At 61.3% G+C, this 45,822-nt stretch carries 39 protein-coding genes (1 of these 39 only partly in view); 18 read left to right on the top strand and 21 right to left on the bottom strand.

Annotated features, from left to right (window positions below):
- Window positions 1-218 precede the first annotated feature (218 nt).
- The 6 genes from LLY24_RS12960 to LLY24_RS12935 form a co-directional block, all read right to left on the bottom strand.
- Window positions 219-1,211: an adenosine deaminase gene (locus LLY24_RS12960; protein ID WP_259036719.1), complete on the bottom strand. Its 993-nt coding sequence runs from the start codon at window positions 1,209-1,211 to the stop codon at window positions 219-221.
- A 67-nt stretch (window positions 1,212-1,278) separates the two neighbouring features.
- Window positions 1,279-2,997: a thiol reductant ABC exporter subunit CydC gene (cydC, locus tag LLY24_RS12955; RefSeq protein ID WP_259036718.1), complete on the bottom strand. Its 1,719-nt coding sequence runs from the start codon at window positions 2,995-2,997 to the stop codon at window positions 1,279-1,281.
- Window positions 2,994-4,652 carry a thiol reductant ABC exporter subunit CydD gene (gene cydD, locus LLY24_RS12950; RefSeq protein ID WP_259036717.1) on the bottom strand — a complete coding sequence of 553 codons (1,659 nt, stop codon included), beginning with the start codon at window positions 4,650-4,652 and terminating at the stop codon, window positions 2,994-2,996. Before cydD ends, cydC begins: the two co-directional genes overlap by 4 nt.
- 70 nt (window positions 4,653-4,722) lie before the next feature.
- Window positions 4,723-5,724 (bottom strand): cytochrome d ubiquinol oxidase subunit II, encoded by a 1,002-nt coding sequence (cydB, locus tag LLY24_RS12945; RefSeq protein WP_259036716.1) that lies wholly within the window; start codon window positions 5,722-5,724, stop codon window positions 4,723-4,725.
- 2 nt (window positions 5,725-5,726) lie between these two features.
- A complete protein-coding gene (locus tag LLY24_RS12940) occupies window positions 5,727-7,142 on the bottom strand; it encodes a cytochrome ubiquinol oxidase subunit I (protein WP_259036715.1) in 1,416 nt (471 codons plus the stop codon).
- Window positions 7,143-7,334: 192 nt separating this feature from the next.
- A complete protein-coding gene (locus LLY24_RS12935) occupies window positions 7,335-8,306 on the bottom strand; it encodes a calcium/sodium antiporter (RefSeq protein WP_259036714.1) in 972 nt (323 codons plus the stop codon).
- 178 nt (window positions 8,307-8,484) lie between these two features.
- Here LLY24_RS12935 and LLY24_RS12930 point away from each other — a divergent pair, with 178 nt between their 5' ends.
- The 8 genes from LLY24_RS12930 (at window position 8,485) to LLY24_RS12895 (ending at window position 16,793) form a co-directional block, all read left to right on the top strand.
- Window positions 8,485-9,837 carry a paraquat-inducible protein A gene (locus LLY24_RS12930; RefSeq protein WP_259036729.1) on the top strand — a complete coding sequence of 451 codons (1,353 nt, stop codon included), beginning with the start codon at window positions 8,485-8,487 and terminating at the stop codon, window positions 9,835-9,837.
- On the top strand, window positions 9,830-11,515 hold the full coding sequence (gene pqiB / locus LLY24_RS12925) for an intermembrane transport protein PqiB (protein ID WP_259036713.1): 1,686 nt from the start codon (window positions 9,830-9,832) through the stop codon (window positions 11,513-11,515). The genes LLY24_RS12930 and pqiB overlap by 8 nt, the downstream gene beginning before the upstream one ends.
- A gap of 15 nt (window positions 11,516-11,530) precedes the next feature.
- Complete coding sequence (locus LLY24_RS12920) at window positions 11,531-12,133, top strand: PqiC family protein (RefSeq protein WP_259036712.1); 603 nt, start codon at window positions 11,531-11,533, stop codon at window positions 12,131-12,133.
- A gap of 147 nt (window positions 12,134-12,280) precedes the next feature.
- Entirely contained in the window at window positions 12,281-13,525 is a 1,245-nt protein-coding gene (locus tag LLY24_RS12915) for a DEAD/DEAH box helicase (RefSeq protein WP_259036711.1), read from the top strand.
- 82 nt (window positions 13,526-13,607) lie between these two features.
- A complete protein-coding gene (locus tag LLY24_RS12910; RefSeq protein ID WP_259036710.1) occupies window positions 13,608-14,108 on the top strand; it encodes a hypothetical protein in 501 nt (166 codons plus the stop codon).
- Between the two features lie 69 nt (window positions 14,109-14,177).
- Complete coding sequence (locus LLY24_RS12905) at window positions 14,178-15,380, top strand: CynX/NimT family MFS transporter (RefSeq protein ID WP_259036709.1); 1,203 nt, start codon at window positions 14,178-14,180, stop codon at window positions 15,378-15,380.
- Window positions 15,381-15,392: 12 nt separating this feature from the next.
- On the top strand, window positions 15,393-16,469 hold the full coding sequence (locus LLY24_RS12900; protein WP_259036708.1) for an asparaginase: 1,077 nt from the start codon (window positions 15,393-15,395) through the stop codon (window positions 16,467-16,469).
- Window positions 16,470-16,547: 78 nt separating this feature from the next.
- A complete protein-coding gene (locus LLY24_RS12895; protein ID WP_259036707.1) occupies window positions 16,548-16,793 on the top strand; it encodes a DUF2789 domain-containing protein in 246 nt (81 codons plus the stop codon).
- Window position 16,794: 1 nt separating this feature from the next.
- On the opposite strand, the gene LLY24_RS12890 is transcribed toward LLY24_RS12895, so the two are convergent.
- Complete coding sequence (locus LLY24_RS12890; protein WP_259036706.1) at window positions 16,795-17,466, bottom strand: TVP38/TMEM64 family protein; 672 nt, start codon at window positions 17,464-17,466, stop codon at window positions 16,795-16,797.
- On the bottom strand, window positions 17,459-17,875 hold the full coding sequence (locus LLY24_RS12885) for an SRPBCC family protein (RefSeq protein WP_259036705.1): 417 nt from the start codon (window positions 17,873-17,875) through the stop codon (window positions 17,459-17,461). Before LLY24_RS12885 ends, LLY24_RS12890 begins: the two co-directional genes overlap by 8 nt.
- A gap of 244 nt (window positions 17,876-18,119) precedes the next feature.
- On the opposite strand from LLY24_RS12885, the gene queC reads away from it, so the two are divergent.
- From queC to LLY24_RS12865, 4 genes are read left to right on the top strand one after another with little or no spacing between them, the layout of a single operon-like run.
- Window positions 18,120-18,842: a 7-cyano-7-deazaguanine synthase QueC gene (queC, locus tag LLY24_RS12880; protein WP_259036704.1), complete on the top strand. Its 723-nt coding sequence runs from the start codon at window positions 18,120-18,122 to the stop codon at window positions 18,840-18,842.
- Window positions 18,843-18,851: 9 nt separating this feature from the next.
- Window positions 18,852-19,496, top strand: a complete 645-nt coding sequence (gene queE, locus LLY24_RS12875) for a 7-carboxy-7-deazaguanine synthase (RefSeq protein WP_259036703.1) — start codon at window positions 18,852-18,854, stop codon at window positions 19,494-19,496.
- Window positions 19,496-20,341: a 6-carboxytetrahydropterin synthase gene (locus LLY24_RS12870; protein ID WP_259036702.1), complete on the top strand. Its 846-nt coding sequence runs from the start codon at window positions 19,496-19,498 to the stop codon at window positions 20,339-20,341. The genes queE and LLY24_RS12870 overlap by 1 nt, the downstream gene beginning before the upstream one ends.
- Entirely contained in the window at window positions 20,338-20,634 is a 297-nt protein-coding gene (locus LLY24_RS12865) for a YkgJ family cysteine cluster protein (RefSeq protein WP_259036701.1), read from the top strand. The genes LLY24_RS12870 and LLY24_RS12865 overlap by 4 nt, the downstream gene beginning before the upstream one ends.
- 54 nt (window positions 20,635-20,688) lie before the next feature.
- On the opposite strand, the gene LLY24_RS12860 is transcribed toward LLY24_RS12865, so the two are convergent.
- Both LLY24_RS12860 and LLY24_RS12855 read right to left on the bottom strand, forming a co-directional pair.
- The gene (locus LLY24_RS12860) at window positions 20,689-24,594 is read right to left on the bottom strand and encodes an ATP-binding protein (RefSeq protein ID WP_259036700.1); all 3,906 of its coding nucleotides are present in this window, start codon (window positions 24,592-24,594) and stop codon (window positions 20,689-20,691) included.
- Window positions 24,595-24,650: 56 nt separating this feature from the next.
- Window positions 24,651-25,310, bottom strand: coding sequence for a MiaE family protein (locus LLY24_RS12855; protein WP_259036699.1), 660 nt, complete (start codon window positions 25,308-25,310; stop codon window positions 24,651-24,653).
- A 494-nt stretch (window positions 25,311-25,804) separates the two neighbouring features.
- Here LLY24_RS12855 and acnB point away from each other — a divergent pair, with 494 nt between their 5' ends.
- From acnB to LLY24_RS12840, 3 genes are all read left to right on the top strand, one after another.
- Window positions 25,805-28,408, top strand: a complete 2,604-nt coding sequence (gene acnB / locus LLY24_RS12850) for a bifunctional aconitate hydratase 2/2-methylisocitrate dehydratase (protein WP_259036698.1) — start codon at window positions 25,805-25,807, stop codon at window positions 28,406-28,408.
- Between the two features lie 174 nt (window positions 28,409-28,582).
- Entirely contained in the window at window positions 28,583-29,062 is a 480-nt protein-coding gene (rraA, locus tag LLY24_RS12845; RefSeq protein WP_259036697.1) for a ribonuclease E activity regulator RraA, read from the top strand.
- Between the two features lie 26 nt (window positions 29,063-29,088).
- A complete protein-coding gene (locus tag LLY24_RS12840) occupies window positions 29,089-30,975 on the top strand; it encodes a glycerophosphodiester phosphodiesterase family protein (RefSeq protein WP_259036696.1) in 1,887 nt (628 codons plus the stop codon).
- A gap of 19 nt (window positions 30,976-30,994) precedes the next feature.
- Here the strand turns inward: LLY24_RS12840 and ggt are convergent, their stop codons facing one another.
- Window positions 30,995-32,785: a gamma-glutamyltransferase gene (ggt, locus tag LLY24_RS12835; protein WP_259036695.1), complete on the bottom strand. Its 1,791-nt coding sequence runs from the start codon at window positions 32,783-32,785 to the stop codon at window positions 30,995-30,997.
- 108 nt (window positions 32,786-32,893) lie between these two features.
- Window positions 32,894-35,266 (bottom strand): phosphoenolpyruvate synthase, encoded by a 2,373-nt coding sequence (gene ppsA / locus LLY24_RS12830; protein ID WP_259036694.1) that lies wholly within the window; start codon window positions 35,264-35,266, stop codon window positions 32,894-32,896.
- Window positions 35,267-35,525: 259 nt separating this feature from the next.
- Here ppsA and ppsR point away from each other — a divergent pair, with 259 nt between their 5' ends.
- Complete coding sequence (ppsR, locus tag LLY24_RS12825; RefSeq protein WP_259036693.1) at window positions 35,526-36,359, top strand: posphoenolpyruvate synthetase regulatory kinase/phosphorylase PpsR; 834 nt, start codon at window positions 35,526-35,528, stop codon at window positions 36,357-36,359.
- A gap of 71 nt (window positions 36,360-36,430) precedes the next feature.
- Here the strand turns inward: ppsR and LLY24_RS12820 are convergent, their stop codons facing one another.
- The 4 genes from LLY24_RS12820 to LLY24_RS12805 all read right to left on the bottom strand — a co-directional run bounded on the left by LLY24_RS12820 (window position 36,431) and on the right by LLY24_RS12805 (window position 39,407).
- Window positions 36,431-37,009: a hypoxanthine-guanine phosphoribosyltransferase gene (locus tag LLY24_RS12820; protein ID WP_259036692.1), complete on the bottom strand. Its 579-nt coding sequence runs from the start codon at window positions 37,007-37,009 to the stop codon at window positions 36,431-36,433.
- 95 nt (window positions 37,010-37,104) lie between these two features.
- Window positions 37,105-38,118, bottom strand: coding sequence for a beta-N-acetylhexosaminidase (gene nagZ / locus LLY24_RS12815; protein WP_259036691.1), 1,014 nt, complete (start codon window positions 38,116-38,118; stop codon window positions 37,105-37,107).
- A 115-nt stretch (window positions 38,119-38,233) separates the two neighbouring features.
- Window positions 38,234-38,752: a L,D-transpeptidase gene (locus LLY24_RS12810; protein ID WP_259036690.1), complete on the bottom strand. Its 519-nt coding sequence runs from the start codon at window positions 38,750-38,752 to the stop codon at window positions 38,234-38,236.
- Window positions 38,730-39,407 carry a TetR/AcrR family transcriptional regulator gene (locus LLY24_RS12805; protein WP_259036689.1) on the bottom strand — a complete coding sequence of 226 codons (678 nt, stop codon included), beginning with the start codon at window positions 39,405-39,407 and terminating at the stop codon, window positions 38,730-38,732. The genes LLY24_RS12810 and LLY24_RS12805 overlap by 23 nt, the downstream gene beginning before the upstream one ends.
- Before the next feature lie 313 nt (window positions 39,408-39,720).
- On the opposite strand from LLY24_RS12805, the gene lexA reads away from it, so the two are divergent.
- Entirely contained in the window at window positions 39,721-40,380 is a 660-nt protein-coding gene (gene lexA / locus LLY24_RS12800; RefSeq protein ID WP_259036688.1) for a transcriptional repressor LexA, read from the top strand.
- A gap of 100 nt (window positions 40,381-40,480) precedes the next feature.
- Here lexA and purU read toward each other — a convergent pair whose 3' ends face one another.
- Window positions 40,481-41,335 carry a formyltetrahydrofolate deformylase gene (purU, locus tag LLY24_RS12795; protein ID WP_259036687.1) on the bottom strand — a complete coding sequence of 285 codons (855 nt, stop codon included), beginning with the start codon at window positions 41,333-41,335 and terminating at the stop codon, window positions 40,481-40,483.
- Between the two features lie 260 nt (window positions 41,336-41,595).
- Between purU and LLY24_RS12790 the strand changes: the two genes are divergently transcribed.
- Window positions 41,596-43,197, top strand: a complete 1,602-nt coding sequence (locus LLY24_RS12790) for a ribonuclease J (protein WP_259036686.1) — start codon at window positions 41,596-41,598, stop codon at window positions 43,195-43,197.
- A gap of 9 nt (window positions 43,198-43,206) precedes the next feature.
- On the opposite strand, the gene moaE is transcribed toward LLY24_RS12790, so the two are convergent.
- The 4 genes in view from moaE to LLY24_RS12770 are tightly spaced (at most 51 nt apart) and all read right to left on the bottom strand, a layout consistent with a single transcriptional unit that may run on beyond the window.
- Complete coding sequence (gene moaE, locus LLY24_RS12785; protein ID WP_259036685.1) at window positions 43,207-43,662, bottom strand: molybdopterin synthase catalytic subunit MoaE; 456 nt, start codon at window positions 43,660-43,662, stop codon at window positions 43,207-43,209.
- A 2-nt stretch (window positions 43,663-43,664) separates the two neighbouring features.
- Entirely contained in the window at window positions 43,665-44,444 is a 780-nt protein-coding gene (gene moaC / locus LLY24_RS12780) for a cyclic pyranopterin monophosphate synthase MoaC (RefSeq protein ID WP_259036684.1), read from the bottom strand.
- Between the two features lie 51 nt (window positions 44,445-44,495).
- A complete protein-coding gene (gene mobB, locus LLY24_RS12775; RefSeq protein WP_259036683.1) occupies window positions 44,496-45,041 on the bottom strand; it encodes a molybdopterin-guanine dinucleotide biosynthesis protein B in 546 nt (181 codons plus the stop codon).
- A gap of 36 nt (window positions 45,042-45,077) precedes the next feature.
- Window positions 45,078-45,822, bottom strand: partial view of a uracil-xanthine permease family protein gene (locus LLY24_RS12770; RefSeq protein WP_259036682.1) — the 3' portion only. Its footprint extends 491 nt past the window's final position; 745 of the gene's 1,236 nt are visible here — the last part of the coding sequence; its start codon lies off the right edge, out of view; the stop codon is at window positions 45,078-45,080.

The following is a 45,822-nucleotide window of genomic DNA, read 5'->3' as shown; positions in this document are numbered from 1 at the left end:
GAACTTTGAAAGAGACATCTCAAAAGATGCTACTCTTTCGGTCGCTTGCCTTGATAATGGGTGATGGATCACCCTCATCGGCAAGCGCCCACATGAATTACCTGATCAATTTTTAAAGAGCTACCGAAGGGCGTCGCCGTTCGATGTGGGGCGTATTCTACGCATTAAATCGGCGCCGTCAACCGTTTTTATTCATCGACTTAGTTTTCTGTACCGACTTAAACCTTATCGATACGTTGGAGCAAGATCGCACGACGCGCGTCATCCATGAAAGCTTCAGCCAGTGCATTGCGGTTGAGCTGTTCGAATACTTTCTCGTCCCAGCCGAACGCCTCTGCGCAGGCCAAGTGGTTGGTCAAAAGACCGCCTCCGAAATAGGCAGGGTCATCTGAGCTAATGGTGATATTGAGCCCTTCGTCGAGCAGGCGCGGTAGCGGATGCTGGCGCAGATCATCCACGACCTTGAGCGCCACGTTGGAGAGCGGGCAGACGGTAAGCACCGTTTGCTGCTCGCGCAAGCGCGCTATCAACGCCTCATCTTCGAGGCAGCGAACGCCGTGATCGATACGGCACACATCAAGATCATCGAGCGCTTGACTGATATAGGCAGCAGGCCCCTCCTCGCCTGCATGCGCTACGCGCGCCAAACCAATCTCCTTGGCGCGGGCAAAGAGCGCAACGAATTTGGTCGGTGGATGATCACGTTCAGCGCTATCCAGGCCGATGGCATCGAGCCGCTGCCAATAAGGCTTGGCCAGCTCTAACACCTCAAGCGCTTCCTCGGCGGGGCGATCACGCAGAAACGCCATGATCATACCCACACTAAGATCGAGACTGCGCTCGGCCTCCTCTTTTGCCGCCAAAAGCCCGCGCATAACGATATCGAGCGCCACGCCGCGCTGCAAATGCGCCTGAGGGTCGAAGTGCATGTCGATATGCACGACGCCTTCGGCGCTGGCACGGCGAAAATAGTCCATCGCCAAATCGAAAAAGTCGCGCTCGTGTAGCAGTACACTCATGCCTTGATAATAGAGATCGAGAAAGCCTTGCAGGTCATCGAAGTCGTAGGCTGCTTTGGCCTCCTTCACAGAGGCGTAGGGCAGCGCCACGCCGTTACGCTCGGCCAGAGCGAACATCAGCTCTGGCTCCAGAGAGCCTTCGATATGCAGGTGTAGCTCCACTTTTGGAAGCGCGCGCAAGAAAGGCTCCATATCGTTACTCCTTACAGATGGTCGATAAATGCCAGAGGATTGTGAAAGAGAGGTTATAAAAGATGAATTACGCAAGCCCTTCGTAAGCATAGAGCGCCCCAGCATCGAGATGCCAGCGGTGCTCCAGACGCTGAGCGAGGAGATTATCGGTATCGTGGTGCATGAAGACCACGACGGTGCGACCTTCGAGCCATTCGACCACACCAGCAGCCACGCGTGCCGCTGTCTCGGCGTCGATACCGGCAAAGGGTTCGTCGAGCAGCACAAGCGAAGGATCCATTAGCAGCAGCCGCGCCAAGGCAACGCGACGCGCCTGACCGCCAGAGAGCTGTTGCCCACGCTCGCCGACGGGGGTATCGAGCCCCTGGGGAAGTGCTGCCACCCATTCGTCGAGCGCCACTTGCTTAAGCGCCTGCCACAGCCTGGCATCGGAAGCATCGGCATTACCCAGGCGCAAATTGTCCCCCAGGGAGGCATCGAACAGATCGACCTGTTGGGTCAGCCAAGCGATACGCTGCGCGCGCGCCTCTTCGGCCAATCGCGAAGGCGCGCAGCCTCCTACTTCGACACGCCCTTCGGTCGGCACCAAACGCCCCACGAGAAGCGCGGCCAACGTACTCTTACCGGCACCCGATCGCCCCGTCACCAGCATGCCTTCACCGGGCGCAAGCCGCAGCGATACCGGGGCGAGTGCAGAAAGGGACGCATTAGGATAGGCGTACCCGGCCCCATCCAGCACTACCTCGAGCGCACCGCTGGGTAGCGTATCCATAGAGGGCTTCGGCGCTTCAGAGCTAAGCGCATTGAGCCGCTCGGCGGCGGCCACGCTGCTACCCAGGCGCCCAAAGGCGCCGGGAAGCAGCGCAAACACCTCGTTGGCGCCTAAAAAAACCAATAGCAGCATAACGAGCAGTGGCCCGGAAAGCTCCCCGCCCTCCACGGCCGTTCCCCCAAACGCCACCAAGAGCAGCACAAGCCCGCCGCCAAGCACGCTAACTACGGCATTACCGCTGGCAATACGTCGACCCAGACCCAACTGGTTATCCAAGGCCCGTCGCTCTTGCGCCTCGACTTCGGCACGGTGCCAGTCGGCGCTGGCGTAGGCCAGAAGCTCCGTCGACGCCTGAAGCTGATCGACCACCTGACGGCGTAGTGTCTCTTGATCGGCTACCTGGCGATGACTACCGGCGAACCCCCAGCGCGCCATGGCAAAAGTACAGAATAGCCATAGCAGCGCCAGCACAAGCGCCACCGGCAGTGCCGCCTGGGGGAGCACAAAGGCCACGAGCGTCATCAGCGCCACCGCTACGACAAAGCTGCCCAGAGGCGGTATCAGTAGGCGCAGGTAGAGCGTATCAAGCGCATCGATGTCCGCAGTGAGGCGCCCTAGCCAGTCGCTCGCACGGTGGCGATGAAGCGCCGCCTGATCGAGTTGCACCAAATGACCAAAAACGCGATAGCGCAGATCCGCCAACAGGCGCAGCACGGTATCGTGGTTATACAAACGCTCGCCGTAGCGCGCCACGGTGCGCAGCAGGGCAAAAAAGCGAATGCCACCCCCTGGTACGTAAACATCGAGCCTCACGGGCGCCCCCGCCGCCAGCGCCAGCCCCGCAAGCGCACAAGCGGTGATGAACCAGCCCGAAAGCCCCAAGAGTGCCAACCCCGCAAGCCAGGTCAGCAGAAGCAGCAGCGTCCCGAGGTAAAAGCGCTGACGGCGTTTGAGTAGCAAGGCAACCCAAGGTAAAAGCGCAGCTAGCTGCGCCTTGAAAGACGCAGGCTTCATGAGCTCACCTCCTCAACGTGGCCGCTTTCGATCTTTAGCGTGCGATTCGCCATGGCCACGATTGCCGGATGATGGGTTGCCATCACCAGCGTTCGCCCTTCGCCCACCCACTCGATCAGCGCCGCCATGACGGCCTGCTCGGTATCGCGGTCGAGACTCGCCGTGGGTTCGTCGAGCAGGACTAGCTGCGCACCGCTCAAGTAGACCCGCGCCAGCGCCAGGCGCTGAGCCTGACCGCCAGAGAGCCCTACGCCGCGCTCGCCGATGAGGGTCTCCAAGCCATCGGGCAAACGCTCGAGTAGCGGCAAAAGCCCGGCCTTTTCCAAGGCGTGCTGCATCGCCTCCGACTGGGCTTCGGGGTCAGCTAGGCGCAAATTTTCCGCCAGTGTGCCATGCAAAAGGCAGGGCTGCTGGTCCAGCCAGGCCATCGGCAGAGTGTGCTTACGTAGCGCCCCACGGCTGGGCGCAAGAAACCCCGCAAGTAGCGCCAATAGCGTGGACTTCCCGCTTCCCGATGCACCGGTCAACGCCACGACATCGCCCGGGTTGAGCGTCAAATCGAGAGGCCCCAACACCACGCCGCGCCCCAGATACTCAACCTCGACGGCCTCTAACGTGGCAACTGCGTTTGATTCAATGGGCGACTCGTGCGTAGTGGCTTCCTGCGTTGGTTCGTTGAGCAGCTCGACCAGACTTTCGGCCGCGCCCAACGCCGTGGCGCGGTCGTGGTAGTGCTGAGACAGGGTGCGCAATGGCTGAAAGAACTCTGGCGCCAGCAGGAGTACGCCCAGACCAGTAAACAGCGTCAATGCCGATGCCGGTCCATAGTCGATATAGCCAAGCAGGCCAAAGCCTACGTACATGGCGACGACCGCAATGGCGACAGAGGCAAAGAACTCAAGCACGGCAGAGGAGAGAAACGCCAAGCGCAGCGTGCGCATGCTAAGGCGCCGATAGTTATCGGTGGCCCACCAAACATCCCGCCGGGCACTTTGCGTGCGACCAAACAGTTGGAGAGTGCCCACGCCGCGCACGCGGTCGATGAAGTGGGCCGATAGCCGCGCCACGGCGGCGAACTGCTCCCGGTTCATTCGCTCGGCCCCCATTCCCACTAAGGCCATGAACAGCGGAATCAATGGGGCAGAGAGAAGTAAGAAAATGCCCGCTAGAAAATCGAAGTAGGTCACTACCGCAAGAATCAATAATGGCAGCAGTACGACGATACGCATCTGCGGCAAAAAGCGGGCGAAGTAACCATCCAGTGCCTCGACGTTCTCGGCGACCTGGGTGGCAATGGCGCCGCTTTGCCGATACGCCATCCACGCGGGGCCCAATGCCCAAAGCTTGTCCAGCACCTGGCGGCGGGCACGCTGGCGAATCCTCAAGCTTGCCTTCAACGCCACCACTTCTTGCCCCCACTGGCACGCGCCACGTCCCAGAATACAGGTCGCCAGCAGCGCAAGAATAAACCCGGTTTGAGTGAGCGTTTGGTGATGAACCACTGTTCGATCGATCCACCATGCCAGACTCACCACGATGACCACCGTCTGCGCTCCTGCCAAAACACCAAGAAGAGCGGCGAGATGCAATCTGCGCCGCTCCTCCTCTGCCAGTGTCTTGAGCCAGGAGCGCGCGGTCAAGGACCGCTGCTCCATCGCTATTCCCCTAACTTACGTCGTTGCCTCTAGACTCACGCAGGTATATCTAACGATATGCGTGGCGCCCTCAGTGGTAGCCCTCACCTACACGCACCTTGCCGCGAAAGACCCAGTAGGTCCAGGCGGTATAGCCAAGCACCACAGGAATGACGAACAGCACGCCAATGAGTAGGAAGAGCTGGGACTCGGGCGCTGAAGCCGCGTCCCACAGCGTATAGCTGGGCGGCACGATCATCGGCCATTTGCTCACGATCAAGCCAAGGTAGGTAAACACGTAGATGCCGATGGTCGCCACGAACGGATAGCCGTCGCGGCGCTGACGCACACCGCGATAAACCAGCAGCGCGCACAGCAGCGCCAGCGCCGGGAAGATCCAGATCAGGTGGATGTGACCGAACCACCGCTCCCAAACCAGCGGATCGACAAAGGGCGTCCAGATGCTGATGACGGCGAAGACGAACAGCACCACGGCAAGCAGCATCGGTGTGATGCGGTAGGCCCAATCACGCACGTGACCTTCGGATTTCAAGATCAGCCAAGTGGAACCGAGTAGCGCGTACCCTGCCATTAGCCCGAGCCCGGTGAGCACGGTGAAGGGCGTCAACCAATCGAAAGCGCCACCGGTGTAGACGAAGTCCTCGACTTGAAAACCTTGAATATAGGCACCCACCACGGCGCCCTGAGCGAAGGTAGCCACCGCCGACCCCCAACAGAAGGCGCGGTTCCACCAGCGACGGTTACGCTGAGACTTGAAGCGAAACTCGAAGGCCACGCCGCGAAAGATCAATCCCGCCAACATCAAAAACACCCCGATATAGAGCGCGGGGAGAAACACCGAGTAGACCAGGGGGAACGCCGCCAGCAGCCCAGCGCCACCCAGCACCAACCAGGTCTCGTTACCGTCCCATACCGGGGCGACGGAGTTCATCATTACATCGCGCGCCTGCTCATCTGGGGCAAAGGGGTAAAGAATCCCCAAGCCTAGATCGAAGCCGTCCATCAGCACATACATGATGATGCCAAAGCCAATGATACCGGCCCAGATAATCGATAGATCGAACATTTCCATGATTAGCTCCTAACCGATTCGGCATCGTCATCGAAGGGGGTATGGGCAGCGGAGAGCGGCCGTTTGGGACGATGCACCTCACCATCGACTTCTTCACGTTCGCTTTCAGGCAGCATGCCGTTTCTCACCACGCGGGTGAGGTAGTAAAGCCCGGCGTAGAACACGACGGCATATACCGCGACGTAGCCGATCAGAGTGAAGAGTGCCATAGCGCCCGTCAGCGACGGCGTAACACCTTCGGCATGGGTCATGATGCCGTAAACGAGCCACGGCGCCCGGCCCGACTCGGTCACGATCCAACCCGCCAGCACGGCCAAGAAAGGTAGGCTGATCATGCCCACAAGGCTTTTCAAGAACAGACGGTTTTCATACAAGCGCCCTTTACGACGCAGTAACAAACCCGCAAACGCGGCGGCAATCATCAACAAACCGATGCCCACCATGACGCGAAAGCTCCAGAACACCAGTGCGACCGGCGGCTGCTGCTCCGGCGAAACTTCGTTCAGGCCCTGGATTTCGCCATCCAGCGTATGGGTCAGAATCAGGCTTGCCATATTGGGTATACCGATTTCGAAGCGATTCTCCTGGGCCTCTTGATCGGGCCAGGCAAACAGCAGTAGCGGCACGTTACCCGAGGTTTCCCAGTGTCCTTCCATCGCCGCTACTTTGGTTGGCTGATGTTCGAGGGTATTGAGGCCGTGGGCATCACCGACCATGGCCTGTACCGGCGCCAGCACCAAAAGCAGCCACATACACATGGAAAGTGCCCGGCGATTGGCCGCGAGATCGCGACCGCGCAGCAAGAACCAAGCACTCACCCCAGCTACGACGAAGCCGCCGGTCAAGAACGAGGCGATCGCCATGTGGGCAAAACGGTACGGGAACGACGGATTGAAGATCGCTTCGCTCCAAGACAGCACGTGGAAACGGTTGTCGATCAGCTCGACCCCTTGCGGCGTGTGCATCCAGCTATTGGCGGAGAGGATCCAGAACGCCGAGATGAACGTTCCCGTCGCGACCATGATAGCTGCCAGCAGATGCAACCCTTGGGGCACCTTACCGCGGCCAAAGAGCAGCACACCCAGGAAGGCGGCTTCAAGGAAGAAAGCCGTGACGACCTCGTAGCTCAACAGCGGTCCGAGGAAGTTAGAGGCGGCGAAAGAGAAGTTGCTCCAGTTGGTACCGAACTGAAACGACATTACGATACCCGAGACCACGCCCATGCCAAAAACGACGGCAAAGACCTTGGTCCAAAACAGCGCCAGACGATCCCACGCAGGATTCTGGGTCTTGAAGAAGAGCCCTTGAAGCAGTGCGATGTACGAAGCCAGACCGATGGTGAAGACGGGGAAGATGGTATGAAAACAGACAACGAACGCGAACTGTAGTCGCGATAACAACAGCGGATCGAGTTCCATTAGGCTCTCCTGAGACTAGAAACGGTATGCCATCGACGAGCCTGGCTTAAGCTTAGTCAAGGGCGTTGCTGCGCATTATAGGTATCGTGCTAAGCTCGCCCGTCGATCAACATGCTAAGTTTACCGGTTCTTGCCTTACCTGAGGGCTCTCCAGGCGTCTAATCCCCTGTGGCGGATCGCCGCATCTTATGGTTAAGCAAGCACCAGACTCGCCATATAGCCAGTGTAGCCGACCATTAGCGCAAAGAGCGCGCCCCCTTCAAAGCGATTGATCCGCCGTGGGCGCCCACGCCAGGAGAAAGCAAATAGCATCATCAGCACCGTCATCCCGGTCATCAGGCTCCAGTCGCGCACAAGCACCTCACGCCCAGCCTCGATCGGCATGATCACGCCAGCAAGGCCCACCACGGCGAGACTATTAAAGAGGTTCGAGCCGACCACGTTACCTACGACCATATCGTGCTCCTTACGCCGCAGCGCGCTAATAGAGGACGCGAATTCGGGCAGCGACGTACCAATGGCAACGACAGTAAGCCCAATGATCAAATCGCTGACACCAAAGGCCTGAGCGATCTCGACCGCGCCCCAAACGAGCAAGCGCGAGCTGACGACCAACAGCACGAGCCCCGTAAGGGTCCAAAAGATGGCCTTGCCCCGCCCCATCGACTTCTGATTGAGGGTTTCGTCAACCTCATCTGCCAAGCTGTCGCCCTCCTGCTTGCGCGATTGCAGCACGCTCACGGTGACAAAAATCAGCAGCGCCATCAGCATCAAGCCCGCCTCGAACCGGCTGATGACGCCATCCGAGAGCACCACGCCCGTCGCCAGCATTACCGCCAGCAGTATCGGCATCTCCTTGCGCACGACGCTTGAGTGAACGGCCAAAGGCGCCAGCAGCGCGATAAAGCCCAGCACCAAGCCGATGTTGGCGATGTTGGAGCCATAAGCATTGCCTACCGCAAGACCGGGGTTGCCCTGCCAGGCAGCCAACACAGAGACCATCATCTCAGGCGCAGAGGTACCGAAGCCGATGACCAGCATCCCGATCAGCAGCGGCGAAAGCCCGAGCCATTTCGAGGTCGAGGCGGCGCCATCGATAAATTTCTCGGCACTCCAGATGAGCAAGACCAAACCACCGATGACCGCGATCAGGGGAAGTAACATTTTGTTTCCTTCAGTGCCATAATGGGAGGATGCGCGGCGCATCGTTGTATAGCGCAACGCTAGCGTCAAGTGAAGTTTGTGGGGCACGCATTGACACGGCATTGCCCGAAGACGTATCCCTAAGCCTAGACCCTCTTGCCGTACGAGGTTGCTTTTGCCTCACTACCGTTTTACTCGCCTGCGTACTGCTCACCCGCGCACTTTCAATGTCAATACGCCCCTGGTCGACCAGCTTCCGCCCGAAGCCCGGACCCAGCGTCGGCGTTTGCGCGCCTGCCATGAGTGCGACTGGGTCTGCGCACTGCCGCCGCTCAACTCAGGGGAGAAAGCCAACTGCCCGCGCTGCGGCCATACTCTGGTCAAGCGCAATCGCCTGCCCGCTCAGCGTAGCATGGCGCTCGCCATGGCCGCCCTCGTGGCCCTGGCGTTGGCCGTCTCGTTCCCCTTTGTTAGCTTCAACGTCTCAGGAGTGAGCAACCGAATAGAGCTGACCCAAACGGCGACGACGCTCATTGGTTTTCATCAGCCCATCGTCGCCATGGTCGTGATCATGACCATCGTGGTCTTGCCCGCGCTCTATCTGGTCGGTGTCATCTGGCTTCAATTGGGGCTACTCAGAGAGCGGCCGCTACTTTTTAGCCGCGATATCGCCCGCAGCCTTTCGCATCTCACGCCCTGGATGATGGCCGATGTGTTCATCATTGGCGCCCTGGTCAGCCTGATCAAGATCGCCGGGCTTGCGCAGATCGAGCTCGGTCTTTCCTTTTGGGCGTTTTGTAGCTACGCCGTACTTCTATTGATGACCACTCAGTCGATCGATGCCGACTGGATGTGGTTCGCCCTCGAAGGCGAGCCGCTTGCCCCTGAGGGCACGCGAACGGGTACCACCGCGATCAGTCAAGGCTTGGTGGGGTGCCCCACCTGCGGTTTGATCAATGCGCTGGCGCCCAATGCAAAGGGCCACTGCGTGCGCTGCCACGAAAAGCTCCACCACCGCCTACCGCATAGTCTGCAGCGCACCTGGGCACTGCTGGCAGCGGCTGCCATCATGTATATCCCGGCCAACGTCTACCCGATCATGACCACGACGAGTCTGGGATCTAGCTCCGCCTCGACCATCATCGGCGGGGTCGTCGAGCTGATCCAGATGGGCTCCTGGCCGGTGGCAACGGTGATCTTCATTGCCAGCGTCATCGTGCCCGTGGGCAAGCTCATTGCCCTGGCTTGGCTTTGCCTGGTGGTACGCCAACGCCATCGGCTCAACGCTATTAGTCGCACGCGGCTATATCGCATCACCGAGTTCATCGGCCGCTGGTCGATGGTGGATATCTTCGTGGTCGCCATCCTCGTCGCGCTGATTCGCGCAGGGTCGCTGATGTCGATCACTCCGGGGCCTGCGGCTCTAGCCTTCGGCGCCGTGGTGGTCCTCACCATGCTCGCCGCCATGACCTTCGACCCACGCCTGATCTGGGATGCACCGTCTCCCGATCAGCGTTCGCAAAACGCACCACAGGGAGCCATCGATGGCTAACGAAACGCCCAACAGCAGCCCCCAGGACAGCGAACCCAGCCGCGCCAAGGTAGCGGCCCAAACGCGCCTGTCGCCGATCTGGATCGTGCCTATCGTCGCCATCATCATCGGCCTTTGGCTGGTCTACGACAACTACAGCCGTCGCGGCACGCTGGTAACGCTGACCATGAACAACGCCGAGGGCATCGAAGCGGGCAGCACCCTGATTCGCAGCCGCAACGTCGAGATCGGCATGGTGCAGGGCGTACGTCTTTCGGACGACTTAAGCCACGCCGTGATCACCGCACGCATCCAGCCCCAGGCCGAAGGGATGTTGCGTAGCGACAGCCGCTTCTGGGTGGTCAAGCCGCGCATCGGCCGTGAGGGCATTAGCGGCCTGGGCACCGTACTCTCGGGCGCCTACATTCAGCTCGAACCCGGCAGCGCTGAGGAGCAGCGTCGCGAGTTCCCGGTCAGCGATGTGCCGCCGGTAGCGACGGCCGGCATGGCAGGTCTCAACGTAAGCTTGGTCAGCCAGTTGGGCAACTCGCTGCGGGTGGGCGACCCCGTCTCCTATCAGGGCTATACGGTAGGTCGCGTGGAGGAAGCGACCTTCGATGCCGAAACCCGCACCATGCAGCATCAAATCTTCATCGAAGAGCCGTATAAACAGCTCGTCACCAGCAGCACGCGCTTTTGGTCGACCAGCGGCTTCGATCTGCGTTTGGATGCCAACGGCGTCCGCGTCAACGTCGAGTCATTAGAAGCGCTGCTCGGCGGCGGTGTCACCTTTGGCGTGCCGGAAGAGCTGCCGATGGGCAAACCCGTCGAGCCCGGTGCCCGCTTTACCCTCTACGCAGATGAAGACAGCGCGCGTGAGGGTACCTTCAATCGCTACCTTGAGTACGTCTTGCTGGTCGACGATACCGTGCGCGGCCTTTCCCGCGGTGCTCCAGTGGAATTTCGCGGCGTTCGCATGGGCACGGTCGCGGCGGTGCCGTGGAATTTCACCGCTCCCCAGCCCGATTCGCGAGCGCGCTTTGCCATTCCCGTGCTGATTCGCATCGAGCCGCAGCGCCTCGGCATCGAGAGCGCCGATGTCGACGTCGAGGAGTGGGAGGAGCGCTTCGAGCGTATGTTCAACCTCGGCCTGCGCGCCTCACTAAAAAGCGGCAACTTGCTCACGGGAGCCATGTTCGTCGACCTCAACTTCCAGCGCGACGGCGCCGAGCCCTATGCCCACGAAGAATTCGTTGGACGTACGGTCTTCCCCACCATGGCCGGCGGCTTCGCCCAGATTCAGGCGCAGGTCACCGATCTTCTGACCAAGCTCAACGAGCTCGAGATCGAACCTCTGCTCAGCGGGCTCGACCGCAACCTCCAGGCCTCGGAAGCGGTGCTCAACGAAGTGCGCGAGATCAGCGTTTCGCTCAATACGCTGCTAAGCGATCCCGAGACTCAAGCGGTAGGGGGCAACCTCAATGCAACGCTCGATGAGCTACGCACGACGCTGCAGGGGCTTTCCCCCTCTTCGCCAGCCTATCAAGAGCTGACCTCGGCCATCGAGCGCCTTGATCGGTTGATGCGCGACGTGCAGCCGCTCACGCGTACGCTCAACGAGAACCCGCGTGCCCTGCTGTTCGATAACCTCGACACCCAGGACCCCGTTCCACGCGCGCCGCGTAACATCGGTAATTGATCAAGGAGAATTCACATGCTCAAAGGCTTACGTCATGGCGTTGCACTGTTGCTACTGGGCGGGCTGCTCAGCGGCTGCGCGAGCACCGTCACCCCCCCGGCGCGCTACATGCTGCCCGATAGCCAGTTGGCGGATAACCCCCTAGCCCCGAACGCTGCATCGGCACGCACTACCCTAGGGGTACGTGCGCCGCGTCTGGCCAACTATCTCGACGTCGAGGGTATCGTCATGCAGCTTGATGACATCGCCCTGTTCGAGGCGCGCGAGCACCAGTGGGCCGAGAGCTTGGGGCGGCAGCTCGAACGCGGCCTTCGCGCACGCCTTTCCCGCGCGCTGCCCGACTACCGCGTCGTACGGGACGAAGGCAACACCAGCGAAGCGCAGGTGCTGCGCGTCGAGATCGATCAGTTCCAGGGCCGCTACGATGGCCGCGCCGTGGCTAGCGGCCAGTGGCAGCTTCTGGACGCCCAGGGGCGCCTGCTCGACATGCAAGGCTTTCACGCCGAAACCGAACTCGAAGACGACGGCTATCCTGCGCTGGTGCGCGCGCTCGGTAAAAGCGTCGATAGCGTGGCCGACGAGATCGCCGCCCGCCTTCGCCGCCAACGGACGCCGTAACAGCGCAAGCAAAGGCCTGTCGCGCCGACAGCATCGCGGGCGCGCCAATTATCTGGCACACTGCGCAGCCCGCGAGTAATACCATCCTCGCTTTATGAACTCACCGTTACCCAGGCCAGCCGCCTGGGCAACGGCGATGGAGACTGCATGAGCTTTTCCGATTTAGGTTTACTTCCCGAACTGCTGCGCGCCATCGCTACGCAAGGTTATACCCAGCCGACCCCTATTCAGCAAAAGGCCATTCCCCTGGTATTGGCAGGGCGCGATTTACTCGCCAGCGCCCAGACGGGAACCGGCAAGACCGCGAGTTTCACTCTTCCCGTGCTGCATCGACTGGCTGGCCAAAAACGCCCAGGCAAGCGTCAAGTAAGTGCGCTAGTGTTGACGCCCACACGCGAGCTCGCCGCTCAGGTCGGCGATAACATCGCCGCTTACGCTCAGTTTCTGCCGCTGCGCTCCCACGTCATCTTCGGTGGCGTTGGCCAGCAGCCGCAAATCGACGCCATTAAGCCCGGCCTCGATATTCTGGTCGCCACGCCCGGGCGTCTGCTCGATTTGCAGCAGCAGGGTCATCTCGATCTCTCCCGCGTCGAAACGCTGGTGCTCGACGAAGCCGACCGCATGCTCGATATGGGCTTCATCCATGACATCAAGCGCGTGCTCAAGCTGCTGCCTGCCAAGCGTCAGAACCTGCTCTTTTCGGCGACCTTCAGCGATGACATTCAGGTGCTTGCCAAGCAGCTACTCGACGATCCGGCGATGGTCGAAGTCGCACCGCGCAACACCACCGCCGAACGCGTCGATCAAGCCGTCTACCGCGTTGATCGGGATAAGAAGCGTGAGCTTCTGGCCCACTTGATCCAGACCCACGGCTGGTTCCAGGTGCTGGTCTTCACCCGCACCAAACACGGCGCCAACCGTCTGGCCGAACAGCTCAACAAGCAGGACATTTCAGCCATGGCGATCCACGGCAACAAAAGCCAGGGAGCACGCACCCGGGCCTTGAGCGCGTTCAAAAGCGCTGAGCTGCAAGTGCTGGTCGCCACCGACATCGCCGCGCGCGGGCTCGATATCAATGAGCTGCCCTACGTGGTCAACTTCGATCTGCCCAACGTCGCCGAAGACTACGTTCACCGCATCGGGCGTACCGGCCGCGCGGGTAGCGCAGGCGAAGCCGTTTCGCTCGTCTGCGTCGACGAACACCAGCTGCTGCGCAACATCGAGCGACTGATCAAGAGCTCGCTGCCAAGCCACGTCGAGCCGGGTTTCGAACCCGATCCGACGGCCAAACCGCAGCCTATCGAAAACGGTCGCCGCAGCGATCGCCGTCCGCCGCGTCGCAACGGCAACCGTGAGGGTGGCCAGGGCGAGCGTCGCCGCTCGCGTCGCTAGCCCATGCAGCGGGAATGTGCGAAGGTAAAGCCCGCATATTCCCGCTGAACCCCCTCTTTATTCGACTTGCCAGGGAGAACACATGGCGTCCACCGAACTGATTGCAGAGTACCGCCGCTGGCTGGCCTTTCAACGTCAGGAGCAGTTGACCCGCGAGCACCAGGGGGTAAGCCAACGTCTCGACGACGCCCGCGCCACGGCTAATCAGGTCATCCAGGCCTACCGCAGCATGGCCGAAAAGGCCGCCACCGAAGGCGCTTTCTATCGCACCCTGTTCTTGCGCGAATACGTCGAGACGGCGCTGCCCTGCGAGGGCTGGCTGTTCGTGCGTCGGCTGATCAACGAAGAGAACGGCACCAAGGTGAAGGCCACGCTGCTCGAAACCTTCAATCTGGCAGATGGCATTCTCGAACCCGGCGATAAACCGGCGCGTAAGCTAACGCTCGAGATCTTCGATCGCGTTCAGCTGGACAAGGGCATGCGTACTCAGGTGCGCGTCGATACGATCGAAACGGGTGGCGACTTCCACTTCATCACCCTGCTGGATGCCGCTCGCGGCGACCTACGCCGTCATCTCGACTGACCCATCCTCGCGCCCGCCGTCGCGGGTGCGAACCCTACTCGCGTTTTCCTACAGTCAAGAGACATCGTCATGGTCACACGCCGCGCACTGGCCTTCGTTTTTCTGATGGTGGTCGTGGGGCTCAACCTGCGTCCGGCGCTCTCTTCGGTAGCGCCCCTTCTCACTCGCCTGCAGGAGAGCGCTGGTCTCTCCTCCACGCAGGCGGGCCTTCTAACCACCCTCCCCGTGCTCTTTCTAGGGCTGGCAGCGCCGCTGGCACCGCGCTTGGCCGAGCGCTTGGGTAGCGAACGGGCGCTGAGCCTGGCGCTGATCATTCTCGCCTCTGGCCTCGTGCTGCGTGTCTTGCCGCTACCCGGAGTGCTCTTTGCGGGCACGCTGCTTGCCGGAGCCGCCATTGGCATCGGCGGCACCTTACTGCCGGGGCTGGTCAAGCGCGAGCTGCCCGAAAGTGCCGACCTGCTCACCGGGCTCTACACCATGGCGCTATGCTTTGGCGGCGCGCTTGGCGCCGGGCTAAGCGTTCCTCTGGCCGACTGGCTGGGTAGCTGGCAGCTGAGTTTGGTGAGTTGGACGCTGCTGGCGCTGATCGCCCTGGTGCTGTGGCACCTGGGCATGCCCCAGCGTTCGGCGCAGCGCACAGGCGCCAATACGCCGTCACTACCGCTATCGCGGCTGCTTCGTCACGCGCTGAGCTGGCAGGTGATGCTGTTCATGGGAATTCAATCATCGATGGCGTATATCGTCTTTGGCTGGCTACCTACGCTGCTGATCGCGCGGGGCTATGACGAAACCGTTGCGGGCTGGACCATGGCGGTCTCGATCTTGACCCAACTCGCCTCGGCCCTCGCCGCCCCTTGGATGGCGCGTTTTAGCTGCGACCAGCGTCTGATGCTCATTGCCGTGCAGCTATGTACCGCATCGGGACTCGCTCTACTGCTGATTGCGCCCCTTGGTTGGCGCTGGCCCGGCGCGGTGCTCTTAGGGCTCGGGCAAGGGGGAAGTTTCAGCCTGGCACTGACGCTCTTGGTATTGCGAACCGATAGCGCACGCTTGGCAGGCCAGCTTTCGGGTTTCGCACAGGGCGGTGGCTACACCCTCGCAGCCCTTGGCCCCTTCGTCGTCGGGTTGATGCTCCAGGCCAACGCCACCATCGAGCACATTGCATGGCTGCTACTGGCCCTGATGGGAGTCTGCTGCCTGTTCGCGCTGCTGGCCGGGCGCAATCGTCGCTTGGTCGAGCGCGGCGATACGCTTTACGTTGAACGCTATTGATCGGATTTTCCCATGACGCTCTCCTCCTATCTTGCAGATAACCCAGCGCTTACCAGCGAAGACAAGGTGCTGATCCTCTATACCGGTGGCACCATCGGCATGACGCACGCGGCCCAAGGTCTCACGCCAGGAGGCGACTTCGCCGCGCGCCTAGCCCGAGCCTTCGCGACCCTGCCGCCCTCGCGTCAGATGCGCTTGCCGCCCTTCGAGGTCGTAAGCTATGCCCAGTTGATCGACTCCAGCGCTGCCACGCCTCTCATGTGGCAACGCCTTGGTGAAGATGTTGCTGCCCGCCTGCGCGCCTACTGTGGCGTCGTTATCGTACACGGCACCGATACGCTGAGTTTCACGGCATCGAGTCTGGCCTATCAGCTGCAAGGGGTGGATCGCCCAGTCATCGTCACCGGCGCCATGCAGCCTTTGGAAGCCCCTTGCAGCGACGGCCTGGCCAATCTCGAAGGCGCGCTGCATTTTGCCGCCAAGGCCGAGTTACAGGAAGTCGCGCTCTACTTTGCCAATCGTCTACTGCGCGGCGTGCGAAGCCTCAAACACCACTGCAACGATCCCGAGGCCTTCGCTAGTCCCTCCTACCCGCCACTAGGCGAGCGCGTGGGCGATGATTTCGTACTCTACCCCCAGCGCGGCCTTATCTGTCAGCAGCGCGGCGCGCCACGCTTCGAACTCGTCGACTACGCTCCTCTCGCCGCTGGCGGCGTGGTGCGCGTGGCACTCTGGCCGGGGATTAGCGCTTGGCAGCTTCAAGCGTGGCTCGAGGATGACCGGGTCAAAGGGGCACTGCTGGAAGTGTGGGGGGCGGGCAATGTGCCCGATGACCCGGCGCTGCTCGCCGTACTCGCCAAAGCCAACGGCGAAGGCAAGCTGCTTGCCGCCGTTAGCCAGTGTCGTCAAGGAAGCGTTCACTTGGGCGCCTACGCCGCAGGCCAAGGGCTCAACGACGCAGGCGCGCTGTCCGGAGGCGACATGACGGTAGAGGCCGCCTACACCAAGCTTGTGCATCTGCTCGCTCAGCCGCTGGCGCCTGCCGATCGCCGCGAGCAGTTTCTCACCGCTCTGGTGGGCGAGCGCTGAATAGTGCGGGTAGCGCTGACAGAATCGTTCAGGAACGCTATGGTGTAAGGGCATATTCATTAACTATTAGGAGTCGACATGGAACAGCCGATTCACCACTTCAGCGATCTTTTTGCCCAGTTGGGTCTCCCCTCGGACGGGGAGTCGATCGAGGCGTTCATCCGCCAGCATTCACCCATTCCAGAGGGAACGCGACTGGCCGATGCCGAATGCTGGAACGAAAGCCAAGCCGATTTTTTGCGTCAGGCCATCGAGCGCGATGCCGATTGGGCCGAAATCGTCGGCCATTTGGACGCTACCATGCGCAACGATCCACGCACCTAGTTCACCCCCGCTCTCGCGCCGCTTCCCAGCGGCGCTTGCACCATCCGCCGCCAAGCAGCAGTAGCGTTAGCGCTGCCAGCGGCCAAAGCACCTCCCACTGAAGCGGATCCTCCTCCTCGATGGCTTCTAAGGCGTTATGGATGGCGCTGCTATAGATCGCCCACTTCACGGCGAGCCCCAGCACCGTGGCTGCGATAAAGGGCCGCAGGGGAATACGCCGCAAACCTGCGGCGAAGTTGATCACCGAATGGGGGAAGCCCGGCATGATGCGCAGGGCGCACTGGCTAAAAAGGTCGCTGCGCTGCTCCAATGACGTCATTACGCGAAGCGTTAGGCCGCCCGGCTGCCAACGTGCGCCCGCCTTGGCAGCGACCTGATAGGCGCCATAGGCGCCAAGCGTACTCCCCACGGTAAGCATCAGCGTGGCGACGACTGGCGGATAGAATGGCGCGATCAACCAAAGCCCGAGCGTACCCGGTAGGCCCAGCATCATGGTCACCACCATGAAGAGGATTACTCCGATAACCACCCCAGGGTGGTGCGAGGCCTCCGACACCCAGCGCTTCACCTCGATAAGGTCGGGAGAGTGCCAGATCCATATGTAAGCGAGCATCATTGCCAAGGCGAAGAGCAGACTCCAACGCCAGGGGTGGCGAGGCCGCCACTTAATCATTCAGCCGCGCCTCGACGCGCTCGAGAATCTGGCGGCTAACGCGCCCGACAAGCGGCTTGGCCGCTTTATTGACGGCTTTTTCCATCAGCCGATTACGAATCTCGTAGCTCAGCGTCAGTGACACTTCGGTGCCACCCTCCACTGCACGCAGCTGATAACGGCCCTGATTCTTCACCCCATCGACCGACTCCCAGGCAAGCACGTGGGGCGGATCGATCTCGGTGACCGCTACCTCGAACGCCCACTCCATGCCGACCGCACGCACGTGCCAGCGGTAGTGCTCGTCGCCCAAGGGTTCGATGGCGGTGATCAAATCCGAATAGGTTTCGAAGTCCTCGATGCGTCGAAGAAGCTCGAACACCCGCTCGGGGGCAGCGTGGACGATTTCACTGTGCTCTATGGTTGCCATGGTTCCATCCTGCTTGCGTAAAGGCCTTGCTTGAAACACGCTTTTAAAGACCTGTCTTAAGGCCCGTCTCAAAGGCTTAGCCTAGCATTTTCCGTTCTGCGTTCCTTAGTTACTTCCTTTGAGTACGTACTCGAACGCTAGTCATCGGCGTCTGGATTGCGTACACTGCGCGGCGTTCCGGACCGGATCCCGGGCGCTCTGAGCCCCCCTCAGGGTATAAATTCTCCGATCACGAGCAAGACAAATGGTTTCGACACAGGCTTCACCTTCTCCTTTGGCAACATCCCCCTCTTCGCACGCCAAGGCCACCGTGGTTATCTACTCCGGCGGCATGGACTCCTTTACCGTGCTTCACCGCGCGCTGCGTGAAGGGCTCGACGTTACCGCTCTTTCATTCGACTATGGCCAACGCCACGCGCGCGAGCTGGATACCGCTCGTACGGTCTGTGCGTCGCTGGGTATCGCGCATCAGGTCGTCGACATTCGCGCCATTCATGGCCTTATCGACAGCTCAGCGCTCACCGATGCCAGCCAAGCCATGCCCCACGGCGACTACGGTGAAGAAAACCTTACCGCTACCGTGGTGCCCAATCGCAACATGATTCTGCTTTCACTTGCGATTGCCAAGGCCATCAATATTGGCGCCGACCGAGTCGACTACGGCGCCCACGGCGGCGATCACGTGCTCTACCCTGATTGCCGCCCCGAATTCGTCAAGGCGATGAATCACGCCGCGGGCCTTTCCCACTTCACTCCCATCGCGGTACACGCGCCGTTTCTTCACGCGAGTAAAGCCGAGATACTCTGCGAAGGCTTGGCCATGGGCCTCGACTACGGCCAAACCTGGACCTGCTACGAAGGTCAGGCGCTCGCCTGCGGGCGCTGTGGCAGCTGTCGTGAGCGGCTCGAGGCGTTTGCCATCAACGGGGTCAGCGACCCTCTGCCCTACGCTCTGCCTACGTCCTAGGAAAATTCGATGTATCAAGTCAAAGAGACGTTCTACACGCTCCAGGGCGAGGGTGCGCGAGCGGGGCGTGCCAGCGTGTTCTGCCGTTTTAGCGGCTGCAACCTGTGGTCGGGACGTGAAATCGACCGCGCCAAGGCGCGCTGCACCTTCTGCGATACCGATTTCATCGGCACCGATGGCCAGGGGGGTGGCAAGTTCGCCACCGCCGAGCAGCTCGCCGAGCATATCGCAAGCCGCTGGCCCACTGACGCCCAGCACGCTCGGCCCTATGTGGTCTTTACCGGGGGCGAGCCGTTACTACAGCTCGATACGGCGCTGATCACCGCCCTCCACGCCCGCGGCTTCGAGATCGCCGTCGAGACCAACGGCACGCTAGCGCCACCGCCCGGAATCGACTGGATCTGCGTCAGCCCCAAGGGCGCCAATGCCCTGGTGCTGACCGAAGGCGACGAGCTGAAACTGGTCTACCCCCAGGCGGATGCGCCGCCCGAGCGTTTTACCGACCTCGGCTTTAGCCACTTCTATTTGCAGCCCATGGATAGAACGGTTCTGGGAGATGTCTCCTCCCAAGTACGCCACGCGACCGATTATTGCCTCGCCCACCCGCAGTGGCAGCTGTCGCTGCAAACGCACAAGATAGCAGGATTCGACTGATGGCCCTATTCGTCAACCGCCTCACCCACCTCGACGTGTCGATCTGGTGTCCCGAACGCGGCCTTGTTGGCTGTAGCTGGCAGGTCGACGTCGTACTCGATGGCACCCTTGGCAGCGATGGAATGCTGTTCGATTTTGGTGAGGTCAAACCCTGGATCAAGCGCCAGTTGGATGGCGGCGTCGACCACACCCTGCTGGTGCCCATCGACGCACCCGGCGTACGTGTCGAAACGCAGGGCGATACGCTCAGCGTCAGCTTCGAAACACCCTACCCGCTTCGCGTTAGCGGCCCGCGCCAAGCCTTCAGCCTGCTGCCCTGGGCGCGTATCGACGCCGAAGCACTCTCGCGCCATCTTAGCGATGAGCTTCATACCCAGCGCCCAGTCAACGTCGAAGGCATCCGCTTGGCGCTTCACGCGGAGCGCACCGACGCCGCCTACGGCTATAGCCACGGGCTCAAGTTTCATGCGGGTAACTGTCAGCGTATTGCCCATGGGCACCGTTCACGCTTGGAAATTTGGCAGGAGAACCGCCGCCAACCGGGGCTTGAGAGCGAGTGGATCAGTTGGCTCGACAATCGCTACTTCATCGATGCCAGCGATATCGTGGCTGACGAAAGTGACACCACGCCCTCGAGTGAACTGACCTGTCGCTATACGTCGAGCCAAGGCGAGTTTTCGCTTACCCTGCCCAAGGAGCGCTGCGTGATAATGCCCTGGCCGACCACCGTCGAGAACATTGCGCGGCACTTGGCCAAACGCATTGCCGAAAAAAGCGCCAAGCCTACCCACGTCGTTGCTTTCGAGGGCATCGACAAGGGCGCAACTGCCCGGGCGTTGCCGTGACGCAGAGGCTGATTGCAACGGTAGGCGCCGCCAAAGACGAGTGCCGGGCGGGCTGCGGAGCGTGCTGCATCGCACCGTCTATCACCTCAGCCATACCCGGCATGCCCGAAGGCAAACCGGCCGGGGTGCGCTGCATTCAGCTCGATGCCACGAACCTCTGCAAGCTCTTTGACGACCCGCGGCGCCCAGCGGTATGCGCTCAGTTCAGCTTCGAGACCTGGCTCTGCGGCGAGAGCCGAGATCAGGCACTGGAAAACATCGCATCGCTCCAGCGCCTGACCGATAACGCCTAGCGCTATCCCTTCACCCTATCTCTTAGTCCTATTTCTTAGCCCTATTTCTTAGCCCTATCCCTCGGCCTTTTCCGATGCTAATAGACGGCGATTGAGCAGGCTTCCCCAGCGGGCCAGTACGGGCGCATCGCTGTGGCTGACATCGTTGAGCAAGCGATGGAAACGCTCGCGGCGTACGCTATCGTCAGGTGCGACGTGGCCCAGCCATACCGCCAAAGCGCCGAGCTCCTGATGACGATTGCCCTGCTCGCGGGCTTGATCTACGGCGTGCACCAGCAGGGGCTTGACTTCCTCTTCGGCGTGGCCAAGCAGGTGGCGTACATAGGCAAGCTGGGTGGCGATTTCGGCAAAGTAGAGCGAATTGCGTTCACGCGCAACGCCATAGCAGCGCTCGAGATACGCCTCGGCCTTGGCGTACTCTCCCAAGGCGATGGCGGCATCGACGAACATCAATACCGGACGCTGGTAGCGATCGCGGCCTTTGAGTTCTTCCATCTGATCTAAGCTTTCGCTGAGCTGAGCAAGCCCCGCCGGATCGCCATTCAGAGCGCGCTGCCAGCCAAGCACGCCTTGCGCCGAAATCTGCCATAACTGTAGGTCGGGCGTGATGGTGATCAGCGCCGCTCGTTCGGCGTGGCGGGCGGCCAAATGAATATGCCCTAGCTGGCGGTAGAGCGCTGCGGCCACGATCAGTACCATGGCCAACGTTCCCGGGTGCGCTACGCGCTCGGCCAGGCGAATGGCAGCAGCCACGTGACGCTCGGCACGCTGATAGTCGCCGCTCAAGCACAGCGCCCAGCCTTGGAAGCAGGCCGCCATCACTTGCGGGTGCTCGGAGAACGGCAGCCACTCGATGGTCATCGGCGCATTGAGCGGATCGAGGGCATCGAAGCGATCGTGCGCCTGCTGAATATGCCCCGCCCAATACTCGCAGTGCGCGCGGGCATAGTCGGCCAAGCGCTGATAGCGCGGATCGGCCAAACGTCCGGCGAGTTCATCGAGCTTGGCGGCAAGGGCAAAGGCGTCGCTATGGGCATAGCGCTGGCTGCAGCCCACCCAGAGCCCCCACTTGACCAAAAACACCTGTTCGAGATCGGCAGGGTCGTCCAACCCCAGCGACTCCAGCGGTTCGAGCAGTGCCTTGGCGCGCGCAAAGCTTTCATGGGCCATCGGCGAGCCGTGCCCTTCCAGCGCAAAAGCCGCCTGCCCGCGCACGGTGAGCAGGCTCACTTCACGCTCGAGTTCATGCTCGCCCACGTGGCGCAGGCTCGCCAAGCCAAAGTCTGCCATGCGCAGTGCCGTACGATTGGCGCTCACCTTCAACGCTTCGCGCGCAGCAAGCTCGAAGTAGCGTGCACCACGGGCGTAGTGGCCGCTGCGGCGTAGATGGGTGGCGAAGTCGCCCGGGTGGCGGCTAATCCACATGGGAAAACGCTCCTCGATCAGGCGCACGAACTGCTGGTGTAGATCGATACGTACATCACGTGGGCACGACAGGTAAGCTGCTTCGTGCAACAGCGGATGGCTGAACTGATACTCCAACGCATCGCTTTCGCGCTCCACCGGCTCGACGATTTCGAGCTGGCGCATATGATCGAGCGCCTGCAAAAGCCGCCGCCGCTCCCAGCCGCTGCACTCTTCCAGAAAATCAAGCCGAAAGCGCTTACCTAGCACCGCCGCCACGTGAGCAATTTCGCGGTGATTATCCAACTGATCGATGCGACTAGCGAGAAGACCCAAGAGGCCCTTGGGCAACTCGTCGAACTGGATCGTGCGCCCTTCGCGACGGTCCATATCGAGGCGACGGCAAATCTCTTGGAGATAAAGCGGTACGCCCTCGCAGCGCTCGATGATCTGGTTGCGCAAGCGCGGGCTTAAGTGAATACGGTAACGCCGCGATAGCTGGGAGAGCAGCCGTGAAGACTGCAAGGCATCCAGAGGCCCAAGCACGATCTGCTGATCCCAGTGCAGCTTGACCGGCAGCGGTTCGCGACCATGATGGCTCGCTACCAGCAAGAAAGCGGTATTGATGGGTAGGCGCGCCTGTAGCCCGGCAAGAACTTTATAGGAGGGTTCGTCCAACCACTGTAAATCGTCCTGCATCAACACCAAGGTGCGGTACTGGGCAATATGGATCACCAGGCGGTGCAGCAGCGAGACGACGAGCTCCACTGCTTCGCCACTTTGGGTCAGCCGGGCAATCTCGTGAACGTCGCGCACCCCCAGCGCCTCTTCCAAGAGCTGCTGGCGTTCGTCACTCAGCGTCTCCATAGCGAGCGTCTGCTGTAGCCGCGCCAACAGTGCTTGTGTCGGTGCGGTATCCAAATGCCAAGCGAGCAGCTGGCGCGCGACGCCGTAGGGTTCGAGAATCGATAGCCGAGTAGCCGGTTGCCAGCAGATGCTTGCCTCACGGCTCAGCTCTAATTGGCGAAACGCCACCAGTAGCGCCGATTTACCCATGCCCGAAGGCCCGCGCACCAGCACACTCTGGCGCAGGCCAATACCGGCGCGGGCTAGCGCATCGCGTAGCGTGCGCAGCGACGTCTCGCGCCCGACCAGACTCGGCGGCAAAGCGTTGCGGCCGCTTTCGCTTTGACCCAGCACCAAGGCACGCAAACGGACCCGGCCGTCGCTGGCGATAACGCGTGAGGCCAAACGCGGCTGCAGATCGAGCGCTGGTGGCATGTGCTGGCTCGCCTCGTGGGAGATCACCAGTTCGCTACCTTCCGCTGCGCCCATCATCTCGAGAGCGAGTTGGGTCACCTGACCCAAGGGATCGGCTAGCTGACGCTCGGGTAGATAGACGACGCGACCGCTATGCAGCCCGGCTGCCAACTCGAATACCGGCGGTTCGCCATCGCCGCTCCAATGGCGGCGCGCCTCTTGGCTCAGCGCTTGGCGGCAGTGTTCGAACAGCGCCACGAGCTCGGCCAACTGATGCGCCGGGCCGTGGGTGCCGAAACAGGCAAGCCCCAACCCTCCCGTAGCGCCGGGTAGCCAAAACCCGCCAAGATGGCGGCACTGCTGCTCTAGCCAACGCAAGAGCTCGATCTGGAGCTCCAGGCAGTCACGCGTTGCCGCGCGGTCTTGGCAATCGCCCTTGAGCTGTAAACGAATCGCCATGACCGAGAGCTGACGCAGCTCGATCTCCTCTTCGCGTAGCGGCTTGCTGTCGTTGGCCAGCGCCCGGGAGAAGGCGCCCTGCGGGCTTACCATGCGCGGATCGGGTTGGCCATCGGACCAGTAGCTCGCTAGCTGTAAAAAGCTTGGCTCGGGCTGCTGACCCGAAAGCGCCAAGAGCTGCAGATAGGCATTGTACTGCTCGTGGGCGGCAGCCATCTGGTTATGCTCGGCCAGCTGCTTGACTAGGCGCTCGTGAAAAGGCCCATAGCCTGAGAAGCGGCTAACGAGCGTCTCCAACATCTCAGTTGGTACATCGTCGTGACGCGCGATCACCTGCTCGGCGAAGCGAATTACCCGCTGGCGCCACTCGTTGCGCACGCGCACGAGCCAGCGCTGAAATTCGCTGCAGTTGGCAAGTTGAAGCTCTTCGACCAGATCGCCTTGGTAACACGCCAAGATGGCACTCAGGGTATCCAACTCATCGGGTTCGTCGAGCAGGTGCTGAAGTTGATGAAGATCGACCTGCCAGGCAGCAGGAATATGAAAGGCGATGGTTTGGCGCGAGACGCTAAGCGCTTCGTCGGCATCGTCGCCTAGCGACTGACGCAGGCAGTGCAACGCGTGGCGCAAGTTGGTCCGACCGGACGACAGCCCCTGGTCTGGCCATAAGAGTTCCGCAAGTGCCGCCCGGTTAACCGGTTGACGATGGAGCAGCAGATAGACCAGCAGCGCCTTGACCTTGTCATAACTGAAATGAGTGAGAAGGTCGCCCTTTTTCCGCGTCAGGGAAAAATGGCTCAAGAGGGTCAGTTGCTCGGACTCACTGGCATCTCGCATGGTAGACATCCTGCCTGGACAAGCGGCGCGGCATATTGAACCGGACGTTATACCGGTTATGACGCTGGAATACCGCTATGAAAACGAAAATCCGTATCGGGCGTCGTCATCAACGCCGCTTCCTTGGCCACGAAAACGGCAATTCGCTCGTCGATGGAGACCGAGGTTTGCTGGCGCGCCAGAAGCAGATAGTCCTCGTAGTGCCGCCCTTCGGACTTGACCAACGTACGGTAGAAGCGTGCCAGCTCCTCATCCAAATAGGGAATCAAGCGAGCAAAACGCTCACAGCTGCGCGCTTCGATGAGCGCTCCGATGATCAGCACATCGATCAAACGTTCGGGGTCGTTGGCACGCAGGTGGCGTCGCAGCCCTTCGGCATAGCGCGAGGCCGTTAGGTGGCGATAAGCAACGCCGCGCCGCTCCATCAAGTTGACTACCTGCTCGAAGTGCAGAAGCTCTTCGCGGGCAAGCTGCGACATCTTACTTAACAGCAAAGGCTGATCGACATAACGATAAAGAAGGCTCATGGCCGTCGAGGCGGCTTTCTTTTCGCACTGGGCATGATCGATCAGCAAAATTTCGTGGTTATCCAATGCCCAGGCAATCCAGGCATCGGGCGTCGGACAGCCAAGAAATTCATGCAACGACTGCGGCAGCAGATCGTCGGCGCCCAGGCCATGATCGCGCACCGCAGGAAGAGTAACTGACAAAGACATAGCAACACCGCCGAACCATTATGTCAAAATTGTACAATATATGGCGTTGTTGAAACTAGTTATTGACACCGCCTACTGAAACTCTCGATTGAAACCATCGTTTTAGACCCATTCATTGTTATATCGCTAATTACCTTCCTAATACTTATCCCCACGAGACGCTCATCAACGTAACAAAAGGTTATTGCCGCTGAAACGCCGCTTTTTACCTAGTCATGCCCAACCTAACGCCTCGATGTTCACGGTAGGTATTCTTAAGTCGTTAATTACATAGACCATCGGCCTGGATTGGTCACTGAGGGCTAGCCGGGCACGTCAATACAAAGTACAACGGCGTTGCCCATACCCTTGCTTAACATTGTCGACAGTTTGGCGTAGAATCGCGCCATCCATCCGAGGCTGACCGAAACGCGACTACCACGTGCCTCGCTGCACCGTATCGCCGTGTTGTCCTGGTCTGGGTCATGACCGTCAAGTAAAAGAGAGGGCCTAACGTGCTTGAAGCTTACCGCCAACATGTCGAGGAACGCGCCGCCGATGGCGTGCCACCCAAGCCCCTGAACGCCGAGCAGGCCGCGGCGCTCATCGAGCTGCTAAAGGCGCCGCCTGCGGGTGAAGAAGAGTTTGTTCTCGACCTCATCACCAACCGGATTCCGCCCGGTGTCGACGAGGCCGCCTACGTCAAGGCCGGTTTTTTGACCGCCATCGCCAAAGGCGAAGCCAGCTCACCGCTGATCGATCGCGTGCACGCGGTCAAACTTCTGGGCACCATGCAGGGCGGCTACAACATCGCCTCGCTGGTCGAGCTGCTGGACGATGCCGACCTGGCCAAAGAAGCCGGTGAGCAGCTCAAGCACACCCTGCTCATGTTCGACGCTTTCCACGACGTCGAAGAGCGCGCCAAGAAGGGCAACGAAGTCGCCAAAGGCGTTCTCAACTCCTGGGCCGAGGCCGAGTGGTTCCTCTCCAAGCCCGCGCTTGCCGAGAAAATTACCCTCACCGTCTTCAAGGTACCCGGCGAAACCAACACCGACGACCTCTCACCCGCTCCCGATGCCTGGTCACGCCCGGACATTCCGCTGCACGCCAACGCCATGCTCAAGAACGAACGTGAAGGCATCGAGCCGGTCACACCCGGCTCGGTTGGTCCGCTGAATCAGATCGAAGAGGTCAAGGCCAAAGGCTTCCCGGTTGCCTACGTGGGCGACGTGGTTGGCACCGGTTCGTCGCGCAAGTCAGCGACCAACTCGGTGCTCTGGTTCTTTGGTGACGACATTCCCTACGTCCCCAATAAGCGCGCAGGCGGCTTCTGCTTTGGTGGCAAGATCGCGCCCATCTTCTTCAACACCATGGAAGATTCCGGTGCACTGCCGGTCGAGATGGACGTGTCCAAACTCGCCATGGGCGACGTTATCGACATCTACCCCTACGAGGGCAAGGTGTGCAAGCACGGCACCGACGAGGTGCTGACCACGTTCGAGCTCAAGACCCAGCTGATTCTCGACGAAGTGCGCGCTGGTGGCCGTATTCCGCTGATCATCGGCCGCGGCTTGACCGGTAAGGCGCGCGAGTCGCTGGGCCTTGCGCCCTCGGACGTCTTCCGTCTGCCCGACCAGCCCGCCGATACCGGCAAAGGCTTCACCCTGGCACAGAAGATGGTCGGCAAGGCCTGCAGCATGGAGGGCGTACGCCCGGGCATGTACTGCGAGCCGAAGATGACCACCGTGGGCTCTCAGGACACCACTGGACCGATGACTCGCGACGAGCTCAAAGACCTGGCCTGCCTTGGTTTCCAGGCCGATCTGGTCATGCAGTCGTTCTGTCACACCGCCGCCTATCCCAAGCCGGTGGACGTCGACACCCACCATACGCTGCCCGACTTCATCATGAACCGCGGTGGCGTTTCCCTGCGCCCTGGCGACGGCATCATCCACTCCTGGCTGAACCGTATGCTGCTGCCCGACACCGTCGGTACCGGTGGCGATTCGCATACCCGCTTCCCGCTGGGCATCTCTTTCCCCGCCGGTTCGGGCCTGGTCGCCTTCGCTGCGGCTACCGGCGTCATGCCGCTGGACATGCCGGAATCGATCCTGGTGCGCTTCAAAGGCAAGCGCCAGCCGGGCGTGACACTGCGTGATCTGGTTCACGCCATTCCACTCTACGCGATCAAGAAAGGGTTGCTCACGGTCGAGAAATCGGGCAAGAAGAACGCCTTCTCTGGCCGCATTCTCGAAATCGAAGGTCTCGAAGATCTTACCGTCGAGCAGGCATTCGAGCTCTCCGACGCCTCTGCCGAGCGTTCGGCGGCGGGCTGTACCATCACCCTCTCCGAAGAGAGCGTGAGCGAGTACCTGAACTCCAACATCACCCTGCTCAAGTGGATGCTGGCCAATGGCTACGGTGACGAGCGCACCATCAGCCGCCGTATCGAAGGCATGCAGGCGTGGCTGGCCAACCCGCAGCTAATGCGCGCCGATGCCGACGCTGAGTACACCGAGGTGATCGAGATCGATCTCGAAGAGATCAAAGAGCCGGTTCTCTGCGCGCCGAACGATCCCGATGACGCCCGTCTGCTCTCCGACGTTGCCGGTGAGAAGATCGACGAAGTCTTCATTGGCTCGTGCATGACCAACATCGGCCACTTCCGCGCCGCGGGCAAGCTGCTCGAGAAGCAGCCGGCCGGTAGCCTTAAAACGCGCCTGTGGCTGGCGCCGCCAACCAAGATGGACCAGCACCAGCTGACCGAAGAGGGCTACTACGGCATCTACGGTCGCGCGGGAGCACGCATGGAAATGCCCGGCTGCTCGCTGTGCATGGGTAACCAAGCCCGGGTGGCGGCTAAGAGCACCGTGGTCTCCACTTCCACGCGTAACTTCCCCAACCGTCTAGGTGACGGCGCCAACGTCTACCTCGCCTCGGCTGAACTCGCCGCCGTTGCGGCCGTCGAGGGTCGCCTACCGACCGTCGAAGAGTATCAGCGCTACATGGGCGAATTTGACGCCATGGCGGGAGAAATCTATCGTTACATGAACTTCCACGAAATTGAGGAGTATCAGAAGATAGCCTCAAACGTGATCCCGGTCGCTCAAGAGGCTTGATCTAAAAAGCGTATTTAGCGTTTTTTCGAGCCAACCGAGCGCTACCGACTCGTCGCCGATGCTCGCAACATCGCAGTCGAATTGAGTTAATTCGCTGAGTCGATGACCGAACGCCCCGCCTCTGTTTCACAGGGCGGGGCGTTTTTTATCCCCCGCGCTTTATGGAGAGTTAGCATGCCGACCATCCTCACACCCGATATCTGCGATGCCCACCCTGAAGTGGCCGTCGTCGATCCCATCTTTGCCAACTTCGGTGGGCTAGACGCCTTTTATGGCCCGGTGCGTACCATCAAATGCTTCGAGGATAACTCCCTAGTCAAGCAGGCCGTGGCCGAACAGGGCGACGGCGCCGTGCTGGTAGTCGACGCCGGTGGCTCGAGCCGCTGCGCCATGCTGGGCGACATGCTCGCCGAACAAGCCGTCGCCAACGGCTGGGCCGGTGTGGTGATGTATGGCTGCGTTCGCGACGTCGACATCCTCGCCACCCTCGATCTGGGTATCCAGGCGCTTGGCAGCCACCCTCGCCGAAGCGAGAAGCACGGCGAAGGCCAGCGCGACATTCCGGTCACCTTCGCGGGAGTGACCTTCAACCCAGGACAGTGGCTCTACGCCGACAATAACGGGATCGTCCTTGCCGATCGCGAACTCGCCTAGCCATTCACCAGCCGACACGGATGTCCATGCCCTCACTTCGCGCTCTCACCCTGGCCCTCATCGCTACGCTACGCGATCACCTGCGCCCGCTGATCGCGTTTCACCTGCTCTTCACTCTGCTCGCCTCGGCGCTGCTATTACCGCTTTCGGCGTGGCTGATACGCGCCTGGATGGCGCAGTTCGAGCGCGCCATCGTCACTACCGAAGCGCTCATTGGGCTGCTCTTTAGTCCGCTTGGGCTCGCGACCCTGATGGTCGGGCTTGGGCTCTCCTTTCTACTGCTCTACTGGCAGCAGGCGGGGATGCTGCTAGTGGCGGCGGGGTCGAGCCGCCACCAGTACCGTTTGGCGGCCGATGCGCTCTGGCAAAGCGCCAAGAAGCTGCCGCGCTTAGCTGGGCTCGTCGTGCTACAGGTTGGCGCCCACCTGCTGCTCATGGCCCCCTTTATGCTGGCGCTGGCCTGGCTCTATGAGTTTTGGCTTGGCGGGCTCGATACCTACTACCTGCAGCAAGTGATGCCGCCGGTACTCTGGTACTTCGTTGCCTGCGCGCTGCCGGTAGTACTGATATGGATGGCGCTAGCCGCAAACCTCTACGTGCGCTGGGTATTGGCCCTGCCGTTGGTGGCGCTCGAAGGCCTTGCGCCCTGGCGGGCACTCGGCGCTAGCCGCACGCTCACTCGCGGCTGGCACTGGCCCATCGCCGTGGCCGTCCTTTCGCTATTGGTGGTGATCATCGCGCTGCCGCTCCTCGCGACATGGCTTTTTGATACCGTCGCGACGCCACTTCTCTGGTGGCTGCCGGAGCGTTATTCGGTGCTGATCCCTATGATGCTTGTCTATCTCACCGGTTACGTACTGCTAACGCTTGCGATCACGTTCGTGGGCATTGCTGCCAACGCCCTGCTCTCAGCGTGCCTCTACCTGCAGTTGGCCAATCGAGGCGAGCGTCCCTTGCCGCCCCAGGCGGGCACCGCGCCTCGACGCTTTGCCTGGGCGCTGGAACTTGGTGTACTGGCAGTTGCCGGGCTACAAGCCTTTTGGATTCTCAACAGCTTCGAACTGCGCGACGACGTCACCATCATCGCGCACCGGGGTAGCTCCATGGTGGCACCGGAAAACACCCTAGCCGCCATACGCCAGGCACTCGACGACGGTGCCGACGCCGTCGAGCTCGATGTTCGCCTCACCGCCGACGGCGCCGTCATGCTCTACCACGACCGCAGCTTGGCGCGCTTGACCGGTGACCCACGCAACTTCGACGACCTCACCCGAGAAACCTTGAGTCAGTTCGACATCGGCAGTTGGTTTGGCGACGCCTTCGCCGATGAGCGCATCGCCGGGCTCGACGACGCGCTGCGCATCGTTCGAGGCCGAGCAGGCTTGATGATCGACATGAAAGCCGCCCCCGGCAACGAACGCCGCCTCGCCGACACGGTCATCATTACGCTCTACCGCGAAAGCGACGAACGCTTTGCCTGCTGGGCCGAACATGCAGTGCCCGTATTGGCTCTGGCCGAATGCGGCTTTCCCGATGCGCTGCTGGAGACCCGACTGGCCACCACGCTGCCAAGCCTCGTGCCCTACTTGAAGGAACAGGCCCCGACGCTGAAAGTGACGTTGCTCGCGCAGCTGATCTTGCCGGGCATGCTCGACCGGCGCGCGTTTGATGCCTTGGGGCTGCGGCACAACCGCGTAAGCGATGCCGAGATCCGCTTGGCAGCGCGTTACGGCTATGAAGTTCATGCTTGGACGGTAAATAGTGCCTCGCGAATGTCAGCACTGGTGGATATGGGGGTCGATGCGATCATCACCGACTACCCCGATCGACTCGCGACGCTCATGGAAGAGCGTCGCGAGCGAAGCGATGGCGCGCTACTGCTGATCAAACTGCACAACTGGCTCAGGCAGTAGTGGCTACATCACGTCTTAATCATTCGCCCATCACCACGCCTTCGCGGCGTGGGTCGGCACCGCCAAAGAGCGTGCCATCGGATTGGCGCACGATGGCTTGCAGGCCACTGGTGAGCTCGCCCTCTTTCACCGTGTGGCCGCGCTCGCGTAGCGCCGCGATAGTGGCTTCGCTAAAGCGCCCCTCTTCGAGGGTAACGTCGCCGCCCAGCGTCACCGCATGGGGTAGATTGAGCGCCTCCTGGGCATTGAGCCCCCAGTCGCGCAGCGCTTCGAGCGTGCTGGCGGTGTAGTGAATGATAGCCGCACCGCCGGGTGAGCCTAGGCTTGCCACCAGCTCGCCGCTATCGCGGTCGAATACCAGCGTTGGGCTCATGCTCGAACGCGGCCGCTTGCCCGGCTCCACGCGGTTGGCCACCGGCTCACCATCGATTTCGGGCTCGAAAGAGAAATCGGTGAGTTCGTTATTGAGAAGGAAGCCGCCAGCCAAATTAGTGCCGCCATCGGCGAGGATACGCGAGCCGAACGCCTGCTCGATGGAGGTGGTCATGGCCACGGCGTTACCGTCTTCATCAATGATGCTGATATGACTGGTACCGTATTCGGGCTGGTCGGGATGCTGCGCCCAGGCAGTACCGAGCTCGCCGGGGTTACCGGGTTCGGCGCTGCTCCCCATGCTCTGCTCACCGATCAGCTGAGCGCGCTGATCGAGATAGTCGGGTGCTAGCATCGATGCCCAGTCGCCGCCGGGGGCGGCCACGAAGTCGGGATCGGCGATGTAGCGGCCGCGATCGGCAAAGGCCAAACGCGAGGCTTCCAAAAACTGGTGCAGCCAGCTTGCGCTAGGCACCCCGCTATCAAGCGGCGCCTCGCGCAGGGGTTGGCGCTCCTGCATGCCGAGAATCTGCATCACCGTCAGATGGCCCGAGGAAGGCGGCGGAAAGCCGCACACTTCCCACTGATCCCAAGGCGTGCACAGCGGCTCACGCTCGACGGCCGTGTAGCTGCTAATATCTTCCGTCGTCATACTGCCAGGGCGTACGGGGTGGTGTTGTACCCGCATGGCGATATCGTTAGCCACCGCCCCTGTATAGAACGCATCGCTGCCCTGCTCGGCGATTTGGCGCAGCACGGCAGCGAGCGCTGGATTGCGCAGCATTTCGCCCACGGCGAGCGGCTCGCCCTCTTCGTCATAGTAAAAATGCTGCGCCATGGGGTCCTGGCGCAGGGCCTCATCGTTGGCCAGGCTCGTGTGCAAGCGCTGGCTGACCGGGAAGCCCTCTTCGGCCAGCGTAATGGCCGGCACGAAGAGCTCCGCCCACGGCAAGGCGCCGTGTTCGGCATGCGCGGCTTCGAGCATACGCAACACGCCCGGCACGCCGACCGAAAGGCCGCTGGCCACGGCATCCATGAACGGTAGCGGTTCGCCATTTTCGAGGAAGAGGTTGCCATCGGCACCGGCAGGCGCGGTTTCTCGGCCGTCATAGGCCTGCACCTGAGCGCCATCGTAGTGCATCAAGAAAGCGCCGCCGCCGATACCGCTAGACTGCGGCTCGACTAACGTCAATACCATCTGCACGGCAATGGCGGCGTCAATGGCGTTACCGCCCGCCTTGAGCACCTGGAAGCCCGCGTCGGTGGCCAGCGGATTGGCCGCCGCCACGGCGAAATGCTCGTTCTCCCAGCCGGGTTTCTCCTCGAATCCCGATCCCACTTCGGGCGTGACCGCTGGCGCTTCGTAGCTAAATCCCCAGGCGCTAAGCGGTAAGACGAACGCGCTCGATAGCGCCAGCCTGAACAAGTTGGATGACATTCCCCCACCTCCTGTGAAGACAGCCGGATTGGCTAGACCAGTGGCTAGCCTATAAAACGACCGCGCCCAGCACAATGGCTGGGCGCAGCGACGCAGTTGCAGGCACGATCAGGCGAGGGTTTCGCCCGCGAGCATGAACCAAGTTTCGAGTACCGCATCCGGGTTGAGCGACACCGAGTCGATCCCCTGCTCCATCAGCCACTTGGCCAAATCGGGATGATCCGACGGCCCCTGGCCACAGATACCGACGTACTTGCCCTGCGCCTTGCACGCCTGGATCGCCATGGAGAGCAGTTTTTTCACTGCCTCGTTACGCTCGTCAAACAGGTGAGCGACGATACCCGAGTCGCGATCGAGCCCCAGGGTGAGCTGGGTCAGGTCGTTGGAGCCGATGGAGAAGCCATCGAAGTGCTCGAGGAAAGCATCGGCCAGCAGTGCGTTGGCGGGCAGCTCGCACATCATGATTACCTTGAGGCCGTTGTCACCGCGCTTCAAGCCATTGGCGGCGAGCAGCTCGACTACTTGGCGCGCCTCTTCGGTGGTGCGCACGAACGGCACCATGATCTCGACGTTATCTAGGCCCATTTCGTCGCGCACGCGCTTGAGCGCTTGGCATTCGAGCTCGAAACAGGGGCGGAAGGCCTCGGAGATGTAGCGTGACGCCCCGCGGAAGCCCAGCATGGGGTTCTCTTCGCCCGGCTCGTAGAGCTTACCGCCGATGAGGTTCTCGTACTCGTTGGACTTGAAGTCGGAGAGGCGCACGATCACCCGCTGAGGGTAGAAAGCAGCCGCAAGCGTGGAGATACCCTCCACCAGCTTGTCGACGTAGAAGCTGACTGGATCGGCGTAGCCCGCCGTGCGCACGTCGATGATCTGCTTGAGATCGGTAGGCAGCGTGGCGTAGTCGAGCAGGGCCTTGGGGTGCACACCGATCATGCGGTTGATGATGAACTCGAGCCGCGCCAGCCCCACACCTGCGTTGGGCAAGCCAGCAAAGCCGAAGGCACGATCAGGGTTGCCCACGTTCATCATGATCTTGAACGGAATCTCGGGCATGGCATCGACGCTTGAAACGCTGCAATCGAAGTCGAGCAGGCCTTCATACACGTGGCCGGTGTCGCCCTCGGCGCAGGAAACCGTGACCTTGGCGCCCTCAGCCAGCTGGGTAGTGGCATCGCCACAGCCCACTACTGCGGGAATGCCCAGCTCACGGGCGATAATCGCCGCATGGCAGGTACGTCCACCACGATTGGTGACGATCGCCGAAGCGCGCTTCATGATCGGCTCCCAGTCGGGATCGGTCATGTCGGTGACCAGAATATCGCCCTCGTGCACCTTCTCCATCTCGTCGGGGCTCATGACGATCTTGACCGCGCCGCTGCCGATACGCTGGCCAATGGCCCGCCCGGTGATAAGCGTGCGCCCCTTTTCGCGCAAGTGGAAACGCTCGAGCTTGCCGCCCTCCTGCTGGGACACGACGGTTTCTGGGCGCGCCTGAACGATATAGAGCTTGCCGTCATCGCCATCGAGCGCCCACTCTATATCCATTGGGCGCTGGTAGTGCTGCTCGATGATCACTGCCTGACGCGCCAAGTCCATCACCTGCGCGTCGTCGACGCAGAAGCGGCCGCGATCGGCCAGCGGCACATCGACGGTGTCGACGGACTTACCGGCGCTGGCGTCCTGACCGTAGATCATCTTGATCAACTTGGAGCCAAGGTTGCGCCGCAGCACCGCCGGGCGCCCTGCCGCGAGAGTGGGTTTGTGAACGTAAAATTCATCGGGGTTGACCGCCCCCTGTACGACGGTCTCGCCCAAGCCCCAGGAGGCGGTAACGAAAACGGCGTCGCGGTAGCCTGATTCGGTGTCGAGAGTAAACATCACACCCGAGGCGCCAGTTTCCGAACGCACCATTTTCTGCACCCCGGCAGAGAGCGCCACATTCTCGTGGGCATAGCCGCGATGTACGCGGTAGGAGATCGCGCGATCATTGAACAAGGAGGCAAAGACCTCGTGCACAGCGTGCTTGATGTTGTCGAAGCCTTCGATGTTGAGGAAGGTCTCCTGCTGCCCGGCAAAGGAAGCATCGGGCAGATCTTCGGCGGTGGCCGAGCTTCGCACCGCCACCTTCAAGTTCGGGTGTTTCGCCAGCAGCGCGTCATAGGCTTGTCCCAGCGCCTTTTCGAAGGCCGGGGGCAAGGGTGTGTCGATGATCCACTGGCGGATGTTACGACCAGCCTCGGCCAGCGCTTTGACATCGTCGACGTCGAGGCGGGCAAGCGTTGCGTTGATGCGCTCGTTGAGGCCTTCGTGGGAAAGGAATTCGCGGTAGGCATGGGCCGTGGTGGCGAACCCACCGGGCACCGTGACACCAGCGCCGGAAAGGTTGGAAATCATCTCGCCGAGCGAGGCGTTCTTGCCGCCCACGCGCTCAACGTCCGCCATACCCAACTCATCGAACCATAGAATGTACTGTTCCACGCAACCCCCTGCTTATCTCGTTGTACGGCCGTCTAACCGTTACCGTGCTAGCGTTGACAACATATCATCGGCGCCCCCTATTCGCCATTGGTCTAATAGCGTAGTCAGTGAAGGATTTTTACAACAAACGTCTAATATCGCTTGCTCCTGTAGTCGTGGCTTGTCGACACAGGCTTTCACGACTGCTCATCGCTTCCCCGTCATGGGTATAATCGTTCGACAACGCCCCTATCCACCCGCGTCTCAAAAGGCCATTTCCATGACCCGCACCGCCTTCTTTATCTCCGACGGCACCGGCATCACCGCCGAGAGTCTCGGGCGCAGTCTCTTGGCGCAGTTCGGTGACATCGACATCAGCATGGTCACCAAACCCTATATCGACACTCTCGACAAGGCCCAGGCGCTGACCGCGATCATCGATGCGACCGCCGTACGCGATGGCGAACAGCCGATCATCATCGACACCATCGTCGACCAGCAGATTCGCGACGTCATTCGCCAATCCTCGGGCTTTAAGGTGGACATCTTCTCGACCTTTTTAGAGCCGCTCGAACAGGTGCTCGGAGCCCGCTCCTCCTACAGCGTAGGACGCACGCACTCGATCGGCAGTGACGCCGTCTACATGGACCGCATTCACTCGGTGCACTTTGCTCTGGATAACGACGACGGCGCACGCACGCACCAATACGATAAGGCGGACATCATCCTGGTGGGCGTTTCACGCTGCGGCAAGACGCCTACCTCGCTCTATCTGGCGCTGCAATTTGGTATTCGCGCGGCCAACTACCCGCTGACCGAAGACGACCTGGACGAAGACGGCACCTTGAAGCTGCCCAAAGTGCTTGCGCCCCACCGCCATAAGCTCTTTGGGCTCACCATCGACGCCCGGCGCCTGTCGGCCATTCGCAACGAGCGGCGGCCCAATAGCCGTTACAGCTCCATCGATCAGTGTTTACAAGAGGTCGAACAGGCCGAGGCGCTCTATCGCAAGATGCACATTCCGCACATCGATACCACGCGCTTCTCGGTCGAGGAGATCTCGACGCGGATGATCGCCGAGACAGGATTAGCGCGACGCTTTTCGCCGCGCTAATCCAGGGGTGTAGTGCTTAGTTTTTATATAATTGTTTTAAGGCCTTGGTGACGGCTTGGCGGAAGGCTTGGTTAAAGCCCCTTGGGGGCAAAGATGCCCGGGGCGTTGCGCCAGTACCCCTTGTAATCCATACCGAAGCCGAAGACGTAGCGGTCGGCAACTTCGAGGCTACAGTAGTCGGCTTTGAGCCCCGGCACCGCCTTGCGGTCGTGGCATTTATCGACCAGCACGGCGGTACGAATGCTCGCCGCCTGGGCCTCTTTGCAGTACTCGAGAATGGCGCTTAGCGTGGCACCCTCATCGAGAATGTCATCGACGATGACCACATGGCGTCCCGCCATGGGAATCTCCGGTGAGACCCGCCAGAAAAGCTCCCCGCCGCGCAGCTCGTTGCGATAGCGCGTTGCGTGCAGGTAGTCCACTTCCAAGGGGAAGCCCAACCGAGTAAGCAGGTGACCGGTGGTAATCAGCCCGCCGTTCATGACGCAGTAAAACACCGGCAGCTTGTCGCCAAGATCATCCGTAATCGCCTGCGCCATACGATCCAGCGCGCTTTCCACCTCGGCCTGCGAAATCAAACAATCGGCATCGGCCATGACCTCGCGCATGCTATCCAACGACTCGAGGGCTTCCTGATTGAGCTTGCTCACGAATGAACTCCACGTGGTTAACTAAGTATCGAATAAGAAAATGCAAAACGGCGCCGCTCAAAATAAAAGAGCAGCGATACTAAACGGCAAGCGCGCTACTCGGCGGCGAGAGCTTCAAGCTGGGCATGGGTGCGCCTCCAACGACCCAGTGCCGAAAGCGCTGCCAAATCGGGGCGTGCCCGGGCATAGCGCAGTCGCGCCGGACGCTTGCTGGCAATATCTGGATAGGCGTCGAGGACCTCAAAGGCCGCGGCGCGGTCGTTGCAAACGAGCAGCATGTCACATCCGGCATCGAGCGCGGCCTTGGCGCGCTCCACAGGGCCGCCTGCCTCGTGGGCGCCTTTCATGCTCAAATCATCGGAAAAGATAGAGCCCTTGAAGCCTAAGGATTCGCGCAGCATACCCAGCCAGCTGGGTGAGAAACCGGCGGGGCGGGCATCGAAGGCGCTATAGACCACGTGCGCAGGCATCACCCCATCGAGTTCTGCCGCCAGGCGAGTAAACGGCACCAGATCGTGAGCGCGGATATCCTCAAGCGGGCGGTCGTCGACGGGTAGCGCAAGGTGGGAATCCGCCGCCACGCCACCGTGGCCGGGGAAGTGCTTGCCCACGGCCGCCATCCCCGCCTCGTGTAGCCCCTGTATAAACGCCTGCCCCAATGTTGCGACAAGCTCGGGCGTACCGCCGAAGCTGCGATCACCGATCACGCTTGAGATACCGCTATCGATATCCAGCACCGGCGCGAAGCTCAAATCGAGCCCACAGGCAGCCATCTCCATACCCAAGAGCCAACCGGCATCGCGCGTAAGGCTCAGCCCTTCCTCGGGGCTGTCGGCGTAGCGCTCGCCTAGGCGGGCCATGGCGGGCAGCCGGGTCAGGTCCTTACGGATACGCTGTACGCGCCCGCCCTCTTGATCGATCGCGAGCAGAAGGTCAGGGCGCAGCTTGCGTAGCGACTGACACAGCGTACTCACCTGGGCAGCATCGTCGACGTTACGCGCAAAGAGAATGACGCCTCCCACGGCGGGGTGGGCAAGAAGGCGGCGTTCTTCTGGGGTAATCTGCTGACCTTCGAGGTCGAGCATGATCGAGCCAAGCGGTTGCGTCATGGTGTGGGTCCAACAAAAAGGGAAAACATCTTAGACCATCGATTGGCCGAGGCCAAACGCCGCGCCAAGGGCATAACGTATCTGCAGCGGACGTTTATCGCCGTGGCCTTGGCACTCAGTCGTGCAGCCAAACGGGCGTGCCGGGCGCTGCGTGGGTAAAGAGCCAGAGAAGATCGACGTTACGCAAACGAATGCAGCCGTGCGAAGCCGGCGTGCCCATGGGCTCATCGGCGGGCGTACCGTGGAGGTAGATGTAGCGGCGCTGTGAGTCGCGCGAGCCGCCGCGATTGACCCCAGGTTCCAGCCCACAGAGCCAGAGAATGCGCGTCAGAATCCAATCGCGCTCGGGGTGCGCTGCGCTCAGCGCCGGGGTAAACACCTCCCCAGTGAAACGCCGACCGCGAAATACCGCGTTCTCGGGTAGCCCATCGCCGATGGCGGCGCGCACGTAGTGCCAGCCTAACGGCGTCTGGCCGCTCCCCTCCTCCTCCCCGGTACCGGCCACGCCCGTCGATACCGCACAGGAGCGCGTTAGCATCTTACCCTGCCAGGCGTGGAGCTGCTGGGCACGGGTATCGATCTCTATCCAAAGCGCGTTGGCGGGCGGTAATTCAGCAAGGCGAGGGGTCGGCATGGCGGGCCTCCTCCAGGGCCGGTGGCAGCGGCGCGTTCATGGCGGCAACCACGACGGGACGCAGGCGCCGAACCAGATCACGCACGCTGACGTGCTCGTGGTAATCCTTCTCGGCTATATCGCGCAGCGCATCCAGCCCCGACAGCGTAAAAATGACCGTGCCGAGCATGAAGTGCAGGCGCCAGAAACGCTCGGCGTCGGGAAGCTCGGGGGTCGCGCGGCGCACAAGATCGGTAAAGCGCGCGAAGACGTCACCGTACTCCTGCTGAATGTAGCCCCGCAAGTGCCCCTGGGCCTGGCTATAAGCAAGCCCCAAAAGGCGCATGAAGACCTTGAGGCTATGGCGCTCGGCCGGCACCGACAGCACGGTGGTCGCCATGGTTTCAAGCAGCGTCTCAAGGGGGATGACGCTACTCTCGTGCTCGGCTTCGAGGCTATCCAAGGCCGTGTGAAAGCGCTGCGAGAAAGGTTCGAGGTAACGGGCGAAGACCGCTTGAATCAACGCTTTCTTGGAGCCGAAATGGTAGTTGACGGCGGCCAGATTGACCCGCGCCTTGCTGGTAATGTTGCGCAGCGATGTTTCGGCGAAGCCACGCTCGGCGAACAGCACTTCGGCAGTATCGAGAATGCGCGTCACGGTATCGGACTGAGCCATGGCCCCTCCAGTCTCACGGTCTTAGTAGCGAACGGTTGTTTTAAACAGTAACTATTAGGCAAGTCGTTTTAAACGAACCATTGGGGCAACGCAAGCCTTGCTACTGCTATCTGCGCTGGGTCAGTGAAAAATGACAGACGGGCACTTTCAGTACCAACATAGCTGCGTTTGAAACGAACACGGCATGAACTTGCATCAACTACCGCGCAAATGACCGATTTTGCATATACTGGATGAAGGGCCATACTGTATACTTAACCACATTGTTTACCGTTACCGTTTTCGCGTTTTTATTTATTGTTGGAGTCACCTCATGTCACGTCCGCTCACGGCACGCCAGCAGCATGTTTTCGATTTTATCGTCAAGACCATGGGGGAGCTGGGTTACCCACCCACTCGCGCCGAGATCGCCAAAGCTCTGGGCTTTCGTTCACCCAACGCCGCCGAAGAGCATCTGCGTGCACTTGAGCGCAAGGGTGTGATTCGCATCATTCGTAATACGTCCCGCGGTATTCGCCTGCCCCATCAGGACACACCCGAACCCGCCGAGAGCGAGACCAACTTTGCCAGCGAGCAGGGCTTGCCGATCATCGGTGAAGTGGCCGCGGGCCACCCGATTCTCGCCGCCGAGCACATCGACCGCTACTGCCCGCTGCCCGCAGAGTACTTCACCCCGCGCGCCGACTATCTTTTACGCGTACGCGGTCTTTCGATGAAAGACGCCGGTATCCTCGAAGGCGATTTGCTGGCGGTACACCGCACCGACCGCGTGCGCGATGGCCAGATCGTCGTCGCCCGCCTGGAAGACGAAGTCACCGTCAAGCGCTTCAAGCGCCAGGGCCACCAGGTGCAGCTAATAGCCGAAAACGCCGACTTTGCCCCCATCGATATCGATTTGCGCCACCAGGCGCTGGAGATCGAGGGCGTCGGCGTTGGGGTGATTCGCGGCGGCAATGGTCAAGCGCTTGGCTGAGCGCCATCTGCCCGGGTTATCGACCCGTTATCCTCCCGCTTGAACGCACAGGGCACGCCATTTGGCGTGCCCTGTGCGTTATCGGTTATGGCCTGCTCGCCTAGCTAAAGACCACGGTCTTGTTGCCGTGGATCAGCACGCGGTCTTCCAGATGCCAACGCAGCCCGCGCGCAAGAACCGACTTCTCTACGTCGCGGCCAAAGCGCACCAGATCCGCCGGGGTATGGCAGTGGCTCACACGGTGGATGTCCTGCTCGATGATGGGGCCGGCATCGAGCTCCTCGGTGACGTAGTGGCAGGTCGCGCCGATCAGCTTGACGCCACGCTCGTAGGCCTGATGGTAGGGCCGCGCGCCAGCAAACGAGGGCAAGAAGCTGTGATGGATGTTGATCACCCGGCCCGCGTAGCGTGCGCACAGGGAGGGCGGCAGGATCTGCATGTAGCGGGCAAGCACCACGCAGTCGGCGCGGGATTCATCGATCAGCGCCTGAACGCGCTCGAACGAGGCCGCCTTATCGGCAGGATCGACCGGTACGTGGTGGTAAGGAATGCCATACCACTCACTGAGCGAACGCATATCGTCGTGATTGGAGATGACCCCGACGATATCACAGTCGAGTTCACCCGCCTGCCAGCGGTAGAGCAGGTCTACCAGGCAGTGGGACTCGCGCGAAACCATCAGCACCACGCGGCGGCGCTGCTGGGTATCGATCAGCGCCCACTGCATATCAAAGCCGTTTGCCACCGGCTCGAAGGCGGCGCGAAATGCTTCCGCCGACATGCCGATGGAGTCGGCAAGAATTTCGTAGCGCATGAAAAAGCGCCCGGTCTGCAGATCGGAGTGCTGGCTCGCCTCGGTGATCGAGCCGCCCTGCTCGGCGATGAAACTGGAAACGCGGGCAACGATTCCCACCTGATCCGGGCAGGAGACCATCAAACGGTAATAGTGTGACATCTTGACTACTCTTGACGTAAACCCAGCCACGAAGGCCCGGAGGCGACGGCTGAAAATGGCCGCTTAGTGTAGCGGATACGGCCAGCCGAATCACGGCGGCGTCGGCGGGCCATCATTGTGACGCGCCCCTGCCTTACCGTATAGTTAAACCACTATTTTTAAGGCGTTGCGTTTACATGCATCCACCACGCGTTCACATTCGACCCCGTCGCCGCCCTCCCTTACGCCTGTTGCCGTTGGGCGGTTGCGGTGAAATCGGTATGAATCTCACGCTGTATGGATATGACGATCACTGGATCGTCATCGACTGCGGCATGATGATTCGCCAAGATCTTCCCCACTCGCCGCTGCAGGTGCCTAACCTCGATACCCCCAGGGCACTCGAGATCGCTCCTAAAGCGCTCTTCATCACCCACGGCCACGAAGATCATATCGGTGCCGTTGCTTGGCTCTGGCCGCGCTGGAGCTGTCCTATCTATGCCACGCCGCTGGCAGCGGGTTTGCTGCGTTTGAAGTTCGCCGAGCATCAGCTTGCAAGCGATGCCATTCGTGTTATCGACCCCGGTGAGGCGGTAGAGAGCGGGCCTTTCGCCCTGCGCTTTCTCCCCGTCACCCATTCGATTCCCGAAAGCTGCGCGCTGATGATGCTAGTCGGCGACTACAAGGTACTGCATACCGGCGACTGGAAGCTCGACCCTGCGCCGTTGATCGGCCCTAGCGTCGATGCCGCCACCTTTCGCGCCCTGGCGCCGGTCGATTTGCTGGTGGGCGACTCTACCAACGCGCCTATCCCTGGGCGCGCGGCCAGCGAAGGCGACGTGGCCAAAGCCCTGACGCGCGCTATCGAACAGTGCACGGGCCGCGTGGTGGTCTCTTGCTTTGCCAGCAATCTTGCCCGCGTGCTCGCCGTTGGCCGCGCCGCCCAGCAGTGCGGACGGCGCATCAGCCTCATGGGGCGCTCGATGGAGCGCATGGTGAGCGTGGCGCGCGGGCTTGGCTATCTCGATGATTTGCCCGCCACCGTCCCCACCCATGACCTGGGCTATCTGCCGCCGTCGGAAGTCGTGATCATTGCCACCGGCAGCCAAGGCGAGCCCCGGGCAGCGCTTCAACGTCTTGCCTCCGGCAGGCATCCGCACGTGGATCTCGAAGCGGGCGATACGGTCATCTTCTCGGCCAAGGCCATTCCCGGCAACGAGCGTCCCATCGAGCAGTTAAAGCGTCGCTTTAGTCAGCTCAACGTCGCCCTGTTCGACGAAAACAATCACCCAGAGCTGCACGCGACCGGTCACCCGGCGCAAGAGGAGATGAAAACGCTCTATGGCTGGGTGTCGCCGCGCCATCTGCTGCCAGTTCACGGTGAGGCGCGCCATCAGCAGGCCCATCAGGCGCTGGCAGAAGAGCTGGGTATCTGCGCGCCACTGGCGCCCGTCAACGGCGACATTATCGCCTTCGATAACGAAGGGCTTCGCGTAGAAACGCACTACCCTCAGCCGCCCTGTATCGTTACCCAGAACTCGCCCGCGCCGCACCCGGGGCTCGAAAGCCCACAGCACCCCCACCGTCGCGGCAGCCTATTTCTCGCTCTACCGGTTACCGCCAGTGAGACCGGCTGGGTACGCATCGGACGGCTACTGCTCGACGCCGATGCCACCAGCCCCATGGATGAAGAGAGTTTCAGCGACTGGCTCGACGATCAGCTCGACGACATCGCCGCCGACACCCTGGCGGATCTTCGCCTGGCGCTGCAGCCACGTATCATCGCCTGGTTAACCGAGCACATGCAGCACATGCCCGCCATTCACCTGCAGATCATGGCCGCCGAAACGCCCTCGTCGCTGCTGCTCGACGACGAGCCTTAATCACCGATCTCACGACCAGCGACCGGCATCCTGCTGGTCGCTATCCCGCTCCTTGACCCAATAGTCGCCCTGGGCGCTGCGCTCTTTTTTCCAAAACGGCGCTTGGGTCTTGAGATAATCCATGATGAAGTCGCAGGCCAGAAAGGCGTCGCGACGATGAGCGCTGGCAACCAGCACACGCACGATGGGATCCCCAGGGGCAAGCTCGCCTACCCGGTGAACGATCGTCACGGCGTTGAGCGCCCAACGCTCGCCTGCCTCGCGGCCAATGGCCTCGAGCGTACGCTCGGTCATGCCGGGGTAGTGCTCGAGCGTAAGGCCGATGACATCGGGCGTTTCGTTGAAATCGCGCACTAGACCGGTAAAACTGACGACCGCGCCGATATCGGTGCGCTCGTCAAGCACCGAGGCGTAGCCGTGGGCCATATCGAACGGCGCCGTTTGAATCGAGACACGTAGCTCCATGCTCAGCCCCCTGTTACCGGTGGAAAGAACGCCACTTCATCGCCGTCGGTCACCGGTGCGGCATCGTTGGCCATCACCTGATTGATGGCGCAGAGCGTGCGCTTTTCGTTGAGCACGCTAAAGCGCGCATCCTGAGCCTGCAGCGCCCGCTTTACCCCGGCAATATCGCCCTGTTCGAGCTGCTTTAGCGGCACCATGAATTCGCTATCGCCCACGCGCTCGCGCAGCTCGGCAAGGAATTTGACGTGCACGCTCGGGACCTCGGCGCCTTGAACACTCTGTTCGTTCTCAGCGCTCACCGCTGGGGCGTGCTCGCGCCGGTAGTCGCCGCGCTGGCCACCGCGTTTGCTGTCGAGCTGAATCGTCTCGATGCACATGCCCTTATCGACCGCTTTACACATGTCATAGAGGGTGAGACAGGCCACCGATACCGCCGTGAGCGCCTCCATCTCGACGCCGGTTTGGCCGCTCAAGCGGCACAGCGCCGACACTTCGACGCAGCTCTCCTGCCAGTTAAGATCGAAATCGACCGTTACCTTGGTCAGCGCCAAGGCATGGCACAGCGGAATCAGCTCGTGGGTACGCTTGGCCGCCTGAATACCGGCAATGCGTGCGGTAGCCAGCACGTCACCTTTGGGTAGCTTGCCGTCGCTGAGTAGCGCAAGCGTGGCTGGCTGCATCACTATGCGCCCGGAGGCGACGGCCTCACGCTGCGTGGTCGGCTTATCGCCAACGTCCACCATCGCGGCTTCACCGCGGGCGTTGAGATGCGTCAAAGGCATAGATATCGCTCCTGTAGCAGATAATGCAGCGGCGCCCAGAGTGCCTTGGCATTACGCGCGCATCGACCACGCCTTCTGCCACGCCAAGACCCACTGCGCGATTTCCTCGATATTATCAAGATCGAGGCGCTCAACCGAGCCCGCAAGCGCAAGCGTTGACGCCGCAGGGAGCGCCACCGCCTCGATATACGGATCATCGAGCAGTGTCGCCTCGCCCACCTCCTCGCGATAGAGCGCAAGCTTGGGCAGCGGCCAGGCTTTAAAGCCCTCGACCAGAATCAAATCCGGCGCCTGGGGCCTAAGCATCGCCACCAGCTGGTTCAAGTCGGGCTCGGCCTGCCCCGGCGTCTCCTGCATCAGCGCAAAGCGCTCGCGCGAGGCCACCAGCACCGGCGCCGCGCCCGCTTCGCGCAGCCGATAACTATCCTTACCCGGCACATCGACATCGAAGCTGTGGTGCGCATGCTTGATCACTGCCACACGCAGCCCAAGCTCACGCAAGCGCGGCAGCAGCGCCGTCAGCAGCGTCGTCTTCCCGGTGCCGCTCCAGGCGGCGATACCCAGCGTAGGGGTAACGTGTTCGTCGATAGCGGGCATAGCGCCTCTGTCCGATTGCATTGCGTGATGAACCCCTCAGGCAGCTTCCTCTTCGCGCGGTAGTATCCAGTTGAGGGCAATACCCACGAGCGCGGCGAGGCTGACTCCCTGCAGGGTGAACTGACCGCCGCCGAACTGCATGCCGCCGATACCAAAGACCAGAATCAACGAGATAATCACCAGATTGCGCGGCGCCGTCAGCGAGCGTCCGGCGCGAACCAAGGTATTCATGCCCACCACGGCGATGGAGCCGAACAGCAGCGTCATGATACCACCCATGACTGGGCCAGGGATGGTTTGCAGCAGCGCTCCGAGCTTGCCCATGAACGCCAGTACGATGGCAAACACCGCAGCCACGATCATGAACATCGGGTTGAAGGCGCGGGTCAGCGTCACCGCCCCGGTGACCTCCGAGTAAGTCGTATTGGGCGGGCCGCCGAAAAGCGCAGCCACACTGGTCGCCAACCCATCGCCCAAGAGCGTGCGGTGCAGGCCGGGCTTTTCCAGGTAGTTCTTGCGCGTCACCGAGCCAATGGCGACCATGTCGCCGATGTGCTCGACGGCAGGCGCGATGGCGACGGGAATCATGAACAGAATGGCCGCCCAGTGAAAGCTGGGCGCGGTGAAGTTAGGCAGTGCAAGCCAAGCCGCTTCGTGCACCGTGGTGAAGTCGACCACGCCCATCACTAGCGATAGCGAATAGCCCACGACGATACCGCCCATAATGGGCACCAAACGCAGTAGGCCGCGCCCGAATACCGCCAGAACGAGCGTCACCAGC

The organism is Halomonas dongshanensis, from assembly GCF_024790395.1.
Lineage (GTDB): Bacteria > Pseudomonadota > Gammaproteobacteria > Pseudomonadales > Halomonadaceae > Vreelandella > Vreelandella dongshanensis.
Note: the sequence above shows the minus strand (reverse complement) of the source record. Positions and strands in the feature narration are given on the sequence as shown.

Coding starts and splice junctions, on each gene's coding strand:
- LLY24_RS12960 (WP_259036719.1), bottom strand. CDS start 1,211: ATGGAGCCTTTCTTGCGCGCGCTTCCAAAAGTGGAGCTACACCTGCAT.
- cydC (WP_259036718.1), bottom strand. CDS start 2,997: ATGAAGCCTGCGTCTTTCAAGGCGCAGCTAGCTGCGCTTTTACCTTGG.
- cydD (WP_259036717.1), bottom strand. CDS start 4,652: ATGGAGCAGCGGTCCTTGACCGCGCGCTCCTGGCTCAAGACACTGGCA.
- cydB (WP_259036716.1), bottom strand. CDS start 5,724: ATGGAAATGTTCGATCTATCGATTATCTGGGCCGGTATCATTGGCTTT.
- LLY24_RS12940 (WP_259036715.1), bottom strand. CDS start 7,142: ATGGAACTCGATCCGCTGTTGTTATCGCGACTACAGTTCGCGTTCGTT.
- LLY24_RS12935 (WP_259036714.1), bottom strand. CDS start 8,306: ATGTTACTTCCCCTGATCGCGGTCATCGGTGGTTTGGTCTTGCTCATC.
- pqiB (WP_259036713.1), top strand. CDS start 9,830: ATGGCTAACGAAACGCCCAACAGCAGCCCCCAGGACAGCGAACCCAGC.
- LLY24_RS12920 (WP_259036712.1), top strand. CDS start 11,531: ATGCTCAAAGGCTTACGTCATGGCGTTGCACTGTTGCTACTGGGCGGG.
- LLY24_RS12915 (WP_259036711.1), top strand. CDS start 12,281: ATGAGCTTTTCCGATTTAGGTTTACTTCCCGAACTGCTGCGCGCCATC.
- LLY24_RS12910 (WP_259036710.1), top strand. CDS start 13,608: ATGGCGTCCACCGAACTGATTGCAGAGTACCGCCGCTGGCTGGCCTTT.
- LLY24_RS12905 (WP_259036709.1), top strand. CDS start 14,178: ATGGTCACACGCCGCGCACTGGCCTTCGTTTTTCTGATGGTGGTCGTG.
- LLY24_RS12900 (WP_259036708.1), top strand. CDS start 15,393: ATGACGCTCTCCTCCTATCTTGCAGATAACCCAGCGCTTACCAGCGAA.
- LLY24_RS12895 (WP_259036707.1), top strand. CDS start 16,548: ATGGAACAGCCGATTCACCACTTCAGCGATCTTTTTGCCCAGTTGGGT.
- LLY24_RS12890 (WP_259036706.1), bottom strand. CDS start 17,466: ATGATTAAGTGGCGGCCTCGCCACCCCTGGCGTTGGAGTCTGCTCTTC.
- LLY24_RS12885 (WP_259036705.1), bottom strand. CDS start 17,875: ATGGCAACCATAGAGCACAGTGAAATCGTCCACGCTGCCCCCGAGCGG.
- queC (WP_259036704.1), top strand. CDS start 18,120: ATGGTTTCGACACAGGCTTCACCTTCTCCTTTGGCAACATCCCCCTCT.
- queE (WP_259036703.1), top strand. CDS start 18,852: ATGTATCAAGTCAAAGAGACGTTCTACACGCTCCAGGGCGAGGGTGCG.
- LLY24_RS12870 (WP_259036702.1), top strand. CDS start 19,496: ATGGCCCTATTCGTCAACCGCCTCACCCACCTCGACGTGTCGATCTGG.
- LLY24_RS12860 (WP_259036700.1), bottom strand. CDS start 24,594: ATGCGAGATGCCAGTGAGTCCGAGCAACTGACCCTCTTGAGCCATTTT.
- LLY24_RS12855 (WP_259036699.1), bottom strand. CDS start 25,310: ATGTCTTTGTCAGTTACTCTTCCTGCGGTGCGCGATCATGGCCTGGGC.
- rraA (WP_259036697.1), top strand. CDS start 28,583: ATGCCGACCATCCTCACACCCGATATCTGCGATGCCCACCCTGAAGTG.
- LLY24_RS12840 (WP_259036696.1), top strand. CDS start 29,089: ATGCCCTCACTTCGCGCTCTCACCCTGGCCCTCATCGCTACGCTACGC.
- ggt (WP_259036695.1), bottom strand. CDS start 32,785: ATGTCATCCAACTTGTTCAGGCTGGCGCTATCGAGCGCGTTCGTCTTA.
- ppsR (WP_259036693.1), top strand. CDS start 35,526: ATGACCCGCACCGCCTTCTTTATCTCCGACGGCACCGGCATCACCGCC.
- nagZ (WP_259036691.1), bottom strand. CDS start 38,118: ATGACGCAACCGCTTGGCTCGATCATGCTCGACCTCGAAGGTCAGCAG.
- LLY24_RS12810 (WP_259036690.1), bottom strand. CDS start 38,752: ATGCCGACCCCTCGCCTTGCTGAATTACCGCCCGCCAACGCGCTTTGG.
- LLY24_RS12805 (WP_259036689.1), bottom strand. CDS start 39,407: ATGGCTCAGTCCGATACCGTGACGCGCATTCTCGATACTGCCGAAGTG.
- lexA (WP_259036688.1), top strand. CDS start 39,721: ATGTCACGTCCGCTCACGGCACGCCAGCAGCATGTTTTCGATTTTATC.
- purU (WP_259036687.1), bottom strand. CDS start 41,335: ATGTCACACTATTACCGTTTGATGGTCTCCTGCCCGGATCAGGTGGGA.
- LLY24_RS12790 (WP_259036686.1), top strand. CDS start 41,596: ATGAATCTCACGCTGTATGGATATGACGATCACTGGATCGTCATCGAC.
- moaE (WP_259036685.1), bottom strand. CDS start 43,662: ATGGAGCTACGTGTCTCGATTCAAACGGCGCCGTTCGATATGGCCCAC.
- moaC (WP_259036684.1), bottom strand. CDS start 44,444: ATGCCTTTGACGCATCTCAACGCCCGCGGTGAAGCCGCGATGGTGGAC.
- mobB (WP_259036683.1), bottom strand. CDS start 45,041: ATGCCCGCTATCGACGAACACGTTACCCCTACGCTGGGTATCGCCGCC.